Origin of the sequence: Moraxella sp. CTOTU48268 (assembly GCF_032069585.1) — a bacterium.
GTDB classification, from domain to species: domain Bacteria; phylum Pseudomonadota; class Gammaproteobacteria; order Pseudomonadales; family Moraxellaceae; genus Faucicola; species Faucicola cinerea.
The window spans coordinates 1-57,671 of the sequence record NZ_DAMALV010000014.1 but is presented as its reverse complement, the minus strand read 5'-3'; the positions used below and the strand labels follow the sequence as shown (position 1 = coordinate 57,671).

Below are 57,671 nucleotides of genomic sequence, written 5' to 3'. Positions count from 1 at the left end.
TGCTATCTATCGGTTTGTTCAGATTAATAGCATTGCCTGCGGCAAGACCGACAACTGCCACTGCATAACCCTGCGCATCAACACTAAATTCTACTTGTTGTCCTGCCATCGGTGCCGTGGCTTGTTGCCATTGTTGGCTAGTAAATGGGTAATTTTTGCCGTCATCCGCCATGATGATACCTTGACCATGTTGCGGCGAGAAATTGGCTATTTGCCCTTTCATTGTTATTATTCCTTGTAGTTGTATTGATTTACTTATGTCGATAATTATAACGTAAAATAATTTTTACAATGTGACATTATTTATGTTAACTTTTTGGTTAAAATACTGGTTAAAATTTAGCCACATGACTTTATACTAGCATTCAACCATCGCTTGTCCTACAATAGGCACAAGCATGAAGTTTCATGCTAGCACAACATTGTGAAATGTTGCTACCTATTAAAGGATTATTGAATGAAAGACGAAAAACTGCAAAAAGCCCTCGCCCGTCTAGGCTTAGGTTCGCGCCGCCAAATGGAAGATGTGATTCGCGAAGGTCGCGTCAGTGTTAACGGCACTGTCGCTACCATTGGTGACCGTGTCGGACAGGGCGATGAAATCCGAGTTGATGGACGTTTGCTACGCTATACCGCAGAAAACGAAAAACGCCGCCGTATATTGATGTATTACAAGCCAGAAGGCGAAATTTGCTCAGCCCATGACCCAGAAGGTCGTCCTACGGTGTTTGAGCGCCTGCCACCCCTAAATCATGACCGCTGGGTAATGGTGGGTCGGTTGGACATCAACTCAACAGGTTTATTGCTATTTACCAATGATGGCGAGCTGGCCCACCGTCTGATGCACCCATCAAATGAAATAGAACGCGAATATGCGGTGCGTGTGATGGGCGAAGTCACCCCTGAGATTATCTTAAATCTCAAACGTGGTGTCATGCTAGAAGATGGTATGGCACAGTTTGATGACATCGTTGAAAAAGGCGGTGAAGGTATCAATAAATGGTACCAAGTCAAACTCAAAGAAGGTCGCAATCGTGAAGTACGCCGCTTATTTGAATCGCAAGGCTTAAAAGTAAGCCGATTACTGCGTATCCGTTACGGCTCTGTGAGTCTCCCAAGGGAACTTCGCACGGGTCGCTACCTTGAGTTAGATCGGCGTGAGATTGACACTTTAGCAGGGCTTGTCAACATTCGCCCGCGCCAAGGCACAGGGCTTTACGGCATTGCCAAACGCCGTCAAGAACGCTTTGAGAAAAAACCGTTAAAAGCGCGCCGTGGAGGTCATCACTTACGCCGCGATAAAGAAAAAAGAAGCAGCTAACCGCTATAAAACTCACAAAAAAGAAACTTATAAAAAAAGCGTATCAAACTGATACGCTTTTTTTATGTTAATCTACCAATGATAATCTACCATCGACTACGTGCGATTTTTGACATAGCGGTAAGTTGACGCAAATTGCTGGCTGACTTCATGAAACATCTCATTGAGCAATTCATCTAATTGCAGATTGACCCGAGCCAATACCTCAATGAGCATCTCGCCTGCGGTCATCTCCTCCTGAATTTTTTGATTGAGCTGACTGGGATGATATTTGGCAATTTGGTCATACTGGCGTACTGCTTCAGGAATCGTCTGCCCAATTAAGCGATTGACCACAAACTTATTTTCAGTCAACCATTGGGTTTGCGGGTGGTCTGGTTGATTGGCTGACTGGCTTTGGTCACGTTGCCACTCCTGATAACGAATGAGTTTGTCATGGATAGTATCAAGCAGCATCACGGCAGCGGTTGGCATACGTTCAATTGACGCGCCATCAATACCTAAAATCGAAGGTGAAGATAATCGCGGTTGTTGATTTTTTGCTTTAAACCATTTTTTATTGCTTGCATGTTTGCTAGCACGTGGCATTAAGTCAAAACGGCTATCACTACCGAAGGTATTGGGAATTAGCAGGTTTGATTGGTACGCCAAACGCATGGTTTCTGGTTTTGCCGGCGATGCTGTGGGCGGCACAGAATATTGAGACATACCGACCTCAATACCTGCCATGTCATGTAATTTATACCAAGCCAGCCTTATCCATCGATACACCAAAAAGCTTATCAATACGGTCAACACAGCCAGCAATATACCGAGCAAAATATTCATCTATACGCCCTAACAGCTTATCTATCAATAACAGCCTGCCTATAAAAAGCAAATATAGCATTACTATGATTGCAACTGTTTAAAAATTCAAGCATGTTAGCGTTGGCTAAGCCTAAAAATTCATCGGTCAAAAAAAGTATTGCGCAGAACTTTTAGCTATTACTTTTAGATATTAACTGTTACCCTAAATCGTCATGTTTACATGGTATGCCAATAGCGAAGTTTATTAATTTCAAATAAGAATGCCACAAACATGCCGAGATAATACGCCAGTTTAAGTTCAAAGCTGTCATCCCGTAACTTAAAAGGTAATGCGCAAAGGGTGACGGCAAGCGGAATCCACAATAACATAAACACCCAATTTTCGATGACATTGAGCCAGCCTTGCATTCCCTTGCTACTGCGTAAAGCCGCCAACCCTAACAGCAAGCAAGCAACTATCAGTGTGTTGATTAAGCCTTTTGGAAGATTGCTGGGATAAATCGATAATTCTTGCTTAGTATAATGTGGCAATGCCATTCAATAAATTCCTAAATAATTACTGAGGATTGGTGTTATGTGTAGCGTCAATGTCTAGCATCAATTTGTGGCGTTAATCTCAATGTCTTGATGGGTACCGACTCACCGAGCGAAACGTTACGAATATGCCGCCATCATCCATAGCATCGCCACACAGCTAAATAACAAACCCAAGGTTAACGCATTGCGATTTTGAATCGGTGCACGCCCTGAGTAGCGATTTAACACCTTTGAGCCCACGACAAAAGCCAGTGGAATACCTAGCCAAAAAATAGCAATGGTACTTACCAGTGAGGGCAGCATTGATGATAAACTATCGCCAAACATCAACCTAAACCCAAAACCTGCCAACCCTAGCAACACCGCAAATATTGCCAGCCCAATTGTCAGACCTTTGGGTACTAAAGACGGGGATTGAACGTCCATACCAATTTCCTTGTGTATCATTGCTTGTGGAGCATTTACGCTGGCACGCTACCGACCAAAGCCAGTTCGGCACGCATCGCGTCAATCGCTTGGCGATAATCAGGTTGATTAAATATCGCTGAACCTGCGACAAACATATCAGCCCCTGCTTCGGCAACCGCACGAATATTACTGGCTTTGATACCGCCATCGACTTCAAGACGAATATTGCGACCCGATAGCCTAATCATTTCGCGCACCGCTTCAATTTTTTTGAGGGTGCCATCAATAAATGCTTGCCCACCAAACCCTGGGTTAACACTCATCAATAAAATTTGGTCGACTTTATCCATCACATAGTCGAGATAGTGTAGCGGCGTGGCAGGATTCAGCACCAATCCACAGTCAGCGCCCCCATCTTTGATGAGTTGTAACGAGCGATCGACATGTTGCGTGGCTTCTGGGTGAAAGGTAATGATTCTAGCGCCCGCCTTTAAGAACTGCTCAATCATACTATCAACCGGTGACACCATCAAATGCACATCTATCGGCGCAGTTACCCCATAATCACGCAGCGCCTGACAAATCATGCTACCAAAAGTCAAATTTGGGACATAATGATTGTCCATCACGTCAAAATGCACCACATCCGCACCTGCGGCGATAACCTTCTCGACCTCCTCGCCCAGACGGGCAAAATCTGCCGACAAAATCGAAGGGGCAATCAAAAATTGGCTATCATTGTTGGGATGGGCAAATTTATTAGGGGCTTGTTTAGGTGAGTCTTCAAGAATTTCAGACTGGTTCATCATCATTGTCCGTCAGCTTTGATTAAAAAGTGCGGATATTTTAGCAAAGATTATTTTAAAAAACTTCGACTATTTGGTGACTATTACTTGGTGGCTATTATTTGGTGGCTAATATTTGGTGACTAGGACTATTGACAGCGACTATTTGCTGCCCGTGAAAATAAATCTGCCACAAGCCTTGCAGAATTTACATTTAAGTAGTCAAAAAAAATTAACTAGACTATGCTAGATTATGATTGATAAGTAACAAAAAAGATAAAACCCAAGTCTTAGGGCAATAGACTTGGGTTTTAGGGCACTTCATGTCAACTATGTTATTATTATTGGCTTTCCATGATATTACTCATCCTGAGCGTCTCAACACTACCATTCCTTGGTATCATCCTTGTGTTGATGAGTTCATTGTAGTTTGTTGCACGGTTGGTTACTAGCCGCAAAAGGCGGAATCTGTTGTAAGCAAATGCTTACATGCAGTTTTAGCTTGCCCGCTGCTAGGTTTCTAATGCGCCTTTCAATAATTTGCTAGCATCATTAGCGCTATCACTTTGAGCTTCCGATAGCTTTTCGCCTTCTTTGATGCCTTCTTTGATGGTTTCTTTTGCCTCTTGGAGATCGGCGATGCTTGGCAAAGGTTCAGGCTGCTCATCCATGACTTCAGGCTCATATTGTAAAGTAGTCAGCACGGGGAAATGGTCGGAGCCAATGTTCGGCATACGCGCCATCGATACTAGCGTAAAGTGATTGCTGTGAAAAACATGGTCAAGCGCCCAGCGCAAAAATGGGTAACTGGCGTGAAAGGTATTAATGAATTTTCGCCCAATGCGAGGGTCTAGTAGCCCTGAGATACGCTGGAACATGCGTGTGGTATGCGACCACGCCACATCGTTGAGATCACCTGCAACAATCACCGTTAAATCGTTGGCGTTGATGTGTTTGCCTACCATTAACAGCTCAGCATCCCGTGTCACCGATTTATCCGCTTCGGTTGGACTCGGTGGCATGGGGTGCAAGCAGTATAGCCAAACAACCTTGCCCATGGCTAGGCGAACTTGGGTATGAATCGATGGAATATCATCAACCACCAGATATTTTACTTGGGGATTGATAAGCTCAAGCTTTGAGTACAAATGCATACCATATAAGTTATCGAGTGGTACTTTGACGTTAAATGGATAGTCAGCCTCAATGGCGCTTAAAGCGTCTTGCCACACTTGGTCAGTTTCGAGGGTCAATACAATATCGGGTTGATGGGTATGGATAAGGTCAATCAAAGCTTGTTTATTTGGATTGGTCGTCAACACATTGGCAACCAACAATTTCACTTGATAATCGCGTGATTTTGGCTTTGCCGTTTGCACTTGTTTCTTCCACAAAAACGTATAAGGCAACACCATGTACGCTTGCATAGCCAGTGCAATAATTAGCAGTAAAATCAATCCCATCTGCCAACGACTGTCAAAAGCGCCCAGCCAAAGTAAGCCAATGAGCGCCACCACCCCCAAAAAAATCAATTGATTTCTGGGAAAATCAGCAACCCTAAACCACCATTCAAACCTAGGGATGGTTGCCCAAAAAGTTGCAAAAACCACAAAACCTGCTAGCAACTGTAACAACAGCGTCATTGTCTATCCTTTCATGTTATATTGCGGTTCACGTTGGTCAATATTAGCTTGTTATCAATAGCATGGCGATATAGTAGCCGCAAAAATAAGGCTGATAAATTGCAGTTGTGTTGCCAAACGCTATTTTTCACCGTGACATCGCTATCAGCCTACCATCTATAGCTAAATAGATGCCCCATGTAAAAAAAAATTCACTTGCAAAACATGACAAATACAGGCAAGGTAGCAGGTTACTAATTGAAAAATCAATGTGGATTTTCTGCACTATTTATTTTATTTTGTTTACAGTAAGGAAGGGTTATCATGAGTCAGCTACGCGTAGGTTTGGTCGGATGGCGTGGAATGGTCGGTTCGGTATTAATGCAACGTATGATAGATGAAAACGACTTTGAAGGGATTACCCCCGTGTTTTTCTCTACCAGTAATGCCGGTGGCGATGCCCCTACCCCAAATGGCATTGCCCCTAGCAAGCTTGAAGATGCGCATGACTTAGCGGCTTTAGCGGCTTGTGATGCCATTATTACTTGTCAAGGCGGTGACTATACTAAAGAAGTCCATCAACCGCTACGTGATAAAGGCTGGACCGGTTACTGGATTGATGCAGCAAGCACCCTACGTATGACTGACAATAGCATCATCGTCCTAGACCCAGTCAACCGCAATGTCATTGACGACGCTATCAAAAATGGTCAAAAAGACTTTATCGGTGGTAACTGTACGGTATCTTTGATGTTGATGGCGATTGGCGAGTTGTTCAAACGCGATTGGGTTGAATGGGTATCTGCGATGACTTACCAAGCAGCGAGTGGTGCGGGCGCCAACAATATGCGTGAGCTTATCAAAGGCATGGGCTACATCCATGATGGCGTTGCAGACGAACTCAATAACCCGGCAGGCGCAATTTTAGAGATTGACCGTAAAGTAGCCGAATTACAACGTAGCAGCGAATTCCCAAAACAATACTTTGGTGCGCCGCTTGCGGGTAGCTTAATTCCTTACATTGATGTACAACTAGAAAACGGTCAATCAAAAGAAGAGTGGAAAGGCTGTGTTGAAACCAACAAAATCTTAGGCAATGATGCAGACAAGACCAATGCCAACATTGTGCCGATTGATGGTATCTGCGTGCGTATCGGTGCCATGCGTTGTCACTCACAAGGCTTGACCATCAAACTAAAAAAAGACATCCCGCTAGAAGAAATTGAAGCTGCGCTTCGTAACAGCGGCAATGAGTGGCTAGATGTGGTAGAAAATGACAAAGCAGCAAGCGTTGAGCGGTTAACCCCAGTGGCGGTCACTGGCACCCTTAAAGTTGCCGTAGGTCGTCTTCGTAAGATGAATCTAGGTGGTGAGTATTTATCTGCCTTTACCGTGGGTGATCAGTTGTTATGGGGCGCGGCAGAGCCATTACGCCGCACACTTGCGATTATCCGCAATCAATTATAAATCCAAGGTTTTATAAAAAAACACGCTGACTAGGGCGTGTTTTTTTATGCCTGAGTAGATAAACCTGATAGTGTTAATCCGTTATTTACCTCTAAAAAACACCATGGTCAGTAAACAGGGATTGCCGTTATCAGGGTATTGATAGTACAGTGTCATTATCTAAGCATCAATCCACGTATCAATCCACCCATAAAGTGATATCAGCAGCGGGCTTTATCCCAAGCTTTATGCCAGTAATAAGCGAGTCAGGCTATTGAGAGTTTTGGACAAAAAGTGTAAAGTTGATTAGATAATTTGACTGAAACTTTTGTTAAGTTGTTGGATTATCCATTAATTTGATTTTTTGAATATTGCCTGTCGGTGTATTGACTACCATGCGACCACACAAGTAGGCATTTTTTAACACCCCTAACTAGGCTATGATACCTTCAGCAAGGATTTTTATGTCTTGGCAAAAATACTCTGTACACTTGGTATTGGGTTTTCCCTTATCGCTTCCCATTGTCGCTTATGCCGTCAATATTGGCGATACTTATGTACAAACCCAACAAAACCAACCTTTAAACGCCAGTATTAATGTCAGTGATATCAACCCAAGGACTTTCTCTGTCACAGTCGCCCAAGCTGATGTGTATCGCCAGCTAGGCTTGTCAAAAGATGCCGATATTCAAATCAAATTTGTCCAAACCAGTAGCAATGGCGGTCAGATTATATTGACCACCAAACGTGCGATTAATGCCCCATTTACCGATGTGGTGCTCAATATCACGGAAAATGGCGTGACCAAAACGCTGCCAAAAACCTTGTTGATGCCCATCGACAGCGCACAAAAAATTACCACGCAAGCCAATACCACGGCTTTGCAATCACCTGCGCAAAACATCGTCATAGGTTCGGCCAATCCTATGCAGTTGCCTGTTATGTCGCCCGACCCTATGCCCATGCAGCCGATAACGTTGCCATCAACCACCATCAATCAGCTGCCTAATTTACCTACGACTGGTATGCCCGCTGGCGCCGCCCCAGTGACGCAAGCTAGCGAAAACAGTGACTACCTGCGTATTCAAGAGACGCGAACGGTTCGATCTGTTCAGCCAAATGGCACTGTCTATACCCCAGCCGTGCCACAAACGCAAAACCCCCTCCAAACAAACGCCGCTGATAATCAAATGCCAAGGCCAGCAGCTGGTTATGGCAATCAACCTTTAGACAAATCTAAGTCCAAGTATAGCGCCAAAAACCCGCAAATCATTGGCGAGACAACCACTTATACACTACAGCGCAATGACAACCTTTGGACCATCGCCAGTAATATCGCAGCGGCAAACCGCAAAGATGTGGATCAAGTGATGGCAGATATCATGGCAGCCAACCCGACCGCGTTCCCCGATAATGACCCAACCAAACTTGTCGCCAATACCCAATTACAAATCCCAAAATACAAAGTAGTCCCTTCACAAATTGGGATAAAATCAGCCAATAAAGCGCGACAACAATATCGTCAAAACAAAAGACGTGTCGCAAGCAAAAAGTCTGTCATCGCACCAAAATCTGCTGCCAAACAACCAGCCACCCTAAAAACGACGAAAAAGACACGTAAAGCACAAAAAACACCGCGGCCATACGCAGCGACTAAAAAATCTGAAATGACCATCATCGCACCTAATCATACCAATGGTTCAGTACAAGGTCAGAGTACCAAGAACAAGGTAGGCAAAGGGATGTCATCGCAAGTAGCGGCTCAAGTGCAGCAAAAACGCCAAGCCACCGCCCAGCAAGCTACTAAAGTTAACAAACTCAATCAAGACTTAGTGGGCGCGGAAAATCGCTTGAAAATACAAAACACCAAGCTTGCCCAATTAGAAAAACGCTTAAAAGAGTTAAACAAAAAATAATATAGCGCGTGGATGATATTGCCTGTGTGCTGTGTCATTTCATACCGTACAACAAATTTGTGGTGATTCATTAGTCGCATAAAGCGGTAGCTTATATCTTGCTATGCCCTAATGATCACTATCTACCGTAACGATGAGGTGAAAGATGGATCCGATAATGATAGGTATCGCAGCAGTGGTGATTTTGGTAGTTATTGCTGGCGTTTTCTTGATGAAAAAAGGTAAAAACCAGACGACAGTTGATACTCAGACCCAAGTCAAACGTCCAAAAACGTTGGCTGAGCAGCAACGCGAACTAGAACTGCAACGTCAATCACAGCAACCAAGCCCCTATGCTGCGCCTAACCTGCCGCAATCGACTTTGCAGGCTGCTCAAACCCTCAATCTCAACGCCCAAGCCAATAACCTAAAAACGCTGGTAGATGAAGAACAATCGATAAATGCACGCAGCACAGCGATGACCCATACCGCTGAAGCGGTTGAACCTGATGGACTTGATTTTGATTTGCCAGGGTTTAAACAAGACAGTGATAAACCAGCCATCAACAGCACCTTACATGTTGTCAGGCCGACCGTCACTCAAGTGGCACAGCCAGCAAACCCAGTTGATGGTATTAGCAGCAAAGCCGATAACGAGTTAGATTTTGACTTTGCACTCGATGTACCTGAAACCAAAATAGCCCCTCTCCCCACTGCAACTGAGCCTACCACTGAAACTACAGCGGCGCAATCACAATCAAATGAGTTCACTTTTGACGATTTTGATTTTGATCCACCTAGCAAAGAGCCCGCGACCGCTGCGACTGTCGCTGCCCCTGCCCTAGAATCACCTACCGAAATTTTTGCGCCGATAGATGAACCTGTTACAACCGCGTCAGCAAGTAACGTCAATAACAATAACAATGCTATTAGCGACAGCGATTTTGATTTTGACTTTAGTTTACCAAATATTCCGTCAACGACTGCCGCTACTGCTGTAGAACCGATGGCGACTACATCGGCTGCACCGAGCGCTGAGAAGCTCGCAGATGATTTTGATTTCGACTTTGAGTTGAACGTTGAGCCAGCAGTTACCCCAACCAATGATGTTACTGCAGAACCAGCTTTAAACCTTGACGCGTCAGATATTAAAGCATCTAGCAATCTAACTTCTGATGCGGTGACTTCTGTACCGGTTGCCAGTGATGAAGCCACAGATATTGCATCGTTTGCTTTGGATGATGAATTACTACGCCAAGCAGAAGCGGCTTCACTAGCCAAGCCTGCTACCCCATCGGTCGCTGAGCCTGTCGTTGACTTGGCAGAAGTCAGCGCTCCTGAAGTCAAAGCCCCTAACCCATCTGATTCGCTACTCATCTCAGATGACATGTTTGATTTGTCTTTTGATGACTCAACTACTCAGGCAGCTACTCTAGCAAATACACAAACAACTACCACCCCAATCGCTAGTCCTGAAACGACATCGATTGCAGATAAGGCAAGCCTAAAGACTGCGCCAGTTGTTGAAGATTTATCAGCGATTCTCGATGTGATTAAGGATATCGACACGGATACGCTAAACGTAGATTTAGCAGAACAGTATTTGAATTTAGGGGAATATGACAGTGCCAAACGCTTGCTTGATGAAATCAAAGATAGCGACAACCCGGCATTGCTAGAACGTGCGGCAGCGTTAAGACAACGTATTGCTTAATCATGTATTGCATAAAAAAGGATAGTAAATTGACTATCCTTTTTTTTGGTCAAATTTTTTTTGAATTACTTTATAACAACTTAATACGCAAAAAACTTAATACTCAATCGCTATGGGTTTAAGTCCCGTTTTAAAGGCATTTGCTTTTTCAACATAATGTAATGCGGATAGCTGAAGCATCACTTCGCGCTCTTTTGGTAACGTTTTGACAACTTTAGCTGGGCTTCCCATCACGATGGAATTATCTGGGATTTGCATATTTTCGGTGACAAGCGCATTGGCACCGATGATGCAGTTTTTGCCGATTTGGGCATTATTGAGCACAATCGCACCGATACCAATCAAGCTATTATCACCAACGGTGCAGCCGTGTAGCATCGCCAAATGCCCAATCGTCACGCCTTCGCCAATGGTGACAGCAATACCTTCATCGGTGTGTATCACACTGTTTTCTTGCACATTACTATTTTTGCCCAAATAAATCGGCGCATTATCTGCGCGTATCACCGCGCCAAACCATACACTGACATTATCAGCTAAATGTACATCGCCGATGATTTCAGCCGAGTCTGCGACCCAGCCTGTGAAGGGTGCCTGATAAGTGGGTGTTTTGTCTTGCCATTGGTACAGCATATCAAATCCTTATGAAAAAAAAAGAGTGTCAACTAAAAAATTGACCCTCTAATTTTAGCAAGTGCGGATAAATTAGCAATGGGTTATTGTGGCCAATGCAGTTAAATCAAAGCCCTGCTTTTAGGCTCGCTTCGATAAATTTATCAAGGTCGCCATCTAGCACCGCTTGGGTATTGGACGTTTCCACCCCTGTACGCAAATCCTTAATCCGCGAGTCATCGAGCACATACGAGCGAATTTGACTACCCCAACCGATATCCGATTTGGTTTCTTCTAGCGCTTGTTGCTTTTCCATACGCTGCATCATTTCACGCTCGTACAGTTTGGCACGTAACATTTTCATTGCCGTGTCTTTGTTGGCATGCTGGCTACGTTCATTTTGACACGCCACCACAATCCCTGTTGGTTGGTGGGTGATACGTACCGCAGAGTCGGTGGTATTAACGTGCTGACCGCCTGCACCGCTTGAGCGATAAGTATCGATGCGTAAATCGGCAGGGTTGATATCAATCTCGATATTATCATCGATTTCAGGCGATACAAACACCGCCGCAAACGACGTGTGGCGACCGTTGTTGCTATCAAACGGTGATTTTCTCACCAAACGATGCACACCGATTTCGGTACGTAACCAACCAAACGCATAGTCACCTTTGACATGAATCGATGCGCTTTTAATCCCTGCAACACCACCTGCTGATAGTTCCATGATTTCGGCTTTAAAGCCATGTGATTCACACCAGCGCAAATACATCCGCAGCAGCATCTCTGCCCAGTCCTGTGCTTCGGTACCGCCTGAGCCTGACTGGATATCAACATAGCAGTTGTTGCCATCCATCTCACCGCTAAACATACGTTTAAACTCTAAATCTGCGACTTTGGCTTCGGCCTCATCGAGTTCCGCTTGTACGTCTGCCAATAGCGTTGCATCATCGGCTTCCACCGCTAAGTCAATCATGGCTTTGGCGTCTTCTAACTTGTCATCTAAAGCGGTAATCACGCCAATGACATTATCAAGCTGCGATTTTTCTTTACTGATTTTGGTGGCACGCTCTGGGTCGTTCCACAATTCTGGATTTTCAAGCTCTAAATTGACTTCTTCCAAGCGCTCTTGCTTGGCTTCGATGTCAAAGATACCCCCGAAGCTGGTTGCCACGGTCAGTTAAGTCTTTGATATGCTCTAAATACGGGTTGATTTCCATGCGAGGTTACCTTAACGTGTTACTATGAAAAATGCGCTATTATACCTGAATCTGTCACTGGATTCATCTTAGCTGTTGCCTACTCCGCCTGTGCTTTTATCGACCAATCTTCCACTGCCCAATGATGCGCTAAGGCATGCGCGTGTAGGGTATCATCGGGGCATACCGCAATCGCTACATCTGCCCATTCTAGTAGCGGCAAATCATTTTTTGAATCCGAATAAGCATAAGTTTTGGTATAAGTAATACCTTGCGCATTTTTTTGAGCAATCCAATTTTTTAAATGAATGATTTTGCCTTCTTTAAAGTTTGGCTGCCCTGCGACCTTACCCGTGTACCCCTGCTCGGTGACTTCAAGCTCAGTGGCTAAAATATTATCTTCCTCTACCAAAAATAATTTGTTAGCAATCGCTTTGACCACAAAGGCATTGGTGGCAGAAATCACTACTACATCGTGCCCTGCTTGTAAATGTGATTGGATAGCGTTAACCGCTTTTGGACGCACTTTTGGCGCAATTTCTTCTTGCAAATATTGTTCACGCCATTCGTGTAATTGGGCTAAGGTATGCTGTTTTAAAAAGCCTGCCACAAACTCATTATAGACGACTGCATCGAGCGTCCCTGCGATATAGTGCTCATAAAACTCCCGATTTTTAGCACGATACAGCGCTTCTTCTACCAGATGATGTTTGACCAAAAACTCGCCCCACATATAATCACTATCGGTATCAATGAGGGTGTTATCGAGGTCAAATAGCGCCAATTCTTTGTGTAGTACGGTTGACATAGGACAGCCTTTAGCATAGTTAGTGAAAAGTTAAATTGCGGGGTTTTGGTCATCAACGGTTAAGGTATCACCAAATCGCCAGGTACGGATAATACGCAGCTCCAAATAATCTTGCATTTCCTTTGAGAATTTACCAAATGGCGCGGCTTTACGCACCGAATTTTTTGCTGCTTCATCCAAGATGGTAGCACCTGATGACTGTAAAACCTTGATGGATTTGACTTGCCCGTTAGGCTCAATAATCACCATCAGCATGACATCGCCTTTGATGCCTTTGGCGCGGGCTTCTTGGGGATATTGCTGGTTGCCAATATGATAGGCTTGTTGGCGAAAATTCTCGATATAGCGCGCGGCTTCACCCGTGGTGGTGGAGTTGCTGCTGATAGTTTTGACCGCAGATTTTTTGGCTAGTAATTGGCGGTTACTGCTGATTTTAGTTTCAAGGGTGGCAATTTGTGCCTGTATCCGTTGTTCTTGCGCGGCTAGATTTTCGCTATCGTCTTGTTTTTTATTATTATTTTCTCTGCGGATTTTTTCAAAGCTTAACGTGGTACGTAAATAACTTTCTTGAAACGCTTGTTGGCGCGTTTGGCGTTCTTGACTCACGATATCATCAGTTTCATTGATTGCTTCGTCTTCTAAGGGACTCATGGTATTGTTTTCAAGCCGTAGCTTTTCGTTGGACTCACCGCCACCTTGCTGGCCGGCATTGGCGATAAAATCGGCTTTTTCATTCTTTTGTAGATTTTCGGTCAACACCGTGGTGACTTCTTGCACCGCTGCGGTTGGTGAGCTTTTATCTTCAAATTGGATACCAAAAATAACAGCCGCATGAATTGCCACCGCCATAATGGTAGCAAATAGCATGACGCTGTCTTTGCAAGCCGTAGTATGTGGCATTAACTTTTGAAAAAGATAACTGTGACTGTCTTTGCTATACACCAAAATGTAACCCTTTGAACGATTAGGACACGATCACTACAACCTTGCTAAAAAAATACAAATCACTCATGTATTATAACGCGCAGATAGTATAGATTAAATCAAACCTTGGCTGAAGCTAAATTCATACACCATTAGCAATGAGTGGTGAGCGATTAGCTGTTAGCAATCAATGTTTACCAATTACTGGTACAAGATTTTTTGTAGACGGGTCAGTGACTTTATGATTAGCAACTTTACAATGCCCAAAAACTGACTACAATAATAGCTTTCAATACAAATATAAAAAAACTGAGAAACGATAGTGATAACGAGCAAAACGCAACTGGATGAATTTTTTGCCACCCATTCTGAAGAAATCGCACGTGAACTGATACAAAAATCACAAACGTGGTATGAAAAAATTGAGGATTTTGCCGGTCAAGAGTTTATCGTGCCCGCCACCGAAAAACAGCTAAACGATGCCATTCAAAAATTTGTGGTTGAAAAAGTCAAAGCGATATTGAGTATGCATCTAGAGATTCATGAAGGCTGGCTTCGACTGTATGCAACGATTAACTATAATGGCATTTTCGCTGACCTTGCTGTCAATTTAGGTGTGGTACATGCCCAATTTGACCGTTATCGCCAGCGCTTGGTATTTCAGCAATTGACTGACACTGATGTCATTGCCTTGTATTCAGATTCCTATGTTAAATCAAAAGCAATTCATGCGGCGCTTTGGTTTTTTAAACGGGTGTTAAAGAAAGACCCGCTCGGCATGATTTTGGAGAAAATCAATTTGGTGCACCAAAAAGATGATATCTTGTATCTCGATATTGGTCGCTGGCTGAAGAAAAACGAAAAAATCATGGCAACGCTGCGCAAGGTGCAGGTGAATCATGGCTATCTTGCTGAACAGCAACTACTGCTGAGAGCCAATGCCAACGTCGGTGAAATTCTCAATATCGGTAGTAGTGACCAATTGATTACCGAAGCGGATAATCCTGCAGTTACCAATAACGCAACAAAAGCGGCTTAGTATTTTTTCACGGGTATCAACCCTCATCCTTTACCGCTTTTGTTTCACCAATTTTTTAACCGATTGTACTTTGCCAGTTAAAGAGATGCTTACCAATAGTTTTCAACGGCGATATTGCCTTCGCCGCGCCGATTCATGGTCAATCCAATCGATTTTAAGGCTTCTTTGGTATCTTCGACCATTTGCGGATTACCACACAACATCACATGACTGCGCTCTTTATCCAGTTTTTGCCCTACCAACTGAGTTAACTTGCCCGACAATATCAGATTGGGAACTCGCGCTTTTTCCCCCGTATAATCCGCTTCCCGCGTGACAATAGGCAAAAATACAAACGCTGCCCCATTATCGCCATAGATTGACTTAATTGAGCCAATCTCCGCTTGATAAGCAAGCTCTTGCGAGGTGCGTGCGCTGTACACCAAAATAATGCGCTGATATTGCTGCCATACATCAATGGTCTTTAAAATCGATAAAAATGGTGCTAAACCCGTGCCTGTTGCCAGTAACCACAAATCATTGGGCAGGGGTAACTGGTAGCGGGCTAAGGTCAAATAGCCAAATGGTGTGGTATTGAGCAATAAACTATCGCCCACTTGGATATGATTAACCTTACTGGTAAATTCTCCCTCAGGAATGACCACCGAGAAAAATTCAATAAATTCATCATAGGGCGAAGATGCGACGGAATAGGCGCGAAACACATAGCCATCAAGGTCAATGGGCTGACCTTGCGCCTCATAACCTTGCTCCTCTTCATCTTGTGTCGCAGAAGTTATTAACTTGGTCTCATGGTTTTGTGCAAAATATTGCAAATCTTCGCCATGGATACCGAGCCTAACAAATTGCCCTGCGGTAAATTTAAAGCCATCGGGACGCGTGACTTTGAAACTTAGCAAGGTGGGCGCCCAACGGGTCACTTCAATCACTTTAACGCGAATACTTTTATCATCTGACATATTATCTTGACCATTTTTTTGCATCATTATAAACAAAAAAGCGTACCTTAATGAGCTAAGATACGCTTTTTTATGTCGCAGTACTAAAATTGGATTAATATATGCGAACTAGCGTGATAATTTTTGATAATGTTTCGGGGAAAATACCGAAGTACAATACCGCTAACGTCACCAACAACACCATGATGCCGCCTGCTTGAATACCCCAATGATTGACCGCATCGTGCGGCTGTACTTCTTGGGGACGTCTAAACAAGGTGACCATAAGATTTAGATAGTAATACAAGCTAATTGCACTACCCACGATAATCATGGCAGTGAGCCACCAACTTTGCGCAGAAACGGTAGCAAAAATCGCAAAGAATTTGCTGATAAACCCGGCGGTCAATGGAATACCTGCCAATGATAATAGCATCACAGTCAATACAGCGGTTAACACAGGACGTTGCCAAAAAATCCCTTGGAAGTTTTCAACCAACTCTGCTTCACCCTGACGTTTGTACGGGCTTGACATGATAGTCACAACACCAAACGCTCCAATGGTGGTAAACGCATACACTGCCATGTAAAGGCTGACAAAACCTGCTGATTCAACTTTTACGGCGCTGATAATCGCTAACACATAGCCGATGTGCGCAATAGATGAATAGGCTAACAGACGTTTTATATTGTGCTGACGAAGCGCCAGTACGTTACCGATAATCATCGATAAACTGGCAATCACCACAATCAAGGTATTGATTGCTGGCAAGGCTAAGGTCGCCGTAGACAATAAGAAACGTAACCCTAACGCCATCATAGCTACTTTGGAAACACTGCCTAAGAAAGTCGCCACAGGCGCAGGCGCACCTTGGTAAACGTCTGGCGTCCAAGTATGGAATGGTACTGCTGAGAGTTTAAAGGCAATACCAAATAACATTAATGCAGTCCCCACCACCAGAATCGGCATAACGATACCATTTTGAAACATGGGCACGATTGCCATACCAATTTGACGGAAGGATAAAGTACCTGTGTTTGAGTAAATTAATGCCATACCCATCAACATGGTAGCAGAGGCTGTCGCCGATAAAATGAGGTATTTAAAACCCGCTTCTAACGATTTACCACGCGCATAAGTATAAGCCAACATACCATATAGCGGTACCGACAATAACTCTAAGCTGACAAAGAAAGAAGCTAAGTTATCAGCGCATACCATAAACAACGCGCCCAATGTTGAGATAAGCAGTAGCAAATACAACTCTTCTTTATTATCGCGATAGCCCCCAATGTAACCATACGCCAAGGTAAAACACGCAAGCGAGCTGATTAAAATAATCACCATATTGAACTGGGCAAAGCTATCCACCACAAATAAGGGAGCAATCAAGCCTTGCGATGGCGTAAATAATTCATACAGACCATGCAACATGCTATCAGCATTGCCACCCAATAATTGTATAAGGACAACAAACAAGGCGGCATTAAGTCCAATCACACTGATGGTACCTGCCACAAAATTTGAACGCTTCATGGCGATGGCAATCATCACCACCACCGTGGTGATTGAAATTAAAATCATTGGAAACAATGGCATGAGCACATTGCTAGCAAATGGGATAATAGGATTCATCTATTTTACCTCCATATGAGCAAATGGCTCTTGAGCAGTAGGTGCAACTTGCTGGACATGATATGCCTGACTAATCCAGTGCATACTGTGATCAGAGGTATCTAAGAATGATTGCGGATATAGACCTAGCCATACTAAGCCAAACGCAAGCACCAACAAGATTGCCGCTTCACGCGCATTGATATCACGCATCGGTGACATTTTCTCAATCGTCGCTGTTGGCGTACCAAATAATGCTTTATAAATCATAATTAATGCGTATAAACCGGCAACGACTAAGCTAAAGGTAGCAAACACCACTGCCACAGGATGTGAGGCAAAAGAACCTAACAGAATTAAGAACTCCCCAATAAAGTTACCGGTACCTGGAATACCTAATAATGCCGCGGCAAAGAACATAAGTAACGGTGGGTAATAACGCATTTGACCCCACATACCACCCATTTGGCTCAAATCACGGGTATGTAGACGCTCATAAAGCTGACCGCTCATGATAAATAATGCCGCTGAGCTAAGACCATGTGCCAACATTTGAATCATCAAGCCTTGGAAACTAATTAACGTACCGGCATACAACGCAAGTACCACAAAACCCATGTGTGAAATACTGGTATAAGCCAGTAACCGCTTGATATCTTGCTGCATAAACGCAAGCCAAGCCCCGTAGAAAATACCAATACCGCCCAAAGTAATCGCAATCGGAGCAAACTGAGCACTGGCTTCTGGGAATAGTGGTAGGACAAACCGCAATAAACCATACGCCGCGGTTTTAATCAAAATACCAGCCAAATCCACCGAGCCTGCAGTCGGTGCTTGTGCGTGCGCATCGGGTAACCAGCCATGCAGTGGGAAAATTGGTAATTTAACCGCAAAGCCAATAAAAAACATCAGCATGATTGGGTATTGCCATTTGCCAAGATCTGTACCTAGCAAGTCCATATAGTTAAAAGTTATTTGACCTGTGGTTGATGCATGAATCATCACCAAAATCAAAATACCAATCAACATAATCAGACCCGATGCTTGGGTATAAATAAAGAATTTGGTTGCGGCATATTCTTTGGTTTTACCGCCAATCGCATTGTGTCCCCAGATTGCAATCAAGAAATAAATAGGAACTAACATCATCTCCCAAAAGAAGAAGAACAAGAACATATCGATTGCTAGGAAAACACCAATAACACCGCCCAAGCTCCAAAGTAGATTTAGATGGAAGAAGCCCACACGGCGAGTAATCTCACCCCATGAACACGCCACCGCCATCATACCCAAGAAGGCTGTTAGGCTCACCATTAACAGGGATAACCCATCAATCGCTAGATGGAAACTGACCCCCAATGAGGGCATCCAAGGTAGTTGAAACTCTGCCAACCAAGTCGGTTTAGCAGTCACCTCAGCAATGGTTTGTGCTGAACCAATAAAGTTACCGTTTTGCCAAATAGCTACCGTAATCAAAAACGTTAATAGCATGCCAAGAAACGCAATCCAACGAGGTAAACGTTCATCAACTTTTTCAACCAACCAGCACAGAAAACCTGCAATGATTGGAATAAATATCAAGGCGGGTAATAAGAGATTATTTTGCATAACTGTTACTTCCCTATCATCATCATTACCAACACCAACAATACTGCCATGCCAAGACCGAAGCTTGCAGCATACCCACGAATCGAGCCAGATTGGAACCATGTCGCCACTCGGTTACCTGCCAGCGATAGGGCTGGTAAAATATTCCAAGTGCGGTCAATCGGGTCAATTTTAATCAACTTACCAATCAATAAGAATGGTTTGACAAATACAATGTCATACAACGCATCAAAACCTAAACCATGATAGCACCAGTAATTAAGCGCACGGCCTAAACCTGTTTGGTTAAACTTACTCACAATGCGACCTTTATCTAGGGCAAACAAGAAAGCACCCACAATCAAACCCGCCAACATCGCAGCCATCACAATCATTTCTGCTGTGTGCTTACCTGATTCTACCTCAGGATGAATCACGCTAAAACTCTGTGGCAATACGCCTGCTAATGGTGGATGAATCATTGCCCCCACTGCAGTTGATAACACTAGCAATACCGCGAGCGGCAGCCAGTATGTCCAACCTTTAAGATCGTGAATAGGGGTTTTTTCTTCACCAAAGAACACAATCCAAATCATACGAAACGTATAAATCGAGGTTAAAAACGCACCCACCACTGCCATCCAAAATAAATTCATATGACCGGATGCAAAGGCTTCCCAAATAATTTCATCTTTTGAGTAATAACCCACCGTAATCCAAGGAATCGCAGCAAGTGCCCCACCCCCGATCGCAAACACCGCAAATAGGAATTTATTTTTATAAAACAAGCCACCCATTTTAAAGATGTTTTGCTCATGATGGTAAGCCAAAATAACAGCACCTGACCCTAGGAATAATAAAGCTTTAAAGAACGCATGGGTCATCAAGTGGAAAATCGCAACTTGCCAAGCGCCTACCCCTAATGCCAAGAACATATAGCCGATTTGACTCATGGTTGAATAAGCTAAGATACGTTTGATATCGGTTTGTGCCAGCGCACAGAAACCAGCAACCAACAATGTTGTTGCCCCAACGATACCCACCCAACTTGCCAATACATCAGGGGTCAATAAGAACACAGGATGTAAACGGGCAATTAAATACACACCTGCGGTAACCATCGTTGCCGCATGAATCAAGGCTGAAACAGGCGTAGGACCTGCCATCGCATCGGCAAGCCAAGAATGCAGCGGAATCTGTGCTGATTTACCCATCGCACCAAGCACTAACATCACAGCCGCAACTTTAATGGTAGGATAGCTATGACCAAAAATCGTCACCGTTGAACCTGCCGACGTTAGCATTTGCGATACATTGGCATTGATATCTGAGATATTTAACGTACCCAATTCACGGAACAACAAGAATAAGCCAAAGGCTAAGAACACATCACCCACACGGGTTACGGTAAAGGCTTTCATCGCAGCACGGCCATTGGCGCGCTCGTGATAATAAAAACCAATCAATAAGTAAGAACAGATACCAACGCCTTCCCAACCTAAGTACAACAGCACTAAATTGTCAGCAAGCACAAGTAACAGCATACTTGCGACGAACAGGTTCATATAGCTAAAAAATCTTGCGTAGCCTGTTTCACCGCGCATATACCATGACGCGAAAATATGAATTAAAAAACCGACACCGGTAATCACGCCCATCATGGTCACGCCCAAACCATCTAGCATGAGACCAAATTTTGGGGCAAAACTACCAACTTGCATCCACGTCCACAATGGCTGATTAATGACAGCGCCTTGTGGGTGGTTCATTAAAAAATCACTGCCTGCCATCAAGGCACACAAAGCAGCCAAACCCATACTACCGACACCGACCACTGCGGCTGCGTTTTCGCTTAAGCGGTCACGCATGGTCGCTAGAATCAGAAAGCCAATCAGCGGCAGCATAAAGGTTAAAGGTAACATACTCATTTTGATTTCACCCTTTCATCTCATTTGCCGTATCGACATCTAAATGACCACGCTTATGATAAAACTGTAAAAGAATAGCCAACCCAATTGCAACTTCAGCGGCTGCCAAAGTTAGCACTAAAATAAACATAATTTGTCCGTCAGGACTGACCCAGCGACTACCTGCCACTACAAATGCTAAGGCAGCAGCATTCATCATAATCTCAAGACTCATCAACATAAACAAAAAATTACGTCGTACCATCACACCACAAAAACCAATGGCAAACAAAATCGCTGACAAGATTAGACCGTGCTCTAATGGCACATGCTCTAATGGAAAGTGTCCCATTATGCCTTCTCCTCCTGAACTTCGCGTAACACAGCCGGTTGGCTGGGCTCTTTATCAATAAAATTCGTTAAGGCAGGTTGTATGGTATTACCAAGCTCACTATTATGACTTTCATTCTCATCATCCAAGGCAGATTTTGCCAAATGATAAGCCGCCACCAAACCCGCTAGTAATAAAAACCCTGCAATTTCGACCAACAATAAATATTCGGTAAATAATTTGGCACCGATCATTTTTGCCGTGACTGGCTCCACCCCGATCAACGCTGGCATCATTCCTTCAGACCCATGTTTCATGCCAATCAAACTAAACAAGGTCAAACCCACAATAAATGCAAGTCCTGCAGGTACTGCCCAAGCTGAGGATGCCAACCAGCTTTCTTCTTCCAAAGTACTTTGGGTACCTAAGTTCAGCATCATCACCACAAAAACGAACAATACCATAATCGCCCCTGCATAAACGATGATTTCAAGCGCACCGGCAAATGGCGCACCTAAGGCAAAGAAAATACCTGATAACGCCAGCAGCGTGACAATCATGTTTAATAACGCATGCACAGGATTGGTACGAGTAATCACGCGCAAACTAGCCAAAATAGCGACAATCGCTAATAAATAAAACCCTATCGTTGCTCCGGTTATCATGGCAATAAACTCCGTAAATCAATCGGCGCAGACTCATTTTGGTGTGCCCCTTTAGGTTTATCTTTGGTCGCCATCCCAGTCACACGGTAATAATTGTAGTCAGGAAATTTACCCGGGCCTGAAATTAACAAATGCTCTTTTTCATACACCAAGTTTTGACGGTTATACTCACCGAGCTCAAAATCTGGCGTCATCTGAATAGCCGTTGTCGGGCACGCTTCTTCACACATACCACAAAAGATACAACGCGAGAAGTTAATACGGAAAAACTCTGGATACCAGCGCCCGTCTTCACGTTCCGCTTTTTGCAGTGAAATACAACCCACCGGACAAGCGACGGCACATAGGTTACAGGCCACACAGCGCTCATCCCCATCCGGGTCACGTGTCAGTACAATACGCCCCCGAAAACGCGGCGGTACAGGAACAGGTTGTTCTGGGTATAAAATCGTATCACGTTTACGGGTCGCATGACTTGCGACCATAATTAGGGTGCGCAAGATTGAGCCAAAACCCGTAATCGTGTTTTTTACCATAGTCAAATACATATGTTAATCTCCACCTTACCCTACACCATGGGTGCGCCATAATATGAAGGCTGCCGTCGCGAGTAAATTAATCAAGGTAATGGGTAGACAAATTTTCCAGCCAAAGTTCATTACTTGGTCATAACGTGGACGCATCAACGCCCCACGCGCCAATACAAACATGGTCATGAAAAATAGCGTTTTTAACATGAACCAAATAATCGGCGGGATAAAACTCAGTCCATCAAATAATGGCAACCAACCCCCAAAGAATAAAATAGTGATCAGCGATGATACCAACACGATATTCACATACTCACCGACAAAGAACATACCAAATTTCATACCTGAGTATTCAACATGGTAACCTTCTGCCAATTCTTGCTCTGCTTCTGGCTGGTCAAATGGGAAACGGTGGGTGACTGCCACACCTGCTACCATAAAGGTTAAAAACCCTAAAATTTGACCAAATACATTCCAGTGCCAAAAACCACCGGCTTGTGAGTATACGATATCGCGTAAGTTAAATGACCCTGCCAACGCCACCACACCCATTAGCGATAATCCGAGAAAGACTTCATAACTAATGGTTTGGGCAGCAGAGCGTAGACCACCGAGCAAGGCGTATTTATTGGCTGATGCCCAGCCACCAAACATCACGGCATAAACTGCCAACCCTGCCATCGCAAAAAAGAACAGAATACCGATACTCCAGTCTGCGCCACCGAGTGATGGCGTAACTGGTACAATGATATAAGCGGCTAAAGCGGTAAACAATGAAATCGCAGGCGCCAAGACAAAGATAAATTTATCGGCAAATTTGGGCGTCCAGTCTTCTTTGAAAAAGATTTTGAGCATATCCGCGGCAACTTGTAGCGAACCTTGCCAACCCACACGGTTTGGACCATAACGGTCTTGCCACAGTGCCAACATGCGACGTTCATAAGGAATCATCAACGCGGCAAAAATCACGACCGCCAAGAAAATAACAATTGATTGCACTGCCAAAAATACAATTGACCAAGCTTCAGGGGACATTACCCCAGCCAGCCATGCAGGTAAATCGGGCATCTGTCTAACAGAATAATCCATTATACCCCCTCCCCTGGAGTTACTTGAGCTGTCACGCCACCATTATTAGCTGGTGATAGCGCTTGGGTGACAGTGTTGGTAGTTGCTGATTTTACGATACTGATGTCGGTATAAGGTTGCGCTAGCAGGGCTTCTAATTCACCCGCCTGACCCACAGGATAGCCCACACAGCTTTCGGCTAAGTAATCGACAAGCTGCACAGGTAAGGTGGTCGCTACACCTTTCACTGTGACCGTTAACATATCACCTGATTGCAGCTGCCATTTATCCGCATCATCCGTTGATACACTAAAAGCAGCTGGCATCAATTGTGACGCGACCACTTCACTACGGGCGGTTAATTCATCACTAGCAAAAATATTATACACCGGCACTAGCTGGGTGGAACCTCGTTGGCTAGCTGCCGCAGGCGCAATATACTCACGTTTTGGCAATGCGGTTAACGCATCAAAAATACGCACCCCTGGATCGCCATGTTTTAGATGACCACCCACTTTATCTTGGTATTTATTCCAAGCTTGCGGTGAGTTCCAACCTGGAGACCAAGCAAATGGAATCATTGATGAATCCGTTTGGGTACCCACATAACCTTCTTGTGAGAAGGTTAGGCCCGTATCGATATCTTTTGGCTGCTCTGGCTCATGCACAGAAATCGGCGCACGCATCGCTGTACGCCCTGAATAACGGCGTGGCTCACGCGCGACTTTTAGACCAGTAATACGGTAATCGGCTGATGGCGCTGCTTGTCTGATTGCGGCTAATTGTGGATTGGTGTCTGCGACAGCTGTAATCACATCATCAAGCTGCGTCCAGTCAATCGCACGGCCATTGAGCTCAGACTCTACCGCATGTAACCAACGCCAGCTTTCTTTCACCATACTTTGCGGGCGATAGTAAACAGGATCATAAACTTGGAAGAATCGCTGTGCACGACCTTCTGCTGAGATGAGTGTACCGTCCGCTTCTGCAAAGGTTGCTACAGGTACCATCACATCTGCATGGTTATGCCATTGGTAAGCTTCATGGTCGAGTACAATCAGGGATTTGTTGGCTACCAATTGGTTCATTTGCTCAGCGGTTAAGCGGCGACTGATGTCATTTTCCATGACAATCACCACATCGGCATCATCACCTAATTCATCAATCGCTTTACCACCGAGTAAGTTGACGCCTATGCTATTGGCAGCAGGTACTGATAAGTATAAACCGGCTTTTTCTTGATAGCCTTTGGTCGGGTTCATACGGCTTGGGCGTTTAACTTGCTTGGCTTGTTCAGCAAATGCCGCTTCATCCATCTCTTGTTTGAGTTTGGCTTGCTCTTCATCGATTTTGGCAATCTCTGCATCCACTTGGACGTTGTGGGCGTCAACCACGCCCCGTTCATATACTACCACTTCACCGCGTTTTTGCTCAGCGATATTGGCAATTTGTGCCGCCGCTTCTATGATAGCAGTGTGGTACAGTGATGAGCCTGAGATGATAAGGGGTTTGGTTGCTTTAAGTAGCGTCTGCGCGATATGTTTAGCAAATGCTTGCATATCAGCATTATCGCCTTCATCGATGACCAAATCTTTTGGTAATTGTGAGGTAGCCAACGTTTTCATGTGCTCAGCAATGCTAAAGCCTAGTTCGGCGATATCGCTTGGTGTGGCGACGCAGCTTACTTCGGCAATATCATCAAGGCGCGTATCTTTGACATCCACAATAAAAATTGGGCTGTAGTCTTTTTGACCGATACGAGCCACAGGCTCTGCCAAGAAATCTGGCGTTTTTAGTGCATCTGCCATTTGTTTGGCGCGATTTTTTGCCGCTTGGCGTACTGCCAGTGCAATACGTGGACTGGTTTGGGTAATATCTTCACCCAAAATCAATACCGCATCATAATCCTCAATCTCACGCATGCTTGGATTATGGATATTTTCTGTGGTCAACACATCGATGCATTTTTGTACCACGGTTTTTTCTTGACTGGTAATACCAATGCTAAAATTTTCGGCACCGACTAAGCGTTTTAGCGCATAGTTTGATTCAAGGCTGGCAACGGGTGAACCAATACCGATGGCTTTTTTACCTTGCAAACGGTTTTTGATGGCATCGATAGTATGGTCAATGCTCAGATTGGTTTGTTTACCGTTTAGTGTTTCAATCGCTTGAATTGGGCGGTCTTGGCGGTTGACATAGCCATAGCCGAAACGACCACGGTCACAGAGGAAGTAAGCGTTGACTTCCCCATTAAAACGGTTTTCGATACGGCGCAATTCACCATAGCGCTCACCCGCTGAGATATTACAACCTGCCGAACAGCCATGACAAATGCTTGGGGCATATTGCATGTCCCATTTACGATTGTAGCGCTCTGAGTGAGTTTTATCGGTGAATACCCCAGTTGGACAAACTTCGGTAAGGTTGCCTGAAAATTCACTTTCAAACTGACCGTCTTTATCACGACCAAAGTACACACGGCTTGCTGATGCATAAACCCCTAAATCTTCACCACCTGCATAGTCTTTGTAATAACGTACGCAGCGATAACACGCGATACAGCGGTTCATCTCATGATTGATAAATGGACCCAAGTCTTGGTTTTGGTGGGTACGTTTAGTAAAGCGGTATTTACGATGATTGTGACCTGACATGTAGGTCATATCTTGCAAGTGACAATGACCGCCCTCTTCACAGGTTGGACAGTCATGGGGGTGGTTAGTCATTAAGAACTCAACCAAGCTTTTACGGAAGTTTTTCACTTCTGCATCAGTCACTGAGATCCACATGTCTGGGGTCGGATTGACCATACACGACATGACCAAACGACCACGACCCGCTTCATAATCTTCTTTGTTATTATATTGCTTGACGGCACATTGACGGCAAGAACCCACCGAGCCCAATGCTGGATGATAACAAAAATAAGGGATATCGATGCCAAGCGATAAACAAGCTTGTAGCAAGTTATCGGCACCATCAACTTCGACGTCTTGACCGTCTATATGAATAATTGCCATGCTAATTCCTTACACTGATTGCCCATTGGTGGTCTTAACCGGTTGATACACTTCAACTTTTCCGCTGTTTGCAGATGAAGGCACGCCCGTTGGGGACAATTGTTCTTCAGGCGCCACATTGTTACCAATTTTGGCTTCAAATTCTGGTAAAAAGTATTTTAACGCACTTTGTAATGGCTCAACCGCACCCGGTGCGTGGGCACAGAAGGTTTTACCTAACCACAAATCTTTGGTCAATTGGCGCAATACGTCAATATCGACAGGTTGACCATTGCCTGTATCGATGGCATGCAAGGTTTTGACCCCCCATGGCAACCCATCACGGCAAGGCGTACACCAACCGCAGGATTCACGGGCAAAGAATTTTTGCAAATTGAGCGACAATGACACCATATCTTGCGATTCATCTACCACCATAATCAAGCAGGTACCTAAACGGCTACCTGCTTTCATGATGGGTTCAAAGTCCATTGGCAGGTCTAAATGCTCGTCACTGGCGGTTAAAAAGTCAGTTGACGCACCGCCTGGCAACCAAGCTTTTAATTTACGGCCGTCTTTCATGCCTTTGGCATAATCAAAAATAATTTCGCGAGCGGTAGTACCAAATGGCAGTTCCCATAGCCCTGGCTCATTGACTAGACCTGAGCAACCCATGATTTTGGTGCCCGGGTTTTCTGATTTGCCTTGTGCCAAGCCTTTATACCATTCTACGCCATGCAGCATAATGCCCGGCATGTTGTTTAAAGACTCTACGTTATTGACCACAGTGGGACGACCCCATGCCCCTGATACTTGTGGGAAGGGTGGCTTGGTACGTGGATTGGCACGGCGACCTTCAAGCGAGTTAATGAGTGCAGTTTCTTCGCCACAGATATAACGGCCTGCACCGGTATGCACGTGTAAATCAAAGCTATAGCCTGAACCCAAGATGTTATCACCTAAATACCCTTTGGCACGGCACTCAGCCAATGCATTATTTAAGCGTTTCGCGGCTTCAATATACTCACCACGGATAAAAATATACCCTGCGGTTGCACCAATGGCATACCCTGAGATTATCATCCCTTCAATCAGCTGAAATGGTAGGCGCTCCATCAATAGACGGTCTTTAAACGTGCCTGGCTCCATCTCATCTGCGTTACAAATCAAGTAACGAGGTCCGCCATCGGGTGGCGTCATAAAGGTCCATTTAAGACCTGCATTAAAGCCTGCACCACCACGTCCACGCACGTTGGCATCTTTAATCATATTGCCCACTTCTTTGGCAGATTTAGCCAAGGCATTTTTTAGACCTTCAAACCCTTTTAGGCTTTCATAGGTTGCCAAATCTAGCACTGAGTCATAATGCGCCAAACGCCAAGTCAGGGGCTTGGTCTCACTGGTGGCTGTCGCTTTATCACCATAAATAGGAATGCTTTGCTCGCCCAATTGACTGGGTGATTTGCCAATTTTTCGATTATTAATTTGACGGGTTATATTCATGCGTATTGCTCCAGCAATTCAGCAATCTCTTCAATTTGGACAGGACCGTAGGTATCTTCATCAATCAAAACCGCTGGACCTTTATCACAGTTGCCTAAACAACAAATGGGTAATAAGGTAAAACGATTGTCTGGGGTAGTTTGACCAAAACTAATGCCTAAAGTGCGCTCAAAAGCTTGACCTAAATTCTCTGCACCTACCAGATAACAACCAATCGAGTCACAGACCAAAATCACATGACGACCAACTGGTGAGCGGTAGATACGGTTATAAAATGTTGCAACCCCTTCCACATCGGTGACTGGGATTTTTAAGATATTAGCAATCGCGTTGACTTGTGCATCATCCACCCAGCCGTTACGGCGTTGGACAATTTTTAGCGCATCAAGTGATGCCGCGCGGCTTTGTGGGTAATGATGCATAAATTCATGAATGTCGTGAATTTCTGCTTCGGTTAGAATGCTTGCGACATCCACCTTTGGGGTTTTATCAGTTACAATCTTCATCGGTGGTTTTCTCCTAACGATCAACGTCTGCCATAACAACGTCAATTGACGCTAGATAAATAATTAAGTCAGATACCAAGCTACCATTAATGACTGACGGCATTTGCTGTAAATGCGCAAAGGTCGGTGTACGAATGCGGGTACGGTAACTCATGGTTGAGCGATCAGACGTAATATAATAGTTGGTAATACCTTTCACTGCTTCCACCATAAAGGAGGACTCGCCTTCTGGCATGACAGGACCCCACGATACTGAAATAAAGTGGTTAATCAGGGTCTCAATGTCATTTAAGGTGCGGTCTTTGGGTGGTGGGACAGCCAGTGGGTGATCGGCTTTGTATGCCCCCATTGGCATATTGTTGAGACATTGCTCAATGATACGCAGTGACTGACGAATCTCTTCAATTTTGACCAAACAGCGGTCATATGCATCGCCATTAAACTCAATGGGTACTTCAAAATCAAAATTTTCATAGCCAAGATAAGGGCGCGCTTTACGCACATCGTAAGGGATACCTGTGGCACGTAGACCATGACCTGATACGCCCCAAGCAAGGGCAGATTTAGCATCGTATTGGGCAACGTTTTGGGTACGCAGTTGTAGCACCTTGTTTTTCATGGTGGCTTTGACGTATTCATCGATACGTTTTGGCATCCAATCTAAGAATTCACGAACCAGTTTGTGCCAGCCGTTTGGCAAGTCCATCGCGGTACCGCCGATACGAAACCACGCTGGGTGCATACGATAACCGGTTACCGCTTCAATCACATCATACGCTTTTTGACGGTCAGCGAACATATAAAATACTGGCGTCATACCGCCCGCATCCTGAATGAAGGTGCCCCAGTACAGCAAATTATTGGTGATACGGAAGAACTCACTCATCATGATACGAATGGTATTCGCGCGATCCGGTACCGTAATGCCTGCCAGTTTTTCCACTGACATGATGTAGGGCAACTCATTCATCACCCCACCAAGATAATCGATACGGTCAGTGTAAGGAATAAATGAATGCCAAGTTTGGCGTTCAGCGATTTTTTCAGCGCCGCGATGGTGATAACCAATGTCTGGGATACAGTCGATGACTTCCTCACCGTCTAGCTGAAGCACAACGCGAAAGGCACCGTGCGCAGAAGGGTGGTTAGGACCCAAATTTAGGAACATAAAGTCTTCGTCACGGCCACTACGTTTCATGCCCCACTCTTCTGGGATAAATCGTAGGTTCTCCTGCTCAAACATCTGCTTGCCTTTATCGAGATAATAAGGCGGTACTTCAGTCGCACGAGAGGCGTATTCTTTACGCAGTGGATGACCTTCCCAGTATTTTGGCAATAAAATACGGGTTAAATGTGGGTGACCATCAAAGGTAATACCAAACATATCCCACGCTTCGCGCTCATACCAGTTGGCATTGGGCCAAATACGGGTTGCCGTAGGGATGTGTAAATCAGCTTCTTTTAGCGCCACTTTGATGCGGATGTCTGTGTTGCGCTCTAATGACATTAGATGATAGAACACGGTGAAATCACTGTCAGGCAAGGCATTGCCATCCCTGTCTTTACGATGTTGGCGTAGGCGCTCATCAATCGCTGAGATATCCAGTAACATCACGTAAGGCTGTGGCAAGGTGCGAAGGTACAGGAGTACTTCGATGACCTGTTCACGGCTGACCCAAATAGTGGGAAAAGCGTCAAAGGTTTTTTGTACAACAAACTGCCCCTCAAACTTGCGATTTAATTCCGCAATCACTGCTGGGACATCAGTTTGTGCTTGATTATCAGTTACCGTTACCATGAGTGGCACTTTCCTCATTCACAATTATTAAGAAGGTAGTGGAATACCTTTTTTGTTTTGAACGCAATTCGATAAGCTTCTACTTAGCGAAAATTCATCCTAAATCCATCCAGAGATTGACTCTAGCATTAATCAATCTCTAGCATTAATCAATATTATCTGGGCTGCGTAGATTTTTGACCGCGATGCGATCGGCTTGTTTACGGTCACGTTCTGGCTGCATGACAGGTTGGTAGATACCTTGGTCATTGACATGAATACCGAGTGGACGACGTTCTTTAGTAATTGATTCTTGCAGCAGCATGATGGCTTGAATCAAAGCTTCTGGACGTGGTGGGCAACCAGGGATATAAACATCGACAGGAATGATTTTATCAACGCCTTGCACCACTGAATACACATCGTACATGCCGCCTGAGTTGGCACAGGCACCCATTGAGATGACCCATTTAGGCTCAAGCATTTGCTCGTAGAGACGCTGAATAACAGGCGCCATCTTCATAAAGCAAGTACCTGCCACAATCATCACATCAGCTTGGCGTGGTGACGCACGAATAACCTCAGCGCCAAAGCGCGACAAGTCATGCACGCCTGTTAATGTCGTTGCGTATTCTACATAGCAGCACGAGGTACCAAAGTTAAATGGCCACAATGAATGCTTACGACCCCAGTTTGCAAGGCTATGGGTCAAATCTTCTAATCGCGTCATGACGACGTTTTTATTGACTTCCTCTTCGTCAATAATTTGACGAGTTTGGTCTGGAAATCTGTCGGCATCTGGATTGGCTTTGGTTAATGTATATTTCATAATGCTCGATCACCTTGATTTTTAAAGCAGGATTTCGCTCTATGTCACTACAAATGCAAAAGACCTTGCAATATAGATTGCAAAGTCGGATTATTATTTTACCGCGTTATTGTTTGGGTTTTGGTTCATTGCGCCAGACAACTGGGCAGGGATTTTACCAGTAGGGTCAATTTCTAACTCTTCAATACCATTAAAGCGGGTAATATCCGCCAGATTAAAGCCCGCAGGCGCAGCAGCCAAACGTTTTGGTTTTGGCTTTTTGTCTGCAGGTGACCAGTTAAGCGCCCCTAGTTTGAGCAGATAATATAGACCGATTAACAGCTCTACGACAAACAGCACAACGGTCCAAAATCCTAGCCAACCTGCTTCTTTGACCGATACCGCATAGGTATATAGGTATAATGCTTCTAAGTCAAAGATAACAAAGAAGATAGCGACGATATAAAATTTTGCAGATAAACGGATTCTGGCAGAACCAACACTGACCACACCCGACTCGAAATTTTCTTGCTTTTGAAAGCCTTTAGAAGTACCACCTAACAATCTTGGTACAACAAGCATGAAAATACAAAGTCCTATGGCTGCCAAAATAAATACAATTGCAGACCAATCAATGACTGGAATCATGAGGATACTCCTGGGCAATACGACTAACCGTTACGTGGGTTAAGCAATTCAAGTTGGGACGATATTTTTGATACTTCCACCAAGCCCGTCTGGCTCAAGCGCAATATCACAAAGACGATGGCAGATAACTTCTTAAGAACTATTTTGCTTAAGATTACCTCGTACCAGCTAACAAGGCTGCACATCCATTGACCATTATTGTAATCGGTGAGTGATTGGCTAGTTACTAAACAGGCTAGTTAGAGATATTGCTAAAACCACGATGAAACTCTAACATAAAGCAGCATTACATCACTTTATAAAAATGCGTATTTTAACAAAAGTAACTATATATTGCTGTTAACTGGCTAAAACACGGATAGTTTACTCATTTTATGTAAAAAATGCTAGTAGCAGGGTTCAATCTTCAATTAAATACAAACACTTTTAAAAAAAAGACCCTGCTGTTTGCAGGGTCTGTTAGCCAAAAATCATTCAAAAAATTCATGCAAATAATAGTTACTGGTTAATCACGTCAACGCCTTTAGGAGGCGTGAAGCTAAATTGATTACTGGCAATTGAAGCATTGCGTTTCACACTGGAGAATCGAATACTGGTGGTTTGCCCCAAATTATCATTTAATACCATCATGACAGGATTACCGCTATTAAAAGCGATACCTAAGCTTTTAAAGTTGGCATTGCCATTTTTTGGATAGAGCACGTAATAATTTTTTGAAGCAATCGGCTGGGTCACATTAAAACTATTGGCGATTTTGCTTGGGTCGCCTGATAAAATCAGTGCTGGTGTATCCCCTACTTGATTGCTCACGCTTTGCTTGGTCGCTTGATTTAAATCTTTATCATATATCCAAAGCGTATTGCCATTGGCAACAATCAACTGCGATGCCGTACCATCAATTTGCCAACGAAACTGGTTTGGACGTTGCACAGCCATGGTACCTGAGAAATTTCTTGATGTCTTACTTAAGCCTTTGCCGCCAGTGCCAGAGGTGGTTTGACTAAAATTGGCGGTCATGCTTTTAACATTTTTAAGTAGGTTATTTAAGTTTGTTGCCGCGCTTGCTGAGTTGGCGACAGCGGCATTGGCTGATTGCATGGCGACTGTCATCGGCATGCTGGTAATCAATAATGCAGATAATGTACCGGTGGCTAATTTATTGATAATTTTATTGGTAGATGTTGTCATGGTAGGTTCCTCATTCAATAAAAATTGTTAAAAGTTTAGAAAAAGTGTTCAAAAATAATATCAACCCAACAGGCTAATCAATAAATTAAAAATTAACAAGTTAAGCTAAATTCGCTGACAGGTATTGTCGCTAAATTTTTCTTACCCTACTAGACGCCCCATGCAATGATTGTTGTTGAAGTTGTAACAAATGTAACAATAGCTGAGTGCTAAGAAAGTTTTGACTAGAGAATGACTAACCACTGCCAAGCCATTGAAGACTATCCAAAACCCGTTAAGACGCTTGGCTATAAGCAATAAAAAACCCAATAAGTGCAACTTATTGGGTTAATTTGTTTAACAACAAGCTAAATGATTATTCAGCTGCGCCTTCAACAAATACGTAGCGACGATTGAATTTACCTTTAACAGCAAATTTTACCACGCCGTCAGTTAAAGCAAATAATGTATGGTCACGACCCATACCTACACCTTCACCTGCGTGAAATTCTGTACCACGTTGACGTACAATGATGTTACCAGCAACAACTTGTTGACCGCCAAAGATTTTTACGCCAAGCATTTTTGGGTTTGAATCACGACCGTTACGGGTAGAACCTGCGGCTTTTTTATGTGCCATGTCGATGTCTCCTAGAGATTAATGTGTTTGAAATAGTCAATTAAGCAGTGATTGCTTTGATTTTTAACAAAGTATACCATTGACGGTGACCTTGTTCTTTATGATAGTGTTTACGACGTCTGTGTTTTACAATACGTACTTTTTCGCCACGACCATGTTCTACTACTTCAGCTTCGACCACTGCACCGGCAACCACAGGTTGACCAATTTTGATATCGCTGCCATCAACGACCATTAAAACGTCTTCAATTTTGATGGTATCGCCTTTTTCAGCTTTTAGCAATTCAACTTTTAAAAATTCATCTTGAACGACGCGATGTTGTTTACCACCACTTTTGATTACTGCATACATCTTGGTTGCTCCAATAAACCCGTACACCGTGGCTACCAAGGGCGATAACACTTCTACGACGGATACACAGGGAAATATAAGGTCGCGATTTTAACGTTTTTATTGTTTAAAATCAAGAAAAACTTCACGGATGCGGGTGCGATTTTGGCTGATAAATTATTGCGCGTTTCTCAACGCAATGGATGCTCAGTAATACAAGTCGCCAATAAAAATACAGAGTAATAACTTACACAAAAAACGGCAGTATGGTATGATTTTGCCGACTTTCACCACAAGCCAAATTTCACGAATTTTCACTCCAAGCTTTGAGCCAACCTATGCTAGACAATCAACAATCAAATCCTACATCCACTGCTATCAATGCAGGTGTTACCAAAGACAGTAACAGCACGCCTGTCACCTATCAGCAGATTCAATCTATTATCGCTGACGATTTCGAGATTATGGATAAGCAGGTGTATGGCAGTCTAAGCTCCAAAGTAAAATTGGTCATGTCGGTGAGTCAGCATGTCATCAATGCAGGCGGTAAGCGTATGCGCCCCTTAATTTCGCTGCTTTGCTCACGCATTTGTAACGACCAGCCCTCACAAGCTGCCATGCATTTGGGCGCTATCACTGAGATGCTGCATACCGCAACGTTAGTACACGACGATGTGATTGATGAGTCAGGTATGCGCCGCGGTAAGCCGACCGCGAATGCAACGTGGGATAATGCAACGGCTGTACTGGTCGGTGACTATCTGATTGCTCGTTCATTCAATCTTTTAGTAGGTTTTGGCTCGTTGCCGTTATTGCAGTTATTCTCAGATGGCACCTGTGATATCGCTGAAGGGGAAGTATTGCAGCTACAACATCAGCATGACCCCAAAGCCACCGAAGCTGATTATATGAAAATCATCGACGGTAAAACCTCTCGGCTATTTATGATGGCAAGTCAAGGCGTGGCTATTTTGGAAAATCGCCCTGAATACAATGACGCCTTCGCGATATTTGGTCAGCACTTTGGTAATGCCTTCCAAATTATTGATGATATCTTAGACTTTGTCGGTGATAGTGAGGTGCTCGGCAAAAACGTGGGTGATGATATCGCTGAGGGCAAGCCAACCTTGCCGCTAATTAAAGCGCTTGAAATGACCACGGGTGATACGCATGAAAAATTACGGATTGCCATTCAGACAGGGCAAGTGCAAGATACGGGCGAAATTATTGAGATTGTCAAAAACAGCGGTGCACTGGCGTATTGCCGTGATAAAGCGATGCAAGAAAGTGAGATTGCTAGACAAGCCGTGCTGACCTTGCCTGATTCACAATACCGCCAAGGTTTACTCGATTTGATGACGCTTGCTAGCCAACGGCTTTATTAATTATTAATAAATGCGGGGTGGTGATCAGTTTGATGTCCAATTCGAGGCGCGGTAAATCATACGTCATTAATCATTCATAAACCTTTGCTAAATTGAGGCGAAAAATCCCAAATTTGCCATGACTGACCACCCAATTAAATTTAAGCCTTCCAAACACGCGGATTTTATGCAAGCGGCTAAGGTGCGCACCCCAAAATATAAATTCTACGTTGAAGTCGGTGGCGACCCTGCTCACCCTACCATCGTACTGATTATGGGCTTAGGCGCGCAAAGCTTGGTATGGCCCAATGAATTCTGCTATGCGTTAATCAATGCTGGATTTCGGGTCGTGCGATTTGACAATCGCGATATTGGCAAATCTAGCAAGCTTAAGCACAAAAAACTGACTCCCGCTCATGATTCGCCCATTTATAAAGCCAAATTGCTAGGCAGATTCGGACTGGGTTTACCGCTTAAAAACCTGCAAACACCGTATGATTTGTACGACATGGCAGAAGATGCCTATCAACTGCTCAAAATGTTGGGTATCAAAAAATACTTTGTGATTGGTCAATCGATGGGCGGTATGATTGCGCAAATCATGGCAGTGCGTTATCCACACCAAGTAGAAAAATTGGGACTATTATCCACCAGTAACAATCGACCCTTTTCGCGCCCACCCGCCATTGAAGCTATCAAGGCCTTTACCCAGCCACTACCCAAAAGCCAAGATGCTGACGCATTGACCCAGCAGTTCGTGCAGACCATCAAAACCATCGCCAGCCCCGATTACTTTGATGAACAAGCGGCATTTAGCAAAGCCAAAAAACTGTTTAAACGGCGTTTTTACCCAAAAGGTACGCAGCGGCAGTTACTGGCGATTTTGGCGACGGGGTCACTGGTCGATATTGACAAACAAATCCACCAACCCACCCTCATCATTCATGGCAAACAAGACAAACTCATTCCATTTAGTCATGCCTATTCGCTTGCCAAGCATATTGCGCAAAGTCAATTGATACTCATTGATGAGCTCGGTCACGATATGCCCGTGGCACTGGTCGAGGTATTAGCAAGTTATTTTATTAATCATTTTCGTTATGATAGCCAACTGGGCTAGCTTTTTATGATGTCCAGCATTTGTTGCCAATCCACTGGCAAGTTCTTTGGTAATGGCAAATCCCTTTCATAAAAGTATTTCAAACTTGCCATAAAAACAGTTGCCATCATGGTGGCTTGGTAATCAATCGCCTCCGGCGTTAAATAATCTGTCGCCTTTTGTTTTTTAGCCAGTTCAATGAAGTTTTGTTTACCCATCAAAAACATATCATGATAAAGATTGTGGTGTTGGGTACGGATTTTCCACAGGGCAAGCATCTGTTGGCGGCGTTCAAACAGCTTTTGTGAATGATTTTCCATACTCATTTGTAGCATTTGACTATCGGCATTGAGCCTGTCCTGAAATAGCTGGCTGATTTCCTGCTTGAAATCATCAATCATCTGCCCTGCCAAATCACCTTTCCCACTGTAATATTTATAAAAAGTAGCACGATTGACTTTGGCACGATCCAAAATTGCTCGGATAGCAATATCGTTGTACTCCTGCTCGGACAACAACATAATAAAGGCTTCACGGATAACTTTATGGGTTTTGACAACACGTAAATCAGGTGACTTGTTACGACTTAAAGTCATGCGCAAATATTTCCTTATTAAAAAAATCTATCAATGGCTTTGATATTTTAAAATTTTTATCCATACAAATAGGTGATAATTGTTGCTTAAACACTTATTTTGTTTAATATTGTTGGTTTCCCAATTGCAGATTTTTTTTTAAAATAACCGCTGCCGATAACTGGTAGTAATGTAGCTATCATTTAGTTATCCTAAAGTTTTGTGTCTTATCGTAAATATTGCAACAACAATGTCGCATTTATTTTATAATATTTTTTTTAAAATTCCCTATTTTTTATGAGGTTGGTATGAGATACCCAGTGTTGTTCATGGTGTCATTAGCGAGTTGTAGCTTATTAATCGGGTGTAATAAGTCAGACAAAGCAGCCCAGCAACAAAGTGGCGGCGGTGCAGCAGGTGCACAGGCGCAAATGCCACCCACGATAGTCAATGTACAACCTGTAACATTCCAAACGATTCCACTTACCAAAGAGTTATCAGGTAAAGTGGTCGCCTATCAAGAAGCCACCGTTACGCCGCAAGTGTCAGGTATTATTGACCGCCAGTTGTTTCGTGAAGGCACTTTTGTCAAACAAAATCAGCCATTATATCAAATCAATACCGATAGCTACACCAGTGTACTTGCCGGTAGTCGCGCAAGCCTTGACCAAAGCCTTGCTAGTGTCAATACCGCAAAAGCCAACTATAATAATGCCTTAGCGGTGCTAGAAACCCGCCAAGCCGAACTTGCGCTGGCTCAAACCAATTTAAACCGTCTAAAACAGCTACGTGGTACTGAAGCTATCTCAAGTCAAGAATATGACCAAGGGGCAACCGCCGTGCGTACCGCTCAAGCAGCGGTTAAAAATGCGCAGGCGCAAGTGGGGGTGGCACAAGCCAATATTGATGCCGCCCAAGCAGCGGCTCGCGGCGCACAACAATCAGTGAATAGCAATCAGCTCACCATGAGCCGTACTGTGGTTAAAGCGCCTATTAGTGGTATCACCAGTCGCTCAAATGTCAATGTCGGTGCGCTTGCCACTGCAGGCACGACACAGATGGTAACTGTCTCGCAGCTTAATCCAATTTATGTCGATATCAGTCAATCATCTGCCGAGTTATTGGCGCTTCGTCAGCAATTTGCGGCTGGTAAACTTAGCACACCGCGTACCGCACAGGTTCAGTTAAAGCTCGCCGATGGCTCAACCTACCCGATGGTGGGGCAACTTCGCTTCGAAGAAGCTAAAGTGGATAGTACCACAGGCACGGTTAATCTGCGTGCGGTATTTAGCAATGATAACTTTGTGTTGTTGCCCGGGATGATGGTGAATGCCCAGTTGATTCAAGGTATTATCAATAATGCCGTATTATTGCCACAAAGTGCCATTAATCGTACAGCCAAAGGTGAATCAACCGTGTATGTGGTTGACGCCAATAATAAAATCCAAGTACGCCCAGTTACGGTTCAAGGTACCCACCAAGGTCAATGGATTGTCACTAGCGGTCTAAAACAAGGTGAGCAAGTGGTGATGGTTGGCGGCGCCAAAGTCAAACCAGATCAGCAAGTCAAAGCCATGCCATATGTGGCATCGCAACCAGCCTCAACCGCGGTACCGACCAATGCTTCTACCACGACGACGACCAAAACGACCGTAACAAATAGCTCAACTACCGCCAAAACTGCGCAACCATAAGCACGGGAGATATCATGTCACGCTTTTTTATTGATAGACCCATCTTTGCTTGGGTGATTGCCATGCTCATCATGCTGATGGGTATCTTGGCAATTTTTAAATTACCGATTGAGCAGTATCCACGTATTGCCCCACCTACCATTAGTATCTCAGCAACTTATCCAGGTGCCGCTGCCCAAACCATTGAAGACTCCGTCACGCAGGTGATTGAACAAAAAATGAAAGGGCTTGATGGATTGATGTATATGTCCTCAAGTTCATCATCAAGTGGCGCTGCGCAAATTACCTTGACCTTTGAGAATGGGACAGATCCCGATACGGCACAAGTCCAAGTCCAAAACAAACTGCAATCTGCCATGAGTTCGCTGCCAGAGATGGTGCAGCGCATGGGGGTCAACGTCAATAAGTCCACGAGTGGCTTTTTGATGGTACTGGCGATGACATCCGAAGATGGCAGTATGGATCGTGCCGATATTGCCGATTATCTCAACTCCAACGTGGTTGACCAGCTCAGCCGTGTCGATGGTGTGGGTAACGTCAATGTGTTTGGCTCTGCGTATGCCATGCGTATTTGGTTAGACCCTGAAAAACTTCGTACCTATGGTTTAATACCCTCGGATATCACCAGCGCAATTCAAGCGCAAAACGCACAAGTATCAGCCGGTCAGCTAGGACAAACACCCACTGACGAAGCCCGTCAAGCCATTAATGCCACAGTGACTGTGCAAAGTTACTTACAAACCCCAGAGCAATTTCGTAATATTTTGCTTAAAAGTAACACAAATGGCGCGCAAATTCGCTTGGGCGATGTCGCCAAAGTGGAAATTGGTAGTGAAAGCTACAGCCCCATTGCCCGCTACAATGGCAAGGATGCGGCAGGTATCGGTATCTCACTGTCATCTGGCGCCAATGCTTTAAGCACACGTAACGCCGTAGAAGCCAAACTCAAAGAGCTTGAACCTAATTTTCCTGCGGGCTTAAAAGCCTCAGTTGCTTATGACACCACGCCATTTGTACGTTTGTCGATTGAGGAAGTAGTCAGAACACTTGCTGAAGCGATTGCACTGGTATTCTTAGTGATGTTCTTGTTTTTACAAAGCTGGCGCGCAACGATTATTCCTACGTTGGCAGTACCTGTGGTAATACTGGGTACGTTTGGTATTTTGTACGCATTTGGCTATACCATCAATGTGTTGACGCTGTTTGCCATGGTGTTATCCATCGGTCTGTTAGTCGATGACGCGATTGTCGTGGTCGAAAACGTTGAGCGTTTGCTGGAAGAAAATCCAGACATGACGCCACTGGAAGCCACCCGTGAATCAATGCGCGAAATCAGTAAAGTGGTCATTGGTATTGCCTTGATTTTGTCGGCGGTATTTTTACCGATGGCATTCTTTGGCGGCTCAACTGGGGTGATTTATCGACAGTTCTCAGTGACGCTTATCAGCAGTATGGTACTATCCGCCTTAGTTGCGTTGATTTTCACCCCTGCCCTATGTGCGACTATCCTCAAACGCACTAAAGCCCATGACAAACACAGCGGGCATCAGACCGGTTTCTTTGGCGCATTTAATCGCATGTTTATGCGTCTTAGTGAAGGCTATGAAAAATTTGTGGGTCGCAGTATCAAAATGCGCTGGTTGTATATGATACCTTATGCCTTGGTGATTGCGGCATTGGTGTTTTTATTTACCCGTATTCCAAGTTCATTTATTCCCGAAGAAGACCAAGGTGTGCTGTTGACATTGGTGCAGCTGCCTGCTGGTAGTACCCAAAATCAAACGCAAGCGGTTATCGAAAAGGTCAACGCCTATTATAAAACCCAAGAAAAAGACCTTGTGCAGTCTGTATTTACGGTCAATGGCTTTAGTTTTGCCGGTCAAGGACAGAATATGGGATTGGCATTTATCCGCTTAAAAGATTGGGATGAGCGCCCTGGTAAAGAAAATACCGCGCAATCGATTGCCAAACGTGCCATGGGTTATTTTATGACCCAAGTCAATGAAGCCCAAGTATATGCCATTTCACCGCCTGCTATTCAAGGTTTGGGTACGGCAACGGGTTTTGATTTACAGCTACAAGACTCCGGCAACTTAGGTCACGAAGGCTTGCTGCAAGCCCGTAACATGCTACTGGGCATGGCGGCGCAAAATAAACAAGTCAGTGGCGTGCGTCCAAATGGACAAGAAGATTCACCCCAATACAAAGTCAACGTCAACTATGATGCTGCTGCTGCGATGGGTGTCGCGCCGAGCGTGATTAACAGTGTTCTTAGTACCGCTTGGGGTAGTAGCTACGTCAATGACTTTATGGATCGTGGTCGTATCAAAAAAGTGTATATGCAAGGTGAAGCTGAGAGCCGTACCACCCCAGAGGATATCAACAAATGGTATGTACGCAACAGTGACAATCAGATGATTCCGTTTAGCTCATTTGCCACCGGTGAATGGCAGTATGGTTCGCCTACGCTAACGCGTTATAACAGCTTGTCATCGATGAACTTGCAAGGTAACGCAGCTCCAGGACTTAGTACCGGTCAAGCGATGACGGCGATGGAACAAATGATTGCCAAACTGCCAAAAGGTATCAGTTATGAATGGACAGGTTTATCATTGGAAGAGAAAAAATCTGGCGCCCAAGCACCGATGCTGTACGCGATTTCGATTTTAGTGGTGTTCTTATGTTTAGCTGCGCTGTATGAAAGCTGGTCAATTCCCTTTGCAGTGCTGCTTGTTGTGCCACTTGGGGTATTAGGTGCTGCACTGTTTACGGGTTTACGTGGGCTTTCAAACGATATTTATTTGCAAGTGGGTCTGCTGACCGTTGTCGGTTTATCTGCCAAAAATGCGATTTTGATTATTGAATTTGCCAAAGAACGACAAGATTTGGGACATAGTCTATATGACTCGGTTACTGTCGCTGCTCGCCAACGCTTACGTCCGATTATCATGACATCATTGGCGTTTGGTATTGGTGTGGTACCCTTATTCTTGGCAACAGGCGCAGGCTCAGGTAGCCAAAATGCGATTGGTACGAGTGTGTTAGGCGGCGTGGTCAGTGCAACTATCCTAGGGGTGTTCTTTATCCCAATGTTTTATGTGTGGATACGATCACTGATTAAAGGTAACAAACCGCATGACCCCAATGACGGCAATGATGGTGACTTACAGCCCGTATCACCCTACTCGCCTAATCCTGCTGAACCTGTCGCTGTCACACAGCCCACACAGGTGAGCATCTATAAGCCTGATGATAGTTCACAATCCAACCATCAATAAGACATAAATGGGTAAACATTTTACCCATTTAATCTTTTACAATAACAAACACATTATGTTTATACAGGTAAGTTATATGGATTCTACCTTCCGCCTCGTACCCCTGACTGCCCTAGTAGCCACGCTACTATCGCTCAGCGCTTGTCAAACCATTCCAAAAGCCAAAACTGAGCCTGTTGTGGCGCAGCCGCATATCGCAATCAATCAGCCTTATGAAACCTATGATAATCAGACCGTGAGTGGCACCAATCAGCCGAGTATCGCGTCTCAGCGTTGGCAGGACTTTTATAGCGATGCCAAGCTAAAACAACTGATTCAGTTGGGGTTAGACAACAACAAAGACATCAGTGCCACGATTTTGGCGATTCAAAAAGCCCGCGCACAATACCAAATCCAAGACATCGCAGATGTGCCTACTATCAATAGTTCTGGCTCATATTCTTACGGTGCAACAAATTCAAGAGATGCGAATCCTAGTAGTACTTACAATGTCGGTCTGGCAATGTCAAGTTACGAGTTTGACTTTTGGGGACGTATTGCGAGCCTCAAAGATGCCGCTTTACAAAATTATCTTGCCACCACTGCTGCCAAAGATGCCGCGCAAATTAGCTTGATTAGTAACATTGCGCAAAGCTATGTGGCATACAGCTATAGTCTGGCACAACTGCAACTTGCCAAACAAACCTTAGCCACGCGCCAAGATTCACTTCGCATTAACCAGCTGCGTTTTAAAGCAGGTCTTGATTCGCAGCTAACTAGCGTACAAGCCCAAGCGGCAGTTGAAGCCGCCAAAGTATCTATCGCCCAAGCACAAACCGATTTGTTGACCAACCAAAATGCCCTACGCTACCTAGTAGGCGCCCCGGTGGATAATAGCCTACTACCCGCAGCGGGCATTAGTAGCATCACTAATAATCGTATTTTTGGCACGGGCTTACCCAGTGATTTATTATTGTATCGTCCTGATTTGCGTCAAGCGGAATATAACTTAAAAGCTGCAGGCGCAAATATTAACGCCGCGCGCGCTGCGTTTTATCCAACGATTAGCCTATCGGGCAATGTGGGTGCTGCCAGCTCAAGCTTAGGCGATTTGTTTAAAACAGGCGCATTTAGCTGGGGTTTTGGACCGAGTGTGAGCTTGCCGATTTTTGATGCAGGTCTACGTAAAGCCAATTACCAAGTGAGTGAAATCGAGCAACAACAAGCGCTAAATACTTATGAAAAAGCGATTCAAACCGCTTTTAAAGAAGTCAATGACGTATTTGCCAATCGCGCAACGTTAAATCAGCAGTTGACCGCGTACAACCAGTCGCTTGCTGCCAACCAAAAATACTATCAAATTGTTCAAGCGCGCTTCAAAGCAGGTTTAGACAATTATTTGGGCGTATTAGATGCACAGCGTTCGATTTATAGCAGCCAACAAAGTATTCTAAATACCAAGCAGTCGCAATTGCTCAGTCAAATTCAGCTATACCAAGTTTTAGGTGGCGGGGTGAGTCGCGATGTACCGCTCGAAACACCCACAGAAAAACATACGAATTTCAGCACCAAGTTGTCACAGGTTGCCAACAATGCCCAGCAAAAAATTACTGATGCAGCCCATCAGCCTGCCCAAGTGACTACTAAAACAACCTCAACAACGACCACCACAACCACAGTCCAACCCTAATACATTAGACCTAGCTCATTAGAGCTAGTGCATTAGATTAGCCGTAAGCTGTTATAGTAAAAAACCCACATCACTGTGGGTTTTTTATGGGTTTTTTACTAGAAATGGCTGTTTTAAAATGCATAACTGGCGATGCCATGCGCGATGAGCTTTCCTTCATCATTGACCAACATCATCCGCGTGGTACAGCCTTTGCGTCCCATACGAATTACTTCGGCTGTGACCATAAACTCATGACCACGCCCAGGGGCTAGATAATCGACGCGCAAATCGACGGTTGCCATGCGTTTGATTTTTTTGGTCTGCTCTTCAAACGTGCCTTGGTCACGACGATAGATTTCCAGCATGCCCTCAAGCCCGCCTATGGTATCTAATAGCGTCGCCGTCATACCGCCATGCAAAATCTCAAAATTTGGATTGCCGATGAGGGCGGGATTGGATTTGACCTTACCATATACTTTGCCATCTTCATAATGATAGGTAGTAAAGGTATGCGCCACAAATGGGCTTTGGGACATGATGTTGGCGAGCTGCTGCCCTAGCACATCAATACTAGGTTTGCTGATGGCGTGATGCTCACTGTCTTCATTGAGCTGCAGTTGCGACTCGTTTGCCAAATCAGAATGCTCATCATTTTCTTTAGACGTCGTGTCAGTCATATTAGTGCTGTCAGTCGATGACTGAGTGGCCAATTGATTGGCATTTACAGGGTTTAAACTCACGGCGCCCTCCATGCGTAAGTAGATTGTGGTAAGATAGCTTTTTAAAAAATTATCATTCTAGCAAATTTTGCTTATTTATCCTTATACAATTTCTGCGTTACTTGATAACGTTACTTAATAATAAGTGTCACTCGATAATAAGAGGTTTTTATGAGTTATATTTTTAACCGTTCATTCCCCAATACTCGCTTACGTCGCCTACGTTACAACGATAATGTCCGCGCTATGGTGCAAGAAACCAGCATTGAACCCAAGCATCTGATTGCACCCGTGTTTGTCATTGAGGGTAAACAGCAGCGCCAAGCTGTGGCAAGCATGCCAGGCGTTGAGCGTTTGAGCGTGGACTTGCTAATTGAGTATGCCAAGCAACTACTCAGTCTAGGCGTCACCACCATTGATTTGTTCCCTGTCATTAGCCCAAGCCTCAAATCGCTACATGCTGAACACGCCTATGATGAGAACGGTCTTGCCTGCACTGCTATCAAAGCAATTAAAGACGCCCTACCTGAGATGGTAGTGATGACTGATGTGGCGCTCGACCCCTATACCAGTCATGGTCAAGACGGTATTGTCGACGACAATGGCTACGTGCTTAATGACATCACCGTTGAAATCCTCGCCAAACAAACCCTGAGCCATGCCCGTGCAGGCGCGGATATCATCTCACCAAGCGATATGATGGATGGTCGTATTGCCGCGCTACGCCAAGCATTGGATGGAGAAAATTTTATTAATACGGCCATTATGGCTTATTCCGCCAAATACGCGTCTGCGTATTATGGACCGTTTCGTGATGCCGTCGGCAGCGCAGGCAACCTTAAAGGCGGACACAAAAAACAATACCAAATGGATTTTGGTAATCGCGCCGAAGCCCTGCATGAAGTCGCCCTCGACATCCAAGAAGGCGCGGACATGGTAATGGTGAAACCAGGTCAACCTTACCTTGATTTGGTACGCGAAGTCAAAGATACGTTCGGCGTGCCGACTTATGCGTATCAAGTATCAGGTGAATATGCCATGCACATGGCGGCGATACAAAACGGCTGGTTAAGCGAGGACGTTATTTTGGAATCACTGTTAGGGTTTCGCCGTGCAGGTGCCGATGGTATCTTAACTTATTTTGCAATGACGGCTGCCCAAAAGCTCAATCAATAATATCTTAAAGCTTGATTAAAACTAAAGGCGACACCGGTTTTTATATCCGCGTCGCCTTTTTTTGATGTTACATTTATTAACTTAAAAGCATCGATCGCTATAACGAGCCCTATAAAAAATTACTTAATGTCATAGAGAATAAAAAATCTGTTAACTTTAATTATTTTTTTACCCATTTATTTACTAAATAGAAACTTAGTTTATCCCTCAATTTCATGCACAATAAGCTAAAGCAAAAATACACACTCTTATTTACCCCTATTGACTAAGCTTACTAATTTTGGACGAGCCATTTTTAGCGTTTTACAATAATTGATTACTTTTTGGCATTATATTTTTGAAAAAACAAGCAGATAATGGGGTTAATAATAAATAAAAGACGAGCGTGGTATCTGCTAGCTGATTAATCGAGGATAAGATGATGAGTAATACACCAATTGCTAATAGTTCGATTGCTAATAGCCCAATCAAAAATGCCATGATGGCAGTGGCTATGATGTCATTCTTGGCACTCAGCTTTAAACTTTCTGCTGATTTGACAACGGATACTCAGCCATCGATAAGTCCGACTGACGCTGTGATTAGTACCTTAAATCAGCCCAACCAACAAACTGCGCTATCTACCCATAATTAAACTAGCCATAATTAACCTATTTTTATCAATTTAATAAATAGAGCATACGATTAATAAATTATGCAATGAATAAAAGATGCGCTGTGGCATCTTTTTTTTATGGCAGAAATCCACCACTGGGTTAGCTATTTTTGCATGGATTTTTCTCAAAATTTTACTACCAACTATGTCCTTATCTTTTGCGCTTTAGACTATAATAGTCGATTGTCCATTTTTTACTGAGCAACTTTTATTAACGGTGGAAGCGACTATGAGCCAATTAAACCCTCGCCAACAAGAAGCCATGCAATATGTCTCTGGACCCTTGCTGGTACTGGCAGGTGCAGGTTCGGGTAAGACATCGGTGATTACCCGTAAAATCGCTTATCTGATTGAAGAATGTCAAATGCCAGCCGAGCGTATCACCGCGGTCACATTTACCAACAAAGCGGCTCGCGAGATGAAAGCCCGTGTGCAAAAATTATTACCGAGTGACAAAACCAAAGGCTTAACTGTCTCAACTTTTCACCAGTTTGGCTTGCAGTTTTTACGTTACGAGTTATTGCATACGCCGCTTAAAGGCAATTTTTCCATCATGGATGCCGAAGATAGCAAGCGGCTGTTGATGGATTTGATGGTGCGAGACAACATGAGCGGTGCCGAGAGCCGCGAATTGGTCGGTAAAGCTATCAAAATGATATCCGATTGGAAAAACGATCTCATCCCCCCTGAAAAGGCAGCAGATACGCTGACTGACCCTGAAGATATGCTATTTGCCACGCTCTATCAACTCTATGAGCGTAACCTACGTGCCTACAATGCGGTGGATTTTGATGACTTAATTGTAATGCCAACACGGCTATTGCAAGAAAATAGCCAAGTACGTGACAAATGGCAAAATCGCATACGCTATCTACTGGTAGATGAATACCAAGACACCAATACCGCGCAATATGAATTGATTAAACTGCTCGTTGGCGTGCAGCCGCGTTTTACTGTGGTGGGTGATGATGACCAATCCATCTATGCATGGCGTGGGGCAAAACCTGAAAACATGGCACTGCTGCAAGAGGATTTTCCCAAATTAAAAGTGGTTAAGCTTGAGCAAAACTATCGCTCTACGTCACGTATTTTGCACGCTGCCAACTCAGTGATTACCAATAATGAGCATTTATTTGAAAAAAAATTATGGTCAGATAAAGGGCATGGCGAGCTGATTCGCATCATCAATTGTCGTAACGATGATGATGAAGCAGAGCGCGTTGCCAAAGAAATCATCACCCATAAACTTCGCAATGCCAATGAATGGCAAGATTATGCGGTACTGTATCGTAGTAACTTTCAAGCGCGTATGTTGGAAGCACAGCTACGTCAGCTGCAAATTCCTTATAAGTTATCGGGCGGCACGTCGTTTTTTGCCCGTAGTGAAATCAAAGACATTATGAGCTATTTGCGCTTGATTCTAAATCCTGAAGACGACAGTGCCTTTTTACGTATTATCAATACCCCAAAACGTGGGCTTGGACCTGCCAGCCTTGAAAAGCTCGGACTATTTGCCCAAGAACACCAAGTCTCGCTGTTGATGGCAAGTGGTCATAGTGGACTGACGCATGTGTTACCCAAAAAAGCCAGTGGCGAGCTTAAAGAATTTGCTGATTTTATCGAGCGTTACACCCAAGAGCTATACCAGCATCCCGACCCTGTGCCGCTGGTCAAGCAAATGATTGATGAAACTGGCTATATTGATTTGGTACGAAGCGAAGCAAAAACCCCACAGCAAGAAAAAATTCGTATTGATAATATCGAGACGCTTTACGCCAGTATCCAAAACTTGATTAACCGCGCGGATGATGACGATGAGCGCACCATTGATGCAGTCATTCGTAAGCTTGTGTTACTTGATATGCTAGAGCAGCAGCAGGAAGAGGAAAATACCAACAAAGTCAATTTGATGACGCTACACGCCGCTAAAGGGCTTGAGTTTGATTATGTTTATATCATGGGACTTGAAGAAGAACTATTACCGCATAAAAACTCCATTATTGCTGAATCCATCGAGGAAGAACGACGTTTGATGTATGTGGGGATTACCCGTGCACGTAAAGAGTTGACCATGACGATGGCTGCCCAGCGCCGTGCAGGCGGGCAAATGAAAACCACCACCCCTAGCCGATTTATTGACGAGTTACCGACAGAACATATCGATGCCCCTGGCATGAAAAAATCAGCGGCAGCCCACCAACCCAAGAAAACCGCAGAGGATTATTTGGCCAATATTCAGGCGTTACTCAAAAGCAAAGCCGCCAAATAATTAATTGATAAAAAAACGGCGTAAAAAAAAGGGCAAAAAAGGTGACTTTAAGTCCTTTTTTTATGCAAAAACAGCCCGTATGACAAAGAGTTGACCCAAATATTCAAGTAAATGTAACTAAATATTTCTTAGAAATAGGGTGCTTGACAGGAAATGTAACAAAAAATTTCAAATAAGTAGCTTATTTACCTTTTTGGCAAATTTCATTTCATAATTTAACGTCCGACCTGTTAAACACCGACAGTAATCTAAATTTATTTTGCTATGATGGCTTTAACAAAACAAGCAGGGCAATAACTGGTCGATTAGTAACCTAGTTAAATTAGTAAGGTTAAACAGTCACTAGATATTGCCAACATCCAAATTAACTTAAATAAAATATTACATGGCTTGTTGTGATGCTTTTCAAAAAACTTCTAAAGGAGAAGACGATGAAAACTTTAAATAAAACCCTTTTAGCCTTAATTGCAGGTACAGTTGTGACTGCAGGTGCAAACGCTGCCTTATATCAAACCAATACTGTTGGCTACACCGGTCACCCCTATGTAGGTGTTAAAGCGGGTCAATTTAATACTGATGTTGATAGTCTTGATGCTGACAACCAGACCGCTTATGGTGTATATGCAGGTTATAATTTTACCCCTAACTTTGGTGCAGAAGTTGAATATGTGGATTCTTCAAAAGAAGATCTAAAATATAGCGGTACGAAAGTAGGTGAAATTAGTACTAATACTGCAGGTTTATATGGTACTTATAAATACCAATTCCCAGCATCGAATGTTTATGCCAAAGGTAAATTAGGTATTGCGCAAACCCAAGTTGATGATGGTGATGATAAATATGATGAATCAGGTCTTGCAGGTGGTGTCGGTTTAGGTTATAACCTTTCACCAAATGCATCTGTAGAAGCTGAATATACGCGTCTGCCTTCAGTTGACGTAACAAATAATGTTTCAGTTGACTCAGACTTAGTCACTGTCGGTGCTCACTATAAATTCTAATTAAATTAATAGATGAATGCTTGATATCAATACAAAAGAGTAGCTTATGGCTGCTCTTTTTTTTGCTTTCTTTTTTAGTTTCTTTTTTTGGTCAAAAAAACTTACTTTGGTATTCACTCGGTACCATGTCATTTAGGTTTATAATATAGTTGTTTTTATACATTTTTTTATAAATTTAAGAAAAGTTGGTAAGCATGAAGCAAGTACAAGTCAAGATTTTAAACCCCAAAATTGGGAATGTTGATAAATTTCCTCTACCTCATCGCGCGACAGACGGCTCTGCGGGCATAGATTTGCGCGCTTGTATCGATGAGCCCATCACCATAAAAGCTGGTGAAAGCCAGTTGATTGGTACAGGACTCGCTATCTATATTCAAGACCCTGATTATGTTGGGTTTATCATGCCACGCTCAGGGCTGGGACATAAGCATGGTATCGTCCTCGGTAATCTAACGGGTGTGATTGATGCGGATTACCAAGGCGAATTAATGGTCTCTATCTGGAACCGTAGTCAAACCGATTATGTGTTACAACCAGGCGAGAAAATGGCGCAGTACTTGGTGGTGCCGATTGCACGTCCAACCTTTGAAATTGTCGGCGAATTTTCTGATATCAGTGTACGCGGTGAAAGCGGTTTTGGTTCTACAGGCACCCATTAATTGTTACCGTTTTCTCATTTTTTTTTAACAATTTATAACAGAGTATTTAATTATTTTGCCAAATTTCAATGCTATGATTTTGGTAGTATAGAATCAGTTAGATGTTTTTTTTATGGATACTCTGTTTATTCATCCTTTTTTTCCGCAAAAATCTCTCTTTAAAGCTTACGATATTCGTGGTGATGTCACCTTATTTACCGATGATTTTGTCTGGTCATTGGCAAGGGTATTTGCTGAGCTTTTTTTATATGCTCACCAAACGACAGCAACAACGTCAACGTTAGCGGTGAACAAACCGACGGTTGTCATCGGTTATGATGCTCGCCACCAAAGCCAAGAAATTGCCAAATATATCGCCTATGCTTGCCAGCAAGCAGGTCTAGTGGTGCAGTGGTTGGGACTGACAACCACACCGATGATGGCATTTATGGCACAGCAATTCTCGGGTAATGGGCTGATGGTCACCGCCAGCCATTCGCAAAAACATATCAATGGCATTAAATGGCTCATCAATCATGAGTCCCCAAGCGGTGATGATGTGCAGCAGCTTTATGAGGCTTTAATTGGTTACAAAGCCATCGTGCCTGATGACAGGCTTATTGATGCCATCAGGCAAACTACTTATACAACGCCCAAGGATTTTTTTGCAACTTATATCCAGGCTATCGAGCAGGCTTTTGCTCACATCAATCAAGCTAAGTGCGCTCAAACCACCTATTTTCATACCCCACAGCAAATTGTCATCGACTGTATGCATGGTGCGACCAGTGACTTTGCCCAAACTTTATTTAGCCAGCTTGGCTATTGTTGCATCATGCTAAATGCCTCCCCCGATGGCAATTTCCCCCAAGGTAACCCAGACCCAACGCAACCCAATCGCTTGACGCAATTAGCGCAAATGGTCAAGACTACAGGCTCAGATATCGGCTTGGCTTTTGATGGCGATGGCGATCGGGTGATGGTAATTGATGCACAGGGTCAGATGATTAGCCCTGACAATTTGCTTTATCTTCTCTCTCGCATTGCCATTGAAGAATTGCCCAGTGCGCATACATCAACTGCTAGAAAAGTCATTTTTGATGTCAAATGCTCACATCATGTGCCCAGTCTCATCGCTTCGCATGGTGCCACCCCGATGATGACTAAAACTGGCAGTAGCTTGATGCGAAAGTCGTTACAAAACAAATCAGACAACGCGATTTTTGCAGGTGAGTTATCAGGGCATTTTATTTTTAACGATGGCTATTTTGTGCTACATGACGACGCCATGTATGCGGCTGCCCGCTTACTCAATTGGCTGAGCTATCAACCTATCAGCCTCACCGATATCCTAGCGAGTTTGCCCACTTGTATTAGTACGGCAGATATGTACTTACCTATCGCCGATAACCATTATGGTCAAACCGTGATTGCTCGTATCACGGCACTGGGGAAAAAGCCGTTTAAACGGTTAAAATCCTCATTTGCGGTCAAAAACGTCAATACGATTGATGGGTTACGCTTGGATTTTGCGGAGGGATTTGGTATTTTACGCAAGTCAAATACGGGCAGTTTTTTGACCGTGCGTTTTTCTGCCAATGACGTCGCTGAGCTGCGGCATATTCAATCTATTTTTGTTGACTTATGTCGTACGATTGATGACAACCTTGCCGAGCAAGTCGCACAAATTCAGCCTGTATAAACACCGCTTGTAAAATCGCATTTTAAAAAACGTCTCTAGCAAAATTATATAAGGATTTGGAATGGCATTAGATCTTGAGCAAGCCATGCATACCGCTGACGTATTGACCGAAGCACTACCCTACATCCAACGTTTTGAAGGTAAAGTAATGGTAGTCAAATACGGCGGCAATGCCATGACTGATCCGATATTAGAAAGTTCTTTTGCCAGAGATATCGTCATGTTAAAAACCGTAGGCATTCATCCTGTGGTCGTCCATGGCGGCGGTCCACAAGTCGATAACTTGCTTAGAGAATTGGGGCGCAGCTCTGACCGTATTGATGGCATGCGAGTGACCGACAAAGCCACCATGGATGTAGTGGAAATGGTACTTGGTGGTAGCGTCAATAAATCTATCGTCAATCTCATCAACAAACACGGTGGTCGTGCTATTGGCTTAACCGGTAAAGATGCCAGTCTCATTCGCGCTAAAAAATTACCCATGAGCAAAACGGATGAACAAGGCAACCAACAACAAATTGATTTGGGATTTGTGGGTGATGTGGTCAGCATCAATCGCGATGTGATTGATTTGATGATTGCCTCTAACTTTATTCCTGTCATCGCACCGCTTGGGGTGGATGATGAAGGCAATACTTACAATATCAATGCCGATGTGGTGGCGGGGAAAGTCGCTGAGTTCATGCTTGCGGAAAAACTGATTTTACTCACCAACATCAAAGGGGTGCTTGATAAAGAAGGCAATGTTGCTACAGGGCTTACCCCTAGCAAGGTGGATGAGATGATTGCCGATGGCACTATCTCTGGCGGCATGATTCCAAAAATCAGCTATGCGCTAGAAGCAGTAAAAAACGGGGTAAAAAGTGCGGTGATTGTCGATGGTCGTGTCCCGCATGCGACTTTGCTAGAGGTCTTTACTGATAAAGGCGTTGGCACCCTCATCAGCCGCCATCCTTGAAGTAACTTTTGCGTTACTTATGTTTCTGAGTGGTTTTTGGGTTAATAAGCCGCTGATTGAGGCGGTTTTTTTTCGCTCACGATATGGGTCAAATATAGGATAGATTTTAGAATTACAACACAAATGTAATTGGTATTTTTTCTAATATTGACTATCATGACTATTTTAATTTGCAAATTTATATAATGTTGCAAGGGCTCTAGCGGATAGTAGCAATTATTTGAAGTTGATATTCACGTACCACTTACCAAGGACTTCCGGATGTCACAAAAATACTTTATGGCTTATTGTAGTGAGATAACGCTGACTGCGGCGTTAAATCAACATACGTTTACCCACATTCTGAACCAATCTATTAAAAATAATACCCGCTCTGGTATCACTGGTTTTTTGCTGTATGATGCGGGTAAGTTTTTTCAGTATTATGAAGGCGATGAGTTAGCGTGTGCAAACTTACTTCATGCGTTAAAACAAGATGATCGCCACACCCATATCAAAATCATTGGTCAAGGCTATATTTCAAATACCATATTTGACAACTGGTTTATGGGTTGTTTTGATTTATCCAAGCATTCCTATCTCTTTAAACACCATGCGTTTATAGAATCATTTGATGTATATAGTTGGGGCATGCAAGAAGTCGTCAAACTGATTGATATCATGTCAGAGCAAAGAATCACTTACATCGCGCCGCAAAAACCTATCAAGTCACTGTTTAGTAAACGCTTTATGCGTATTCGAAATTTCACCCTGCCGTTTCAAGGTTAGTGGCTAATCTCAAATCTACTAAATCGGCAAGTTAAGCTAGTTTCATGCTTTATGATAATCAAGGGGTTAAAACGGCATGAGTGTCGGCGATAAAAATAAAAAAACCTATTGATAACAATAGGCTGATTAAAATAAGCATGGCAAACCGATAAGCCGGGTTCTGTCTAGGACGAACATTCATCTAGGCGTATCGTTACCAATACGCTCAAGCAACCTACCCGTGTCCAACGCGGGCAACGCCATACGGACACCTATTTGGTCTTGCTACGAGTGGAGTTTACCTTGCCATGAACTGTTACCAGTCATGCGGTGGGCTCTTACCCCACCCTTTCACCCTTACCTTATTGCTAAGGCGGTCTACTCTCTGCTGCACTTGTCGTAGGCTTACGCCCCCCAGCCGTTAGCTGGCACTCTGCCCTGTGTAGCCCGGACTTTCCTCCCCTTACCCACTGTAAACAGGGGCAAGCAGCGTTCGTCTGGTCTGCCAAGGCAAGCATTATAACAGGCTTTATCTATTTAGTCACGGTCAGCAGGCAACGCATACGTACCGACTGCATGTGCCACAGGTCTGTCATCACCTTCTGAATAAATCAATACATCGCCTACCGCAAGCGTGCGCCCGACTTTGATAAGCTGGCATTTGGCAATAAGTTTGGCTTGTGCAGAGGGTTTTCGTAGAAAAGACACATTAAGATTGGTAGTCACTGCCAATGGTACGATACCGATTTCACCCAAAATAGCCACATATAACGCAACATCGGCCACTTTCATCATCACAGGCCCTGATACCGTGCCACCCGGTCGTAATTCATCGTCACCGATAGGATGGGATACAATGGCTTGACCGTTACCCACCGATTCGATGTGGCAGTTGGCTTGGGGGAAAGATTGCTTCAGAAAAGCACTCAGTTCTGCTTTATTGGCGGGCATAGACATTCCTTATCTACAATAGCTTTGTTAAAAATCGACGTTGTGAAAAATAGCGGTTATGAAAATTTATTGACTGGTTTTAGTTTGGGTGATGCGCTCAAATTTGAGCATCAACTGCGCTGGCGTCTCCAGATAGTTGGGATCTCTTGGGATGCAATCAGGTACAGGACAAAACAGCGCGCATTGCGGCTCATCAAAATGACCGACACACTCGGTACACAGCGCAGGGTCAATTTCATAAATCAACTCGCCCACATAAATCGCATCGTTGGGGCAAAGTGGCTCGCAGACATCGCAGTTGATACATTCATCAGTGATTATTAATGCCATAGCTTTTAAAACGTTTACCAAGAAATGTTTATTTTACCACGACTTACCAACCCTGTTGTTTTTTTCGTTCAAATGCTTCTTCGACACACGGCGGTACAAATTTACTCACATCACCGTCTAATTTGCCAATTTCGCGCACCAGCGTCGAGGAGATAAAAGAATATTGCTGCGATGGGGTCAAAAACACCGCTTCAAAGTTTGGGTCTAGTTCACGATTGAGATTGGCGAGCTGAAATTCATACTCAAAATCTGACATCGCCCGCAATCCACGCAGTACACCTGTGGCTTGTTGATTTTTTGCCAAATCCACCAATAACCCATCAAAGCCAATCACAGATATATTGCTCAAATCTTTATCATGACAGGCTTTTTCTACCAGTCCAATCCGTTCCTCTAAAGTAAATAGCGGTTTTTTATGATGACCAATCGCCACCGCGACAATCACCTCATCAAACAGGCGGCAAGCGCGCTTAATCAAATCAAGGTGCCCTTTGGTAATCGGGTCAAATGTACCCGGATAGATAATTTTAGTATAAGGGGTGGCAAGTGGCTGGCTGGCTGCTGACATGGCTGTCTCTTTATGATAAATAATGCGCTATTTGGCGCTAACAATATGATTAAAACAAAGATTGCTAGTTTGTTGCTAATCCTAGCAAAATTTGACCCCAATTAACAATCAAATCTCACTATCAATTTGTGTTTAGCGTGTTATCATGACAGCTTTGCAGCATTTTACCCAAAGCTTAATTAAAATTTAGGGTAAAGCGTAATAATGAAAAACCTAGCAATTAAAAACTTAGTAATCAAAATCTATGAATTGATTTATTGGGATTTATCGCCATATTAAACGGCTTGTCATACTGATTTATGGCAACCCGATTGTTGTAATAAGATTATGGCAATAAGATGATTAAAACATGCTGTGCAGCATTGGGTATGTCCGCGATGTTGCAGCAAGGAAACCTAAATGACTAAAAAACCAAAAATGCCTAGCCTGATTGCTAGCAACAAAAAAGCGCGTCACGAGTATTTTATTGAAGAAAGCTTTGAAGCGGGGCTTGAGCTACTCGGCTGGGAAGTCAAATCCATCCGTGCCGGTAAAATGCGTATCACCGAAAGCTATGTGATTTTTAGAGATGGTGAAGCCTTTTTGTTTGGCGCGCATATTCAGCCGCTGTTATCGGCATCGACTCACATTGTCGCTGACCCCCTTCGCACCCGTAAACTACTGCTGCACCGCCGCGAGATTGATAAGCTCTTTGGCATGGTTAACCAAAAAGGTCATACCTGTGTGGCGCTTAAAGTGTACTGGAGTCATGGACGCGTCAAATGCGAAATTGCCCTTGCGAAGGGTAAAAAACTGCACGATAAACGCGCCACTTTAAAAGAGCGTGATTATCAACGCGAAAAACAACGCGGACTGAAAAATCTTGTATGATGAACCAAGACCGCAATTTTGATGACATCAGCGCGCATTTTGAGAAAAAAATATACGGCGGCTTAAAAGGTGAAATTCGCCTTGCTGTGCTGCGCCATGATATTTTTGGCTGGGTAAAGTCATGGCAACAGACACACAACCGACCCCTTCGCGTGTTGGATGTTGGTGCAGGTTTGGCGCAAATCAGTATCGAACTTGCCAAAGACGGGCATGACGTCACCATCAATGACATCTCTGCCAATATGCTTGAGATTGCCAAACAAAACGCAGGCGAGGCGGCACAAAATATCACCTGGCATACCTGTCCTTATCAGCAATTGGATGATAAATTAACGGGCAAATACGATTTAATCCTGTGCCATGCGGTGCTTGAGTGGTTGGCTGAGCCCAAACTAATTATGGATTTTTTTGATCAGTGGCTTGTCGATGATGGGGCTGAAAAAGGGGTACTATCGCTGTGTTTTTATAACCCTGCCAGCTTTGTGTATCGTAACTTGGTGATGGGCAATTTTAATCTACTACATAACAAAGATTTTAAAGCCGATAATGGCAGTTTGACGCCCAATCACCCAGTGGCAAAAGATGAGGTGATTGCATGGATTAATGACCATCATTACCAAATCTTGCATACCTCAGGGTTACGGGTGTTTCATGATTACTCACCGCTCAAGCGTGGTGGGCATACCAATCCACAAGCGGTGATTGATATGGAAGTCGCCTATAGCGGGCAAGACCCATATAAATGGCTAGGGCGTTATTTGCATTTTTTGGTGAGCAAAGCTAATTAGTAATAACCCGCTTGCTGCATGGAATCGACTGCCAGCGCTTGTCTTTCGCCATAAAATCTCACAGGTATCGGGCTGACTTCGATATCCCCCCAAGATTTGAGTAATACTGAGGCTTCGGCATTGGGGTCAATCGGAAAGGTGTTACTTAAACTGGCATACAGCGATTGCTGATCTTTGGCAGCGAGCCATTCAATCAGCCCCAGCGCCAACTCGGTATGCTTGGCGGCATGCGCAATGGCAACGCCTGTGATGTTGGTACTAACGCCGCCGTAGCCCTTATTGATCCATTTGATTTTAATCGGGGTATCGGGATGCGCTTGTAGATAGCGTCCGTAGCGGTTGCTGTTGACCAGACCGATTTGACATTTACCGCTTTCTATGGCCTTTAGCACTTCACTGTCATCAAGTAGCACGGGCACGCTTAGATTGGCAAGCCAGCCTTGCATCACTTCTTGAGTGCGTTTATCGCTTAGATTATTGATGAGATTGACC

Annotated in this window: 53 protein-coding genes and 1 other RNA gene (1 of these 54 running past the window's edge); 20 read left to right on the top strand and 34 right to left on the bottom strand. The window is 44.0% G+C overall.

Translation table 11 applies throughout. The annotated features are described in order from the left end of the window. On the bottom strand, window positions 1-223 hold the beginning of the coding sequence (locus RT143_RS06760; RefSeq protein WP_313092013.1) for a DUF805 domain-containing protein. It extends 476 nt beyond the left edge of the window; the window shows 223 of its 699 coding nt (coding positions 1-223); it begins with the start codon at window positions 221-223; its stop codon lies beyond the left edge, outside the window. A gap of 234 nt (window positions 224-457) precedes the next feature. On the opposite strand from RT143_RS06760, the gene rluB reads away from it, so the two are divergent. After that, on the top strand, window positions 458-1,321 hold the full coding sequence (gene rluB, locus RT143_RS06755; RefSeq protein WP_036591148.1) for a 23S rRNA pseudouridine(2605) synthase RluB: 864 nt from the start codon (window positions 458-460) through the stop codon (window positions 1,319-1,321). 96 nt (window positions 1,322-1,417) lie between these two features. Here the strand turns inward: rluB and RT143_RS06750 are convergent, their stop codons facing one another. The 5 genes from RT143_RS06750 to RT143_RS06730 form a co-directional block, all read right to left on the bottom strand. After that, window positions 1,418-2,149 carry a hypothetical protein gene (locus RT143_RS06750; protein WP_313092011.1) on the bottom strand — a complete coding sequence of 244 codons (732 nt, stop codon included), beginning with the start codon at window positions 2,147-2,149 and terminating at the stop codon, window positions 1,418-1,420. A 198-nt stretch (window positions 2,150-2,347) separates the two neighbouring features. Then, entirely contained in the window at window positions 2,348-2,668 is a 321-nt protein-coding gene (locus RT143_RS06745; protein ID WP_007115494.1) for a hypothetical protein, read from the bottom strand. A 117-nt stretch (window positions 2,669-2,785) separates the two neighbouring features. Next, window positions 2,786-3,094 carry a hypothetical protein gene (locus tag RT143_RS06740; protein WP_188875439.1) on the bottom strand — a complete coding sequence of 103 codons (309 nt, stop codon included), beginning with the start codon at window positions 3,092-3,094 and terminating at the stop codon, window positions 2,786-2,788. Between the two features lie 35 nt (window positions 3,095-3,129). Further along, a complete protein-coding gene (rpe, locus tag RT143_RS06735; RefSeq protein WP_313092009.1) occupies window positions 3,130-3,882 on the bottom strand; it encodes a ribulose-phosphate 3-epimerase in 753 nt (250 codons plus the stop codon). A gap of 491 nt (window positions 3,883-4,373) precedes the next feature. After that, complete coding sequence (locus tag RT143_RS06730; protein WP_313092007.1) at window positions 4,374-5,504, bottom strand: endonuclease/exonuclease/phosphatase family protein; 1,131 nt, start codon at window positions 5,502-5,504, stop codon at window positions 4,374-4,376. Window positions 5,505-5,807: 303 nt separating this feature from the next. Here RT143_RS06730 and asd point away from each other — a divergent pair, with 303 nt between their 5' ends. The 3 genes from asd (at window position 5,808) to RT143_RS06715 (ending at window position 10,538) form a co-directional block, all read left to right on the top strand. After that, window positions 5,808-6,950 carry an aspartate-semialdehyde dehydrogenase gene (asd, locus tag RT143_RS06725; RefSeq protein WP_050324081.1) on the top strand — a complete coding sequence of 381 codons (1,143 nt, stop codon included), beginning with the start codon at window positions 5,808-5,810 and terminating at the stop codon, window positions 6,948-6,950. 443 nt (window positions 6,951-7,393) lie between these two features. Continuing rightward, complete coding sequence (locus RT143_RS06720; RefSeq protein ID WP_313092006.1) at window positions 7,394-8,845, top strand: type IV pilus assembly protein FimV; 1,452 nt, start codon at window positions 7,394-7,396, stop codon at window positions 8,843-8,845. Between the two features lie 157 nt (window positions 8,846-9,002). Beyond that, a complete protein-coding gene (locus RT143_RS06715; RefSeq protein WP_313092004.1) occupies window positions 9,003-10,538 on the top strand; it encodes a hypothetical protein in 1,536 nt (511 codons plus the stop codon). Between the two features lie 96 nt (window positions 10,539-10,634). Here RT143_RS06715 and RT143_RS06710 read toward each other — a convergent pair whose 3' ends face one another. The 4 genes from RT143_RS06710 to RT143_RS06695 form a co-directional block, all read right to left on the bottom strand. Next, on the bottom strand, window positions 10,635-11,171 hold the full coding sequence (locus RT143_RS06710) for a gamma carbonic anhydrase family protein (protein ID WP_188875434.1): 537 nt from the start codon (window positions 11,169-11,171) through the stop codon (window positions 10,635-10,637). Window positions 11,172-11,277: 106 nt separating this feature from the next. Then, a protein-coding gene (gene prfB, locus RT143_RS06705) for a peptide chain release factor 2 (protein WP_099807750.1) occupies window positions 11,278-12,373 on the bottom strand; the annotation gives its coding sequence in 2 pieces (ribosomal slippage) (window positions 11,278-12,300 and window positions 12,302-12,373; 1,095 coding nt in all). A gap of 79 nt (window positions 12,374-12,452) precedes the next feature. Next, window positions 12,453-13,160 carry an HAD family hydrolase gene (locus RT143_RS06700; RefSeq protein ID WP_313092002.1) on the bottom strand — a complete coding sequence of 236 codons (708 nt, stop codon included), beginning with the start codon at window positions 13,158-13,160 and terminating at the stop codon, window positions 12,453-12,455. 30 nt (window positions 13,161-13,190) lie between these two features. Further along, entirely contained in the window at window positions 13,191-14,060 is an 870-nt protein-coding gene (locus RT143_RS06695) for an energy transducer TonB (protein ID WP_313092001.1), read from the bottom strand. Window positions 14,061-14,406: 346 nt separating this feature from the next. Here RT143_RS06695 and RT143_RS06690 point away from each other — a divergent pair, with 346 nt between their 5' ends. Further along, window positions 14,407-15,123 carry a hypothetical protein gene (locus RT143_RS06690; protein WP_313092000.1) on the top strand — a complete coding sequence of 239 codons (717 nt, stop codon included), beginning with the start codon at window positions 14,407-14,409 and terminating at the stop codon, window positions 15,121-15,123. Between the two features lie 89 nt (window positions 15,124-15,212). Here the strand turns inward: RT143_RS06690 and RT143_RS06685 are convergent, their stop codons facing one another. The 17 genes from RT143_RS06685 to rplU form a co-directional block, all read right to left on the bottom strand. After that, a complete protein-coding gene (locus tag RT143_RS06685; protein ID WP_313091999.1) occupies window positions 15,213-16,082 on the bottom strand; it encodes a ferredoxin--NADP reductase in 870 nt (289 codons plus the stop codon). A 94-nt stretch (window positions 16,083-16,176) separates the two neighbouring features. Next, entirely contained in the window at window positions 16,177-17,697 is a 1,521-nt protein-coding gene (locus RT143_RS06680) for an NADH-quinone oxidoreductase subunit N (RefSeq protein ID WP_313091998.1), read from the bottom strand. After that, the gene (nuoM, locus tag RT143_RS06675) at window positions 17,698-19,284 is read right to left on the bottom strand and encodes an NADH-quinone oxidoreductase subunit M (RefSeq protein ID WP_313091996.1); all 1,587 of its coding nucleotides are present in this window, start codon (window positions 19,282-19,284) and stop codon (window positions 17,698-17,700) included. It lies immediately after the preceding gene. A gap of 5 nt (window positions 19,285-19,289) precedes the next feature. Continuing rightward, window positions 19,290-21,191, bottom strand: a complete 1,902-nt coding sequence (gene nuoL / locus RT143_RS06670) for an NADH-quinone oxidoreductase subunit L (RefSeq protein WP_076774492.1) — start codon at window positions 21,189-21,191, stop codon at window positions 19,290-19,292. 7 nt (window positions 21,192-21,198) lie between these two features. Next, on the bottom strand, window positions 21,199-21,522 hold the full coding sequence (nuoK, locus tag RT143_RS06665) for an NADH-quinone oxidoreductase subunit NuoK (protein ID WP_007115476.1): 324 nt from the start codon (window positions 21,520-21,522) through the stop codon (window positions 21,199-21,201). Continuing rightward, on the bottom strand, window positions 21,522-22,166 hold the full coding sequence (nuoJ, locus tag RT143_RS06660; RefSeq protein WP_313091994.1) for an NADH-quinone oxidoreductase subunit J: 645 nt from the start codon (window positions 22,164-22,166) through the stop codon (window positions 21,522-21,524). The genes nuoK and nuoJ overlap by 1 nt, the downstream gene beginning before the upstream one ends. Then, the gene (gene nuoI, locus RT143_RS06655; protein ID WP_007115474.1) at window positions 22,163-22,714 is read right to left on the bottom strand and encodes an NADH-quinone oxidoreductase subunit NuoI; all 552 of its coding nucleotides are present in this window, start codon (window positions 22,712-22,714) and stop codon (window positions 22,163-22,165) included. Before nuoI ends, nuoJ begins: the two co-directional genes overlap by 4 nt. A 15-nt stretch (window positions 22,715-22,729) precedes the next feature. Continuing rightward, window positions 22,730-23,785: an NADH-quinone oxidoreductase subunit NuoH gene (gene nuoH / locus RT143_RS06650; RefSeq protein ID WP_036591261.1), complete on the bottom strand. Its 1,056-nt coding sequence runs from the start codon at window positions 23,783-23,785 to the stop codon at window positions 22,730-22,732. Next, entirely contained in the window at window positions 23,785-26,787 is a 3,003-nt protein-coding gene (nuoG, locus tag RT143_RS06645) for an NADH-quinone oxidoreductase subunit NuoG (RefSeq protein ID WP_313091992.1), read from the bottom strand. The genes nuoH and nuoG overlap by 1 nt, the downstream gene beginning before the upstream one ends. 9 nt (window positions 26,788-26,796) lie before the next feature. Further along, window positions 26,797-28,269: an NADH-quinone oxidoreductase subunit NuoF gene (gene nuoF, locus RT143_RS06640; protein ID WP_313091990.1), complete on the bottom strand. Its 1,473-nt coding sequence runs from the start codon at window positions 28,267-28,269 to the stop codon at window positions 26,797-26,799. Beyond that, window positions 28,266-28,775, bottom strand: a complete 510-nt coding sequence (gene nuoE / locus RT143_RS06635) for an NADH-quinone oxidoreductase subunit NuoE (protein WP_007115470.1) — start codon at window positions 28,773-28,775, stop codon at window positions 28,266-28,268. The genes nuoF and nuoE overlap by 4 nt, the downstream gene beginning before the upstream one ends. 13 nt (window positions 28,776-28,788) lie before the next feature. Next, window positions 28,789-30,591: an NADH-quinone oxidoreductase subunit C/D gene (gene nuoC, locus RT143_RS06630; protein ID WP_409519698.1), complete on the bottom strand. Its 1,803-nt coding sequence runs from the start codon at window positions 30,589-30,591 to the stop codon at window positions 28,789-28,791. Window positions 30,592-30,718: 127 nt separating this feature from the next. Further along, window positions 30,719-31,381 carry a NuoB/complex I 20 kDa subunit family protein gene (locus RT143_RS06625; RefSeq protein ID WP_007115468.1) on the bottom strand — a complete coding sequence of 221 codons (663 nt, stop codon included), beginning with the start codon at window positions 31,379-31,381 and terminating at the stop codon, window positions 30,719-30,721. A 93-nt stretch (window positions 31,382-31,474) separates the two neighbouring features. After that, window positions 31,475-32,008, bottom strand: coding sequence for an NADH-quinone oxidoreductase subunit A (gene ndhC / locus RT143_RS06620; protein ID WP_409519697.1), 534 nt, complete (start codon window positions 32,006-32,008; stop codon window positions 31,475-31,477). Window positions 32,009-32,506: 498 nt separating this feature from the next. Further along, on the bottom strand, window positions 32,507-33,196 hold the full coding sequence (gene lolA / locus RT143_RS06615) for an outer membrane lipoprotein periplasmic chaperone LolA (RefSeq protein WP_313091988.1): 690 nt from the start codon (window positions 33,194-33,196) through the stop codon (window positions 32,507-32,509). Between the two features lie 355 nt (window positions 33,197-33,551). Beyond that, window positions 33,552-33,815 (bottom strand): 50S ribosomal protein L27, encoded by a 264-nt coding sequence (rpmA, locus tag RT143_RS06610; RefSeq protein WP_036591251.1) that lies wholly within the window; start codon window positions 33,813-33,815, stop codon window positions 33,552-33,554. A gap of 40 nt (window positions 33,816-33,855) precedes the next feature. Further along, on the bottom strand, window positions 33,856-34,167 hold the full coding sequence (rplU, locus tag RT143_RS06605) for a 50S ribosomal protein L21 (RefSeq protein WP_065252357.1): 312 nt from the start codon (window positions 34,165-34,167) through the stop codon (window positions 33,856-33,858). 443 nt (window positions 34,168-34,610) lie between these two features. On the opposite strand from rplU, the gene RT143_RS06600 reads away from it, so the two are divergent. Then, the gene (locus RT143_RS06600) at window positions 34,611-35,531 is read left to right on the top strand and encodes a polyprenyl synthetase family protein (RefSeq protein WP_313092020.1); all 921 of its coding nucleotides are present in this window, start codon (window positions 34,611-34,613) and stop codon (window positions 35,529-35,531) included. Window positions 35,532-35,649: 118 nt separating this feature from the next. Beyond that, a complete protein-coding gene (locus RT143_RS06595; protein WP_313091987.1) occupies window positions 35,650-36,630 on the top strand; it encodes an alpha/beta fold hydrolase in 981 nt (326 codons plus the stop codon). On the opposite strand, the gene RT143_RS06590 is transcribed toward RT143_RS06595, so the two are convergent. Beyond that, window positions 36,627-37,205: a TetR/AcrR family transcriptional regulator gene (locus tag RT143_RS06590; RefSeq protein ID WP_313091986.1), complete on the bottom strand. Its 579-nt coding sequence runs from the start codon at window positions 37,203-37,205 to the stop codon at window positions 36,627-36,629. The genes RT143_RS06595 and RT143_RS06590 overlap by 4 nt on opposite strands. A gap of 287 nt (window positions 37,206-37,492) precedes the next feature. Here RT143_RS06590 and RT143_RS06585 point away from each other — a divergent pair, with 287 nt between their 5' ends. The 3 genes from RT143_RS06585 (at window position 37,493) to RT143_RS06575 (ending at window position 43,825) form a co-directional block, all read left to right on the top strand. Beyond that, a complete protein-coding gene (locus RT143_RS06585; protein ID WP_313091985.1) occupies window positions 37,493-38,878 on the top strand; it encodes an efflux RND transporter periplasmic adaptor subunit in 1,386 nt (461 codons plus the stop codon). Between the two features lie 14 nt (window positions 38,879-38,892). Further along, the gene (locus tag RT143_RS06580; protein ID WP_313091984.1) at window positions 38,893-42,156 is read left to right on the top strand and encodes an efflux RND transporter permease subunit; all 3,264 of its coding nucleotides are present in this window, start codon (window positions 38,893-38,895) and stop codon (window positions 42,154-42,156) included. 76 nt (window positions 42,157-42,232) lie between these two features. Continuing rightward, entirely contained in the window at window positions 42,233-43,825 is a 1,593-nt protein-coding gene (locus RT143_RS06575) for an efflux transporter outer membrane subunit (RefSeq protein WP_313091983.1), read from the top strand. 113 nt (window positions 43,826-43,938) lie between these two features. Here RT143_RS06575 and RT143_RS06570 read toward each other — a convergent pair whose 3' ends face one another. Further along, complete coding sequence (locus tag RT143_RS06570; protein WP_313091982.1) at window positions 43,939-44,547, bottom strand: thioesterase family protein; 609 nt, start codon at window positions 44,545-44,547, stop codon at window positions 43,939-43,941. 150 nt (window positions 44,548-44,697) lie between these two features. Here RT143_RS06570 and hemB point away from each other — a divergent pair, with 150 nt between their 5' ends. The 8 genes from hemB (at window position 44,698) to RT143_RS06530 (ending at window position 53,693) form a co-directional block, all read left to right on the top strand. After that, window positions 44,698-45,702 carry a porphobilinogen synthase gene (gene hemB, locus RT143_RS06565; protein WP_313091981.1) on the top strand — a complete coding sequence of 335 codons (1,005 nt, stop codon included), beginning with the start codon at window positions 44,698-44,700 and terminating at the stop codon, window positions 45,700-45,702. Window positions 45,703-46,123: 421 nt separating this feature from the next. Then, on the top strand, window positions 46,124-46,336 hold the full coding sequence (locus RT143_RS06560) for a hypothetical protein (protein ID WP_313091980.1): 213 nt from the start codon (window positions 46,124-46,126) through the stop codon (window positions 46,334-46,336). Window positions 46,337-46,586: 250 nt separating this feature from the next. After that, the gene (locus RT143_RS06555) at window positions 46,587-48,626 is read left to right on the top strand and encodes a UvrD-helicase domain-containing protein (RefSeq protein ID WP_313091979.1); all 2,040 of its coding nucleotides are present in this window, start codon (window positions 46,587-46,589) and stop codon (window positions 48,624-48,626) included. Between the two features lie 431 nt (window positions 48,627-49,057). Continuing rightward, window positions 49,058-49,627 carry a porin family protein gene (locus tag RT143_RS06550; protein ID WP_313091978.1) on the top strand — a complete coding sequence of 190 codons (570 nt, stop codon included), beginning with the start codon at window positions 49,058-49,060 and terminating at the stop codon, window positions 49,625-49,627. Window positions 49,628-49,821: 194 nt separating this feature from the next. Further along, the gene (gene dut / locus RT143_RS06545; RefSeq protein WP_313091977.1) at window positions 49,822-50,286 is read left to right on the top strand and encodes a dUTP diphosphatase; all 465 of its coding nucleotides are present in this window, start codon (window positions 49,822-49,824) and stop codon (window positions 50,284-50,286) included. Window positions 50,287-50,398: 112 nt separating this feature from the next. Further along, window positions 50,399-51,967, top strand: a complete 1,569-nt coding sequence (locus RT143_RS06540; protein WP_313091976.1) for a phosphomannomutase/phosphoglucomutase — start codon at window positions 50,399-50,401, stop codon at window positions 51,965-51,967. Between the two features lie 61 nt (window positions 51,968-52,028). Further along, window positions 52,029-52,925, top strand: coding sequence for an acetylglutamate kinase (gene argB, locus RT143_RS06535; protein WP_312174781.1), 897 nt, complete (start codon window positions 52,029-52,031; stop codon window positions 52,923-52,925). Between the two features lie 261 nt (window positions 52,926-53,186). Next, a complete protein-coding gene (locus RT143_RS06530) occupies window positions 53,187-53,693 on the top strand; it encodes a BLUF domain-containing protein (RefSeq protein WP_313091975.1) in 507 nt (168 codons plus the stop codon). 133 nt (window positions 53,694-53,826) lie between these two features. Here RT143_RS06530 and rnpB read toward each other — a convergent pair. The 4 genes from rnpB to coaD form a co-directional block, all read right to left on the bottom strand. After that, an RNA gene (gene rnpB, locus RT143_RS06525) (RNase P RNA component class A) lies at window positions 53,827-54,181 on the bottom strand. Between the two features lie 28 nt (window positions 54,182-54,209). Next, window positions 54,210-54,623, bottom strand: a complete 414-nt coding sequence (locus tag RT143_RS06520) for a PaaI family thioesterase (RefSeq protein WP_313091974.1) — start codon at window positions 54,621-54,623, stop codon at window positions 54,210-54,212. Window positions 54,624-54,689: 66 nt separating this feature from the next. Further along, window positions 54,690-54,953, bottom strand: a complete 264-nt coding sequence (locus RT143_RS06515) for a YfhL family 4Fe-4S dicluster ferredoxin (protein ID WP_188875628.1) — start codon at window positions 54,951-54,953, stop codon at window positions 54,690-54,692. Window positions 54,954-54,996: 43 nt separating this feature from the next. After that, on the bottom strand, window positions 54,997-55,521 hold the full coding sequence (coaD, locus tag RT143_RS06510; RefSeq protein WP_051500269.1) for a pantetheine-phosphate adenylyltransferase: 525 nt from the start codon (window positions 55,519-55,521) through the stop codon (window positions 54,997-54,999). Between the two features lie 399 nt (window positions 55,522-55,920). Here coaD and smpB point away from each other — a divergent pair, with 399 nt between their 5' ends. Both smpB and RT143_RS06500 read left to right on the top strand, forming a co-directional pair. Beyond that, window positions 55,921-56,391, top strand: coding sequence for an SsrA-binding protein SmpB (smpB, locus tag RT143_RS06505; protein ID WP_007115442.1), 471 nt, complete (start codon window positions 55,921-55,923; stop codon window positions 56,389-56,391). Further along, window positions 56,388-57,179, top strand: a complete 792-nt coding sequence (locus tag RT143_RS06500; protein WP_313091972.1) for a methyltransferase domain-containing protein — start codon at window positions 56,388-56,390, stop codon at window positions 57,177-57,179. Before smpB ends, RT143_RS06500 begins: the two co-directional genes overlap by 4 nt. On the opposite strand, the gene RT143_RS06495 is transcribed toward RT143_RS06500, so the two are convergent. Beyond that, on the bottom strand, window positions 57,176-57,671 hold a 496-nt coding region (locus RT143_RS06495), incomplete at its 5' end, for an extracellular solute-binding protein (RefSeq protein WP_313091971.1). The genes RT143_RS06500 and RT143_RS06495 overlap by 4 nt on opposite strands.

What these genes read in the sequence shown, in the direction of transcription:
- rluB (WP_036591148.1), top strand. Translation starts at nt 458, where the DNA reads ATGAAAGACGAAAAACTGCAAAAAGCCCTCGCCCGTCTAGGCTTAGGT.
- RT143_RS06750 (WP_313092011.1), bottom strand. Translation starts at nt 2,149, where the DNA reads ATGAATATTTTGCTCGGTATATTGCTGGCTGTGTTGACCGTATTGATA.
- RT143_RS06745 (WP_007115494.1), bottom strand. Translation starts at nt 2,668, where the DNA reads ATGGCATTGCCACATTATACTAAGCAAGAATTATCGATTTATCCCAGC.
- RT143_RS06740 (WP_188875439.1), bottom strand. Translation starts at nt 3,094, where the DNA reads ATGGACGTTCAATCCCCGTCTTTAGTACCCAAAGGTCTGACAATTGGG.
- rpe (WP_313092009.1), bottom strand. Translation starts at nt 3,882, where the DNA reads ATGAACCAGTCTGAAATTCTTGAAGACTCACCTAAACAAGCCCCTAAT.
- RT143_RS06730 (WP_313092007.1), bottom strand. Translation starts at nt 5,504, where the DNA reads ATGACGCTGTTGTTACAGTTGCTAGCAGGTTTTGTGGTTTTTGCAACT.
- asd (WP_050324081.1), top strand. Translation starts at nt 5,808, where the DNA reads ATGAGTCAGCTACGCGTAGGTTTGGTCGGATGGCGTGGAATGGTCGGT.
- RT143_RS06720 (WP_313092006.1), top strand. Translation starts at nt 7,394, where the DNA reads ATGTCTTGGCAAAAATACTCTGTACACTTGGTATTGGGTTTTCCCTTA.
- RT143_RS06715 (WP_313092004.1), top strand. Translation starts at nt 9,003, where the DNA reads ATGATAGGTATCGCAGCAGTGGTGATTTTGGTAGTTATTGCTGGCGTT.
- RT143_RS06710 (WP_188875434.1), bottom strand. Translation starts at nt 11,171, where the DNA reads ATGCTGTACCAATGGCAAGACAAAACACCCACTTATCAGGCACCCTTC.
- RT143_RS06700 (WP_313092002.1), bottom strand. Translation starts at nt 13,160, where the DNA reads ATGTCAACCGTACTACACAAAGAATTGGCGCTATTTGACCTCGATAAC.
- RT143_RS06695 (WP_313092001.1), bottom strand. Translation starts at nt 14,060, where the DNA reads ATGCCACATACTACGGCTTGCAAAGACAGCGTCATGCTATTTGCTACC.
- RT143_RS06685 (WP_313091999.1), bottom strand. Translation starts at nt 16,082, where the DNA reads ATGTCAGATGATAAAAGTATTCGCGTTAAAGTGATTGAAGTGACCCGT.
- RT143_RS06680 (WP_313091998.1), bottom strand. Translation starts at nt 17,697, where the DNA reads ATGAATCCTATTATCCCATTTGCTAGCAATGTGCTCATGCCATTGTTT.
- nuoM (WP_313091996.1), bottom strand. Translation starts at nt 19,284, where the DNA reads ATGCAAAATAATCTCTTATTACCCGCCTTGATATTTATTCCAATCATT.
- nuoL (WP_076774492.1), bottom strand. Translation starts at nt 21,191, where the DNA reads ATGAGTATGTTACCTTTAACCTTTATGCTGCCGCTGATTGGCTTTCTG.
- nuoK (WP_007115476.1), bottom strand. Translation starts at nt 21,522, where the DNA reads ATGGGACACTTTCCATTAGAGCATGTGCCATTAGAGCACGGTCTAATC.
- nuoJ (WP_313091994.1), bottom strand. Translation starts at nt 22,166, where the DNA reads ATGATAACCGGAGCAACGATAGGGTTTTATTTATTAGCGATTGTCGCT.
- nuoI (WP_007115474.1), bottom strand. Translation starts at nt 22,714, where the DNA reads ATGTATTTGACTATGGTAAAAAACACGATTACGGGTTTTGGCTCAATC.
- nuoH (WP_036591261.1), bottom strand. Translation starts at nt 23,785, where the DNA reads ATGGATTATTCTGTTAGACAGATGCCCGATTTACCTGCATGGCTGGCT.
- nuoG (WP_313091992.1), bottom strand. Translation starts at nt 26,787, where the DNA reads ATGGCAATTATTCATATAGACGGTCAAGACGTCGAAGTTGATGGTGCC.
- nuoF (WP_313091990.1), bottom strand. Translation starts at nt 28,269, where the DNA reads ATGAATATAACCCGTCAAATTAATAATCGAAAAATTGGCAAATCACCC.
- nuoE (WP_007115470.1), bottom strand. Translation starts at nt 28,775, where the DNA reads ATGAAGATTGTAACTGATAAAACCCCAAAGGTGGATGTCGCAAGCATT.
- nuoC (WP_409519698.1), bottom strand. Translation starts at nt 30,591, where the DNA reads ATGAGGAAAGTGCCACTCATGGTAACGGTAACTGATAATCAAGCACAA.
- RT143_RS06625 (WP_007115468.1), bottom strand. Translation starts at nt 31,381, where the DNA reads ATGAAATATACATTAACCAAAGCCAATCCAGATGCCGACAGATTTCCA.
- ndhC (WP_409519697.1), bottom strand. Translation starts at nt 32,008, where the DNA reads ATGATTCCAGTCATTGATTGGTCTGCAATTGTATTTATTTTGGCAGCC.
- lolA (WP_313091988.1), bottom strand. Translation starts at nt 33,196, where the DNA reads ATGACAACATCTACCAATAAAATTATCAATAAATTAGCCACCGGTACA.
- rpmA (WP_036591251.1), bottom strand. Translation starts at nt 33,815, where the DNA reads ATGGCACATAAAAAAGCCGCAGGTTCTACCCGTAACGGTCGTGATTCA.
- rplU (WP_065252357.1), bottom strand. Translation starts at nt 34,167, where the DNA reads ATGTATGCAGTAATCAAAAGTGGTGGTAAACAACATCGCGTCGTTCAA.
- RT143_RS06600 (WP_313092020.1), top strand. Translation starts at nt 34,611, where the DNA reads ATGGATAAGCAGGTGTATGGCAGTCTAAGCTCCAAAGTAAAATTGGTC.
- RT143_RS06595 (WP_313091987.1), top strand. Translation starts at nt 35,650, where the DNA reads ATGACTGACCACCCAATTAAATTTAAGCCTTCCAAACACGCGGATTTT.
- RT143_RS06590 (WP_313091986.1), bottom strand. Translation starts at nt 37,205, where the DNA reads ATGACTTTAAGTCGTAACAAGTCACCTGATTTACGTGTTGTCAAAACC.
- RT143_RS06585 (WP_313091985.1), top strand. Translation starts at nt 37,493, where the DNA reads ATGAGATACCCAGTGTTGTTCATGGTGTCATTAGCGAGTTGTAGCTTA.
- RT143_RS06580 (WP_313091984.1), top strand. Translation starts at nt 38,893, where the DNA reads ATGTCACGCTTTTTTATTGATAGACCCATCTTTGCTTGGGTGATTGCC.
- RT143_RS06575 (WP_313091983.1), top strand. Translation starts at nt 42,233, where the DNA reads ATGGATTCTACCTTCCGCCTCGTACCCCTGACTGCCCTAGTAGCCACG.
- hemB (WP_313091981.1), top strand. Translation starts at nt 44,698, where the DNA reads ATGAGTTATATTTTTAACCGTTCATTCCCCAATACTCGCTTACGTCGC.
- RT143_RS06560 (WP_313091980.1), top strand. Translation starts at nt 46,124, where the DNA reads ATGAGTAATACACCAATTGCTAATAGTTCGATTGCTAATAGCCCAATC.
- RT143_RS06555 (WP_313091979.1), top strand. Translation starts at nt 46,587, where the DNA reads ATGAGCCAATTAAACCCTCGCCAACAAGAAGCCATGCAATATGTCTCT.
- RT143_RS06550 (WP_313091978.1), top strand. Translation starts at nt 49,058, where the DNA reads ATGAAAACTTTAAATAAAACCCTTTTAGCCTTAATTGCAGGTACAGTT.
- dut (WP_313091977.1), top strand. Translation starts at nt 49,822, where the DNA reads ATGAAGCAAGTACAAGTCAAGATTTTAAACCCCAAAATTGGGAATGTT.
- RT143_RS06540 (WP_313091976.1), top strand. Translation starts at nt 50,399, where the DNA reads ATGGATACTCTGTTTATTCATCCTTTTTTTCCGCAAAAATCTCTCTTT.
- argB (WP_312174781.1), top strand. Translation starts at nt 52,029, where the DNA reads ATGGCATTAGATCTTGAGCAAGCCATGCATACCGCTGACGTATTGACC.
- RT143_RS06530 (WP_313091975.1), top strand. Translation starts at nt 53,187, where the DNA reads ATGTCACAAAAATACTTTATGGCTTATTGTAGTGAGATAACGCTGACT.
- RT143_RS06520 (WP_313091974.1), bottom strand. Translation starts at nt 54,623, where the DNA reads ATGCCCGCCAATAAAGCAGAACTGAGTGCTTTTCTGAAGCAATCTTTC.
- RT143_RS06515 (WP_188875628.1), bottom strand. Translation starts at nt 54,953, where the DNA reads ATGGCATTAATAATCACTGATGAATGTATCAACTGCGATGTCTGCGAG.
- coaD (WP_051500269.1), bottom strand. Translation starts at nt 55,521, where the DNA reads ATGTCAGCAGCCAGCCAGCCACTTGCCACCCCTTATACTAAAATTATC.
- smpB (WP_007115442.1), top strand. Translation starts at nt 55,921, where the DNA reads ATGACTAAAAAACCAAAAATGCCTAGCCTGATTGCTAGCAACAAAAAA.
- RT143_RS06500 (WP_313091972.1), top strand. Translation starts at nt 56,388, where the DNA reads ATGATGAACCAAGACCGCAATTTTGATGACATCAGCGCGCATTTTGAG.